The organism is Candidatus Methylomirabilota bacterium, assembly GCA_036005065.1.
In the GTDB taxonomy this organism is placed as follows: domain Bacteria; phylum Methylomirabilota; class Methylomirabilia; order Rokubacteriales; family DASRDR01; genus DASYQW01.
The window spans coordinates 57,543-106,984 of the sequence record DASYQW010000065.1 but is presented as its reverse complement, the minus strand read 5'-3'; the positions used below and the strand labels follow the sequence as shown (position 1 = coordinate 106,984).

Here is a 49,442-nt window from a genome sequence, read left to right as displayed (position 1 = left end):
GCGCTCGGCCTGGGCGTGCTGGTCGGGCTCCGCGATCTCGGGGCGCAGGACGCGGCACCGGAGCGGCCCCGCCTGATCGAGGTCGTCACCGCGCCCGAGCTCGACGGCGGCGCCGCCTGGTTCAACGTCGACCGGCCGCTCACCCTCGGGGCCCTCCGCGGGAAGGTGGTCCTCCTCGACTTCTGGACGTACGGTTGCATCAACTGCCTGCACGTGATCGCCGACCTCAAGCGCCTGGAGGCCACGTACGGCCCGGCGCTCGTCGTGATCGGCGTCCACTCGGCGAAGTTCGCCAACGAAGGTGAATCCGAGCGGATCCGGCAGGCGATTCTCCGCTACGGCCGCGACCACCCGGTCGTGAACGACCGCGACTTCCGGATCTGGCGCGCCTACCGCGTGCGGGCCTGGCCGACCCTCGTCGTCATCGACGCCGACGGGGACCTCGTCGGCGGCGCCGAAGGCGAGGGGCACTACGAGGCCCTCGACCGCGTCGTCGGCATCCTCGTCGCCGACGCGCGCGCCCGGGGCGTGCTGGACGAGCGGCCGATTCCGCTCGCGCTCGAGCGTCACCGGCTCGGACCGAGCCTGCTGTCGTTTCCGGGCAAGGTCGTCGCCGACCCGGCCGCCGATCGGCTCTTCATCGCCGACACCAACCACCACCGCATCGTCATTGCCCGCCGGGACGGCCAGGTCCTCGACGTCGTCGGCGGACCCGAGGCCGGCGTCCGCGACGGCGGCTTTGCCGAGGCGCGCTTCGATCATCCCCAGGGGATGGCGGTCGCGGGCGACCGCCTCTACGTCGCCGACCGGCAGAACCACCTGATCCGGAAGCTCGATCTCGAGGCGCGCCGGGTGACGACGGTCGCCGGCACGGGCCAGCAGGGCCAGGCTCGCGCGGCCCGGGGTCCGGCGGGGAGCGTCGGGCTGAACTCCCCGTGGGACCTCGCGGTCGTGAAGGACACCCTCTACATCGCCATGGCGGGGCCGCACCAGCTCTGGGCGCTCGACCTCCCGAGCGGCGAGATCCGGCCGCACGCGGGCCGCGGGTCCGAGGATCTGACGGACGGGCCGCTCGCCGGAGCGGAGCTGGCCCAGCCGAGCGGGCTCGCGACCGACGGCCGGCAGCTCTATTTCGCCGACAGCGAGGCGAGCGCGATCCGCTCGGCCGATCTCGATCCCACGGGCGAGGTGCGGACCCTGGTGGGAGTGGGCCTGTTCGAATTCGGCGACGTGGACGGCGAGGGGGATGCGGCGCGGCTCCAGCATCCCCTCGGTGTCGCCTTTCATGCCGGGATGCTGTACGTGGCCGACACCTACAATCACAAGGTGAAGATCCTCGACCCGCAGACCCGCCGGGTGAGGACGCTTCTGGGCGACGGCACGCCGGGCCACGTGGACGGGGTCCCGGCTCGCTTCTTCGAGCCGGGCGGGCTCACGGTGGCCGCCGGGAAGCTGTACATCGCCGACACCAACAACCATGCGATCCGCGTGGCGGACCTGACGACGCGCGAGGTCTCGACGCTGGCTCTCCGCGACCTCGCGCGACCGACCGTCGGTGCCGCCGGCGACCTCGCCGATGTGCTCCCCGACACGGCCCGGGTGACGCGTCCCCCGCTCGAGATCCGGTCCGGAGGCGACGGCACGCTCGTCCTCGACATTCGCCTGCCGGCGGGTTACAAGCTCGCGCCGAGCGCTCCGTTCGTCTACCGGGTGCGGAGCATCGAGGGCGCGGGGCTCACCGTCGCCGAGGCGGAGCGCGAGCGGAGCCTGGAGGCTCCGACGCTTCCGATCCGCGTGCCGATCCGGGTCGAGCCGGCCGAGGGCCAGGCGCGCGTCACGCTCTCGGCCACGTTCTACTACTGCCGAACCGACAACCAGGGCGTCTGCCTGGTCCAGGCCGTCGTCTTCGACCAATCCGTGCGGATCGCCGCGGACGCCGCCGGCCGCGAGGTCTCGATTCCCTACCAGGCGCCGGGTCCACCCCGCTAGGGCGCTACCCGTTCCACCGGGTCCTGGAACGTGTAAAAAAGGCCGACGCGAAGCGTCCAAAGTGCACGGCAGGTCCGGGCCCCGGGTGCGCCGATCGGGGCCGCGGTCGGCTGGCGATCGGGAAACGGAGGCTCGGGGAAGTCGTTGGTCTCGATGCAAAAACGCCCCGTCCTGCGAATAACCGCAACATGCGGCCCCCGATCAGGGGTAATGGCACCTAGGTTGCTAGCTCTAAGGGTCAACCGCAAGGGGAAGCCCTGATCCCCCTGCGGGTCAACCAGGAGGGAGGCAATCCGCGTGGGACCCTACGACAACCGAAGCGTCACGCTGGATCCGGGCTTGACCGTCCTCGCACTGCGGGGGCTCAAGGAGCGGGAAGGACACTACCCGTTCATCGAGCGTTTCCGCCGCCGCCAGCGGCGCCGAGTCAAGGCAGCGTCGGCCCCGGCCGCCGAGCCGCGCTCGTCGGACGCCTCGGGCTCGCTCTCGCTCTGGTCGCTGCTCGCTCCGCGCCGGCCTCGGACAGCGCGGGACACGACCTCCGCCGCCGCCTAACCCGCGAGCCGCAGCCCTTCGCGGCTCTCAGCGCCCGCCGGTGCCCACCGTCAGCACCGGGCACCGCGCGGTCCTCACCACGCGCTCGGCGACGCTCCCCAGCAGCATCCGGGTGACGCCCGTCCGGCCGTGGGTGCCGAGCACGAGGAGGCCCGCGCGCTTCTGCTTCGCCGCGCGGACGATCGCCGTCGCCGGTGGCCCTTCGAGCAGCAGCGTGGAGACCCGGATCCGCGCGCTTCGAACGGTCCGGGCGAGCGCGTCGAGGCGTCGCGTCGCGCCTCGGCGCTGGGCCGTCCACATGTCCTGCAGGATCTGAGGTGGGAGCTCGGCCATCATGGGCACCACGACCTGGTAGGCGTGGCAGAGGATCAGCTCGCTCCGGAATACACGGGCCAGCTCCTGGGCGAGTCTGAAGGCAGGACGTGAAGCCGATGAGAAATCCGACGCGTGCAGGATGCGCTTGATGGCCATGGATCCTCCTCCCGGGCCGCGGGTTTTGGCCGTGACGTCACCCCTACGGTAGCATCAGTCGGGGCGTGTGTCGGAGTAACCCGGCAGCTCGCCCCGAGCGGGGGATGCGTCGAGCAGGGCTCCGAGCGGCGGCTGTGCCGCCGCAACCGAGGGGGGGCATCGGAGGCTGTCGGAGTGATCGCGCGCCAACGCCTCGCCCAGCCGCCGCGGGTCGGTGTTCCGCTCCGAGCGCGGGCTTTGCCCGCGCAACCGACTCTTGGGGGTGGGTCTGGGAGGGGGCCGCGGAGGCCCCCTCCCATTGTCTAGGCGGGGCGGCGCGCGCGGGGACTCAGCACGAGGGCCACCTCGGCCGGCGCCAGGCGGACGGTCTCCGGCACCGGGGTCCCGTCCGATGGGGCGCCCTCGAGGCAGGGGCGGAAGAGGCGGTCCCCGGGCACGCCCGTCGGCTCCGGGGAAACTTCGCGCGCCTCCGCCACGCTCCGGTTCACCAGGATCAGCCCGCGGTGGGAGCCGGCCTCGTCCGACCGGCGCTCGAGCACCGTCACGTCGGCCGCCCCGGCCTCACGGCGCCGGAGCACGCCCTCGCCAGCCAGCAGCGGGTGCGTGCGCTTGAGCGCGTTCACGCCGCGGATGAACCCCGTCAGGTCGAAGGTCGGCGCCTCCCAGTCCGACGGCCGCGTCTTGACGACATCCAGTGCGCGGCGGAAGCCGAACTCGTAACCCACCGTGATCTGGACGCCGGCCGAGAAGACGGCGGCAAAGGCGTACCGCTGGCGCTGGACCGGCTCGCTCCCGCCGGTCTCGGCGGCCAGGCGGGCGGTGTCGTGGGACTCCGGGAACGAGATCGAGGGCGCCACGGTGCGGAACTGCTCGTGCTGCTCGAGACACCACGGCGCGACGAAGTCCCACCACTTGGAGCTGTTGTAGAAGTAGTCGAACCCGGCGGTGGCGAGGGCCGCCACCTCCTCGAGCCGGCAGCCCAGCGTCTCGGCGACGAAGAGGACGCCCGGGTCGGCCGCCTTGCCCCGCGCGAGCAGCCGGGCCCACAGGGCGGCCGGCACCTTGTAGGCGGCGTCGCAGCGGAATCCGGTGAACCCGAGGTCGAGGGCGCGCTGGACCAGGCCTTCCCAGAATCGCCAGAGACCCTCCCGGTCCACGGCTCCGGCGTTGTCGATTTCCGCGAGATCGCCCCACACCGTGACCTGCGCCGGGTCGGCAGGATCGATGGCCGACGGGCTCACGATCTCTCCGCGCGCATCGCGGCGAAACCACTCCGGGTGCGTCGTGACGAGCGGGTTGTCTCTGGCGGTGTGGTTGATCACGAGATCCATCATCACGCCAAGCCCGAGGTCCCGGATCGACCGGATCACCGGAGCGAGCGCGTCCAGCGACGCGCCGGCGCCGGCTGGGTCGAGGAGCGGGTGGAGCCGCTCGTAGTCCTTGATCGCGTAAAGGCTCCCGGAGAAGCCGGGGGAATGGAGCGGGTTCAGGTAGAGCCAGTCGAACCCCATCCCCCGAGCCCGCTCGGCATGGCCGATCCAGGCGGGACCCGGTCCGGCGAGCGTCGGGAAGAGGTTGTAGATGATCGGCGGCATCGGTCGCCCGGAAACGCCTCAGCCACGCCGTCGCGCGGCCGCCTGGCGGCGGCCCGTCCGGCCGCGGACGGACGGGACCTTCGGTGCCTTGATCCCGGGACCGACGGGGGCCTGCCCGGAGAGCCAGCGCCCGGCCGGGGCCAGGAGGGGGCCGATGTCGTAGCGGCGGGTCCCGAGCAGTGGCTTCCAGAGGTCGCCCCGCTCGCGGAGCCGCGCCGGCACCGTGTCGATCCGGAAGGCCTCCATGCGCAGCTCGCGGTTCACCTCGTCCCACCGGAGCGGCGTGGACACGGTGGCGTGCGGCGTGGGCCGGACGGAGTAGACCGACGCGAGCGTTCGCCCCCACGCGTTCTGGTTGTAGTCGACGATCACGTGCTGCCGGGGCCGCCGCGCGACCCGGTACTCGGCGGTGATGAGGTCGGGGTGCCGCCGGGCGAGCTCGAGGGCCAGCGCCTTGGCGAGAGTCCAGACCTGCTTCTGGGTCGGCCCGCGCAGGATGGGGACGTAGACGTGAAGCCCGCGCGAGCCGGTGGTCTTGACCAAGGGCGCCATGCCGAGTTCGGCGAGCACCTCGCGCACCCGGTGAGCGGCGTCGGCGATCTGTGCCAGGGTCGCGCCGGGCGTGGGGTCGAGATCGAAGTGGAGAAAGTCCGGGCGGTCGGTGTCGTCGCAGCGCGCGTACCAGGGGTTCAGGTCGATGCACCCGAGGTTGACGACCCACAGCAGGGCCAGGACGTCCTGGATGACCGGGAAATGGATCACGCTGCCGGAGCGGTGGGCGATGGCGCAGGTCTCGATCCAGTCCGGCCGGGGCTCGGGGGCGCGCTTCATGAAGAAGAACGGCCCGGCGGCGCCGTCGGGGTAGCGCTTCATCACCATGGCGCGGTCGTGGAGATGCGGGAGGAGGGCGGGCGCCACCGCGAGGTAATACCGCAGGAGGTCGCCCTTGGTCAGGCCGAGCTCCGGCCAGAAGGCCTTCCGGAGGTTCGTGAGCGTGGTGTCCCGCGCGCCCAGCCGGACGACGACCGAGTCCTGGTCGCGCGGGATCGCGGGGGGCGTGGGCCGTGGCAACGCTCAGCCTCGCGCCGGGCGGACTCGAGCGGCCGGCCCCCCGGCGCTCGGCTGGACGGCGGCGTACTCGAGCTCGACCCCGGCCCGGACGGCGCGGAGGAGCAGGGCGCCGCGGCTCATGTCGCCGAGGCCGGTGAAGACCCGCGGATAGAGGAGGCGGGGACCGAAGATCGGCGCCAGCGGCCCCGTGTACTTGTCGGTGGCGATGCTCCCGAGGAGGACGACCTCACCCGCGGGCGGCAGCACCCCGGCCAGGGCTTCGGCGGCCGCGACCAGCGGGCGCCGGTAGTCGGCGCGCTCCACCCGGACGTCGCCCCGCGCGAACCGCCGGAGCTCCTTGACCGTGACGACCTGGTCCGCCGACACGAGCCCGGCGTTCGGGGTGATCACGAGGATGCCTTCGGCCGGCCGGGCAAACACCCGGGCGTAGGCGAGCTTCCCGCGGAAGTAGAGGCCGCTCATGAAGGCCATGACCTCGCCCAGCGGCGCCCCGCTCGCGCGCAGCCGGGCGGCGAGGGGGAACAGGGCCCGCGGGGACATGACGAGGCGGGCCCGCTCGCCGGCGCAGTCGGCCGGAGAGAGGAGGAAGATCCGGGGCGGCATCACGTTCATGATACCGGGCTGAGGCCCCGCAATCCCGACAATGGCAGGCGGTCAGGCCCGGTTCACGGCGGTCACAATCGCGCGAAGCGAGGGCACGAAGGGATCCGGATCGAGGCCGGCGCCCCAGCGGACTTCTTTCGCGAGGGAGTGCTTCCCGCCGTCGGCCGCTGTGCGCAGCGACGGTATCAGGAGCGAATGAAAGTCAGGTACGGCCATGCCTCGTGCTCGCCCGACCTGTCTGACGCTCGGCGCTTAGCGGTCGCCGCAGCTGGACCCTCGAAGTGGGTTGTTGAACGGCACCGGTACAGTAAGCGCATGAAGCTGACCATCGACCTTTCGCCTGCCCACGCCGAACGGCTGCGCCGCGAGGCGGAGCGTCTGGGCCTCGCGCCGGAAGACCTTGCCCGGGCTACGCTCGCAGACCTGCTGACAACCCGGGACGACGATTTCAACGCGGCGGCCGAGCGAGTACTGCGGAAGAACGAGGAGCTGTATCGGCGCCTCGCCTGATGCGATATCTCACGCTGGGGGAGGTGGTCGAACTTCACCGCCTCGTCCTCGGAGCAACCGGCGGCGCCCCTGGGATTCGCGACTTGGGCGCGCTCGAGTCCGCCATAGCCCAGCCCAAGACGACCTTCGCCGGCACCGATCTGTATCCTACACTGGTTGAGAAGGCCGCGGCGCTCTGCTTCGCCCTGGTGCAGGGCCACCCGTTTGTCGATGGTAACAAACGCGTGGGCCACGCTGCGATGGAAACGTTCCTGATCCTCAACGGCACCGAGGTCGATGCCCCTGTGGATGCCCAGGAGCGCCTTATGCTCGATCTCGCCGCCGGCCGGATCACTCGCAGCCAGCTGACCGACTGGCTCCGTCAGCACCTTAAACCACCCGCGTGATACTACGCCGTCTGAACGCCCGCGGTGAGCGGCGCGCGCGGCGCGTCCGCTCGACTGGGCCGCTCGGCGGATGTCCCAGGTCTGGCTGGGCGGCGGCGGTTCCGGGATCAGGCTGGGCCGGGCGCCGGCAGCCTGACCTCGAACGTCGTCCCCGCGCCTTGTCGGCTCCGCACCTGGATCTGCCCTCCGTGGGCGAGCACGATGCGCCGAGCCACCGACAGGCCCAACCCGACACCGGGGACGTCGGTCGCCGAGCCGCGCTGGAAGGGGTCGAAGATCCGACGCAGGTCGTCCGGATGGATGCCGACGCCCTCGTCCGCCACCGAGACGACGGCGAAATCGCCGTCACGGTCCACGCGCACGTCGACGGTCCCACCACGGGGGGAGTACTTGATCGCGTTGCTCAATATGTTGTTGAGCACCTGCGCGATTCGATAGGCGTCGCACAGGATGGGCACGGGCACATCCGGAACGCTCAACCGCCACTGGTGGTCGCTCCCGATGAGGCGATGGAGATCGACACTTTCCCTGACCACTTCTCGGGCGTCTTTCTCCTCCAGCCGGATGTCGAGCTTGCCGGCCTCGATGCGGGCGGTGTCCAGGAGGTCCTCGACCATCCGGTTCAGCCGGTCGACCTGGGTCGTCATCAGAGCGAGCATCTCGGTCGCGCGCTCCGGTGAAGGCGGTCGGCCACCGCCGCCCAGGCGATACGCCGTGATCCTGAGCACGTTGAGTGGGTCGCGCAGGTCGTGCGCCACCCCGGCCAGAAAGCCCAGTCGATTCTCGCGCTCACGCGCGAGGGCCGACGCCATCTCGTTGAACTGGAAGGCGATCTCCCGCAGCTCGGCGGGTCCGTCCTCGGGAATCCGGGCCTCCATGTTTCCGTCGCGAAAGCGTCCGATGCCCGCCCGGATGGACGCCAACGGCCGGTAGAGTCCCCTTCGAGCGCTGGCGATCACCGTCCCGATGCCCACCACGATGAAGCTGGCGGCACCGAGGGCGATGCCGTTCGCCGCCTGGCGGAGACGCAAGCTCTGCTGCAGGCTGTGCCTCGCGTCCTGGAGGTTGATCTCTTGCAGCTCGTCGGATGTCGCGACGGCCTGTGCCATCAAGCGAGTGAGGGCGTGGTCTTCGGCCGGCGAGGGCCCCATCTTGTGGGCCGCGCCCAGGTAGCTCTGGACGTCCCGGGTCAGCCTCCTGACGGTCAGCTCTTCGGCGGAGGAATCGATGTGGCTGCGGGCCTCGACGAGCCCGCGCTGGATGCGGGCCGTCGCCTCGGCCATGGCCTGGGCGCGGCTCGGCTCTCCGGTCAACTGGTAGAGTCGCCCTTCCGTGTGGTGGACGAGGAGGCCGACCTCGATCTCCGCCGCGGCGCGAAACCCCTCGATGGCCATGCTCGCCTGCGTGTTGTCCCGCAGCATCGCGGTCGTGATCGCGACGAGCGCCGCCGGCGCCCCCAGACCCAGCAAGCTGAGGACGATCGCGTTGGCGATGAAGAGCCGTCGGAGGGTCATGCCTGGAGGACTTCCCGTGCCAGAACGGCCAACCCTATCCGCGCATCCCGGGCATGATTCGAACAGACCACCTTTCCCGCGAGGCGTCAAGTCCGTGGGCCGGGGGCGGAGCGCGGCTGCGCCGCCACGCGGAGAGCGGCGGGGCCGCTCAGCCGGGTTGACACGCTCTCGGACCGGGTGCTCAATGACGCTGATGCGCCGGCGCGCGCGCGTTCGGGCATGAAGATCACGACCATCGGGCTTCACTTCGTCGAGTGCCGGCTGCCCGAGCCGCAGGGCAACGCGACATGCTTCTTCGACCGCCGCGAGGCCCTGCTGGTGGAGGTCCGGGGCGACGAGGGCCTGTCCGGCTGGGGTGAGACGTGGCACTCCCCGGCCGCCGCCTGGACGATCATCGAGACCGCACTCGCCGCCGCGGTCATCGGCCAGGACCCGTTCGAGTACCAGCGTCTGTGGACCGCCATGCACGGCCGGCTCGGCTACGAGCGCCAGGGTCCCGGCCTCATGGCACTCTCGGCGCTGGACATGGCGTTGTGGGACCTCCGGGGGCGCGCGCTCGGCCAATCGATCGCCCGTCTCCTCGGCGGGCCGATCCGGACGCGCGTGCCCGCGTATGCGAGCGGCCCCTACCTCAAGCCCGGCCGGGACCCCTACCGCGGCTACCGCCGCGAGGCGGAGCGGATCGTCGCCCCGGGATTCCGGGCGATGAAGATGAAGGTCGGGGTCGACCCCGACGCCGACGGCCGCGCCGCCGCGGCGGTGCGCCGCGTGGTCGGCCCCGAGATCATCCTGCTGGCCGACGCGAACCAGGGCTATACGCCGCGCCCCGCGATCGAAGCGGGCCGCCAGCTCGAGGCCGAGGGCTTCGCCTGGCTCGAGGAGCCGGTGGCGCCCGACGACGTCGAGGGATACGCGCACGTCGCCGGCGCCCTGGGGCTGGCCGTCGTCGGTGGGGAAGCCCTCGGCGGCATCCGAGCCTTCCGCGGCTTCTTCGAGCGGAGCGCGCTCGATGCCGCGCAGCCCGACCTGTCCATCGCCGGCGGCTTCACGGAGGTGGCGCGGATCGCCGCGCTGGCGGCGGCCTGGGAGGTCCCGGTGGTCCCCCACGTCTGGGGTACCGCGGTCAACCTCTACGCGAGCCTCCAGCTCTGCGCGGTGCTTCCCGGCTACCGGAGCCACACGCCGCTGCCGTACCCCTGGTTCGAGTACGACCAGTCGCCGAATCCCCTTCGCGAGCTGTGGGGGGCCCCTGCGGTCGGTCCCGACGGGATGGTCGAGGTCCCGCAAGGGCCGGGCCTCGGCATCGAGGTCGACCCCGCGGCCTTCGAGCCGTACCTCCGGCGGCGCGGCGAGGTGACTCGGGACTGACGCGCAGCGGCCCTCCTCCAAGCTCCTTGCGCCGCCGCACGCCCGCCGACCGGCGCTCGCCGGCCGGTCACACTAGCCTTCGGAGGTGGACGACGGGATCTGGCGGGCCATCCGGAAGAGCAGCCCGGCCAGGAGCAGGCCGGCTGCCGCCATCGCCGCCCACAGCACGAAGGGCCGTCCTTCAGTCCAGGGGGCCCGCGGGGGCGGAGGCGGCGGCAGCCGCGTGGCCGGTCCGAGCCGCGCGACGGGGATGCGCTCGGACTCCACGTAGGGGAACGCGCGCTGCAGATCGTAGCGCGGCGCCGCGGCATCGGCCCGGCCGTAGTCGAGGTGAAAGACCTGCTCGGGCCGGGCCTCGAAGACGAGGCCGCGCCGGACCCCGATCAGGCGGGCGCCCGCGATCCCGAGCGGACGGTCGTCGAGATTCTGGATCGTGAGGCGGAGGTACCGCGCCGCGGTCTCGGGGATGGGCAGGCTCGTCTGCCGGTCACGGAGGCGCGGAGTATCGATCGCGCTGACCGCGCCGCTTCCCACGAAGCGCCAGCCGACCCGATCGTCACTCGCCTCGACGAGGGCCACGCGGTAGAACGTCCGCTCGTCGATGTCGAGCTCGGCGCGGTCGACGGGCCGCCGGCCGCCGAGGTCGAAGGTGAGGCGCGTCGACTTGCCCGCGCGATCCTCCTGGCGCTCGATCACGGCCGGCACCGCTTCCTCGTCCCGCGAGGATGGCGTGTCGAGGCCGATGGCGGCGCCGGCCACCGGCAGCGGGCGGCCCCCCGCGGGGCCCACCGTCACGCGGAGGTACCGAGCGGTCGAGGGCGGATAGCGCACGGACGTGTCGGTGGCGCGGGTCTCACCCTCGACCGCGTAGATGAAGCCGGCGGCCCGCACGAGGTGCCAGGCCCGCCGGTCGAGGCTCGTCTCGACCTTCACGGGGACGCGGAAGTTCCGGGCGGCCGGCCCGAGGCGGATCCGGACGCCGGCGTGGATCGGCGCCCCGTCGCCCAGGTCCAGGACGAACCGGGCCTCGCGGCTCGGCGTCTGCTGGAGGTCGAGCAGCGGGATCTCCCGCTCGCGCCGCGTGGCGGGCTTCTCGTGCCGGCGAAGGACGTAGGCCACCTCGCCGCCGTCGCCGTCGCGGATGCGCAGATCGGCGAGGGACGGCGAGGCGTCGTGGTACACCGCCGGATCGAGGATCACCTCGACGAACGTCGGCGCGGTGAGCGCCGGCAGGCCGATCGCCTTCCGCTGCGTCCAGTAGAGGGCCGCCGGAGCCGCGCCCGCCGCCAGGACCGGCGCGCCGGCCAGCGCCACCAGCGCGAGCGCTCGCCACCACCTCACGGTGTGTGCCCCTGGACCCGCGCCCGGTATCGGGTATAGAGAAACGACGCGAGCAGGAGGACCCCGCCGAGGACCAGAAACGACAGGATCCGATAGATGGCGTCCAGCGTCGCCAGGTCGACCAGCAAGACCTTGACGACGGCGAGGCCGAAGAGCGCGATGGCGCCGATCCGCAGAGCCGCCCGGTCTCGCCAGAGCCCGAGGCCCATCGCGACGAAGGCATAGACGGTCCACAGGATCGACAGCCCCATGTTCCGGGCCTTGATCGCCTCGACTTCGCGGAGCCGCGGCAGCGGCATGAGCAGGATCTCCGCGCTCAGGTGCCACAGGAGGAACAGGGCCGCCGCCACCGCCGCGACCGCGCGGAGTCGGGCCCGGTTCGCGGCTGTCGCGATCGGGAAATCGTCGGCCATCCCGGCGAAGACGGCGTAGAGGGCCGCGATGAGAAGCCCCGAGCCGAACCGGAGGTTCAGCACCGGCGGTCCGACGTTCCGCCACCGCTCGGCGTCCACCGTGGCGGCGTGGAGCCCCACGGCGGCGAGAAGCACCCCGCCGGCGAAGAACAGGACGCGCGTCCGGTCTCGGGGCGCCAGCGCGAGCACCGGCACCGCCGCCGCCGTCCAGATGACCGTCCGGAGGACGTCGAGGTGCGAGGCCGGGAGACGGAGGCCCGCGTGGTCCGCCAGGGCATCGGTGAGGAAGAGCGCGGTGCTCCCGATCGCGGCCAGCAAGAGCAGGGGGCGGGCGACCGACTCCCAGCCCGCCGCCTCGGGCGCGCCCGTCCGGTACAGGAGCGCGGCCAGCGCGCAGGCGGTGGCGAAGACGAGGGTGGGGACGAACGCCGGGTGGTCGATGACGACGAGTCCCCCGTGCCACTGGCGAGGCTCGATCAGCGTCCACCACCGGGCTCCCGCCAGCGCGAGAACCAGGAGCGCGCCGCTCCGGAGCCTCCGGGTACCGAGCCGGAAGCCGCCCCACAGCAGCGCCACCCCCTGGACGCTCCAGGCGATGGTCACGCCGTGCTCGGTGAACTGGACGGGGAAGGTCAGCGTGAGGAACACGAGCGCGAGGGTGAAGTGGAAGAGCGGGAGCCAGCTTCCGGGGCTGGCCGCCGCCAGCGCCCACCGGCCGCCCAGAAAATAGGCCGTCGCCAGGGCGAGGCAGAGCAGGCCGAGCCAGGCGGCGTGCGCCGGATAGAGGACGGCCCGAGCGGCGAGGAAGTACAGGGTGGGAGCCGCGAACACGAGGAGCGGCGCCGCGCGCCACCCGCCGGACTCCCGTCGCCGCGCCGCCTCCACCGGCGCGACCAGCGCGAAGAGGACGAAGAACACGCTGGCCGCCTCCAACGCGACGGGAAGGCGTTCGGGGCGGTACCAGGTCCAGTGCCAGTCCCAGTAGAGCGCGTGCGTGAAGGCGAAGCTCAGGAGGTGGAGCTCGGTCCAGCGGCGCCAGAATGCCGAGGCGAGCATCCCCGCGTCGAGGATCGCCAGGTACGTGAAGAGGGCGGCAGCGGCGTCGGTGCCCGTGCCGAGGACGACCGGCGTCAGGAACCCGCCCAGGTTGGCGAGGAGGGCGATGGCGCGGGCGTCGTCGCGGATGGCGAGGGCCATCCCTGTGGCGGTGACGAGAACCATGAGGACGAAGGCCGACCACAGGGGGACGAGGCCGTAGAAGCCATAGGCCGCGTAGACGCTGAGGTAGAGCGTGCCGAGCCCGACCGCCAGCAGCCCCTGGGCGGCGACGCGGTAGGCGGCCCGCTGTCGCTCGCCCAGGCCGAGGAAGCCGATTCCGGCCAGGAACCCGATCGCCACCCGACCGGTCGGCCCGATCCAGTCGTTCTCGAACGCGTACTTGAGGAAGAACGCGATTCCGAGGAGCAGGACGACGACGCCGGCCCGGTTCAGCCACGCGACGCCGAGTCGCGCCTCGACCTGGCCGAGGCTCGGGGTGGGCCTGGCCGATGGGGAGGCGGGCTCGGGGGCGGGGGACGGGGCCGGCTCAGCCGGCCGCGCGGGAGGCGCAGGAGGCGGCGCTGACGCGGGTGACGCCTCGGCGATCGGCTCGGGCGAAGCCGGCCGCGCGGGCTCGGCCGGCGGGGGAGCCGGCGCGGCGACGACGACGGGGGCCTCGGCCGCCGCGTCGGCCCGGGCCGAGGGCGCGAGACCCCGCTCGAGTGCCTGAAGGCGCCCCTCGAGCCGCCGCACCCGGTCCCGCAACCGGGCGGTCACGAACAGGAAGGCGACCGCGGCGATCAGCAGCAGGAGCGACAGTCCGTCCATGTCGCGCCGATCCTAGCACGAGGGTTCCGCTCCGGCCCCAACCCTCGGCGCCGGTGGCCGATTCGTCGCTGGGGGGAGCCTGCAGGATGTCGGGGGCCAGGATCTAGTCGTAGGTGTCCTCGCGGCGGAGGCCGCAGTAGTGGAGGATGACCTCCTGGCCCTCGATGTCATAGCGGAACCGGAAGCGGCCGAGGGAGAGCCGCCAGCGGGCCTCCTGGACGCCCTCGAGCTTCTTGATCTGGTAGGCCCGGCCGCGGTTATACGGGTCAGCTGCAAGGATCGCTCGGGCGCGGTCGTAGCGCGAGGGGAACTCAAGGTGGCGCGGGGTGAGAGCCTTGGCGAGCCGGTCGAAGCGCGGCGTGGTGCGGACAGCAAAAGGCGGCGTCATGCGCTCTGACGCCGCCGCACTCTCCTTCCGACGATCTTGTGAAGCTCACGGGACAGCTCCTCGGCCGGCCGGCTCTTGCCGGCGCGGTGTTCTTCGCGGCTCTTCCGAATGTGCTCGCGGACCTTGGGGTCCTGGAGCTCGAGGTAGTCCTCGAACTCGTCAATGTCCATCAGGCCGGCCACGGGGATGCCGTCCTTCTCGAGGATGACATACTCCTTGTTGAGGTGGATCCGCTTAATCAGGGCGCCAAGGTGGATCCGGACCTTGGTAACGGGGAGACGCTGGACTATAAGGGGGGACTTGGACGCTGCGGCCTTTCGGGCCACTTAGTGACCTCCTTTCGACGTTGAGGAGGGTTGATTAGCATTAAGTATGCACTCCGGGCCCCGGCAGTCAACGGCTAGCGAGCCAATTACTTCTCGGTGATCTCTCAGGCAGGAGTCTGGGCCCCGCTCGCCTCCTCAATCGAGCCCGAGGATCCGGGCGGGGTTCCGGCGCAGCATCAGCCCGATCTCCTTGGCCGACAGCCCGCACTTGAGGAGCATCGCCACGTAGGTCCGCAGCCCTTCGACGGGGAGCGGCGAGTAGAGCTGCCCGAGGTCCGAGACGATGACGCAGTGCTCGGGGCCGACGGCGCGCATGGTGGCGGCGATGTCGCGCGGGTCGGCCGGCGCTTCCCCGTAGACGAAGTACATGAGCGGCATCATCAGGCTCGCCTCGAGCTCGATGAAGCAGCTCTGCCCGGCGAACGCCTTGAGGTCGTCGAGCGTGAGTCCGGTCATCGCCCACTTCACGTGGCTGACGATGATCCGCCGCAGTCCTTGATCCCGGGCCTCACGGACGACCGATCGCGAGGGCGCGCATCCCGGCCTCCTTCGCCTGGGTGGCGAGGGCGACCACGTCCTGGGCGTGGTTCTGGGGGAAGAGGTGCGGGTTGGCGTGGACGTGCACGTCGATGGCGCCGCGGAGAAGCTCGGTCACCTCCGCCGGCACCAGGTTGTGCCGGAGTGTGCGAAGAGCTCCCGCCGCTGGAGGCTGAGCCACATGGTGAAGAGCGCCGGATAGAGGATCAGCCCGGCGACGAGGAGCGCCGTCGGCGCCACGCAGGCGAGCGCGAACAGGCGCTCGCGCCGGCGGGCGGTCCACCGCGGCTCGAGGCGGACGGCCGCCACGCTCCGGCCCACCTCGAACACCTTGATCTCAGGCATCGCGGTCGCGAAGCCCCAGCACGCGCTGAGCGATCATCTCGATGGGCCGCACCCTGGCCGCGCGCGTCCGCTCCGGCGGCCGGACCCGGACGGCCATCGGAGTGGTGGATCGATTATCAGACCATGAGTCCAGGTGTCGATAGGGCGCGGCCGCCGTGCGGCGGGCGGTGACGCCCTGCCGGTCGCTCAGGCCGGCGGCGCGGGGAGCGCTTCCTCCGCCTCGATCAGCTTGCGCCGCTCGGCCTCCGCCGCCTGCCGCCAGGCGGCGTCGAACTCCCCCGGCTTGCCGAACCGGCGCGCCCAGCGGACGTAGCGGGGCGGCTCGGCGGGGAGCTCTTGCCCCGCTGGCCCGGCCGGGAGCGCCGCGCCGACGTCGAAGAGCAGCTTGAGGACCACGAAGCCCGCGAAGAAGCCGGCCGGGCGCTCCGTCAGCGCGAGGATGAACGCCCCGCCGATCAGCCCCAGGTGCACGACCAGCATCCGGCCCAGCGCCAGGTCGGCGCGACGGCGAATCCACGCGAAGGACCGCTCCCGGATCGTCACGCAGTCGAGCGCCAGTGTCGCCGTCATCACGCCGAGGAGCACGAGGACGCCTTGCCGCAGCTCGGTCGCCGAGGGGGTGAAGCGCAGGACGCCGAAGAGGAAGGCCGCGACGAACAGGCCGTGGGCCAGCGTGAAGGCGAGATTGACGAAGACGAAGTTGGCGAGGAAGGTCGTTCGGCGGTCCCCGGTGGCGGTCCAGTGTCCCCGTTTGCGCGTGAGCTTCCGGTGCACCAGGATGCGGGCGCCGGTGAAGAACGTGTTGAGAAGGTTCGTCAGCCAGTAGAAGATCAGCAGCGAGCCGAGCGACCACGCGCCGTGCACCAGGCCCCAGAGAGGGATGGCGTTGACGGCGAGGGCGTCGGCCAGCCGTGGCGCGGCCACGCGCCAGCCCGGGCGGTCGTCTTCGATCGGCTGCACGCCGGCCTGGCTCACGTCACCTCGTCAGTCGGTGCGGACCCAGGGGACCAGGAGCCAGCAGGCGGCGGTGGCCGCGGCGCTGATGGCGATCAGCCAGCCCAGCCCGACCAGATCGTAGAGCCACCCCCCGAGCCAGGCCGAGCCGGTCGTCCCGATGTTGTTCACCGACATCAGCGCGGCGAAGAACGTCCCTTCGGCGTGGGTCGGCACCGCGCGCGCGGCGAGGTCCATGGTCGCCAGGAAGGCGACCATGGTCACCAGGCTCACGGTGGCGTTGAGGAAGACCGCCGACCACCAGCCGACCAGCCCGTAGTAGGCGAGCGTGCCGGCCACCCCGATGCCGACGGCGACGTTCAGCAGGCGCTTGACCGGGTAGCCCCGGAAGTACCGCCCGAACAGGATCGCCCCCACCATCGACGCGCCGCTCGCGATCGTGGCGAGGAGGCCGAGCTGGATCTTGGTGATCCCCAGGACGTCCACCATGTAGAACTCGAGGGGAACGCCGAAAGAGGGGCTGAAGTTCCAGAGGAGCAGAAAGGCCGCCGCGCGCCAGAGCGGTCCCGAGCGGACGCCGGTGCGGAGCGCGGCCAGCGTCGTGTGGACGGTGGCGCGGTCGAACCGGGTGCGTCCCTCACGGACGGCGTAGGCCGAGGCCGCGAACGACAGGGCCGGGAAGGCGGCGACGAGCAGGAACGTGTGCGAATAGGCGACGTGTGCGGAGAGGTAGCCGCCGCCGACGCCGGCGATCAGGCTGGCGGCGTAGATGGCGGCCCACTGGATCGACTGAAAGCGCCCGGTGAGGCCGCGGGGCTTGCCCTCCTCCACCATCACGGCGTCACACAGGACGTCGGTGAAGGCGAGCCCGAGCCCGGTGAGGCCGAGGATCACCAGCGTGAGGCCGTAGGGGTACCCCGGCAAGAGGCCGAGAATCAGCCAGCCGCCGGCCGCCATGGCGGTGGTGATGAGGAGGTACGAGCGCCGCCGATAGCCGAAGAGCGGGACCAGGTCGGACAGGAGGCCGTAGAGCGGCTTGACGTTCCAGGCGATGCCGATGAGGGCGAAGAAGGTCGCCGTCTGGGACGCCGTCAGCTTGAGGTCGTCCTTGAGAAGGAAGAAGATCGGCTGCGACGCGAGGCCGGCCTTCGGCTCGGCGAACCCTTGCACGAAGTAGATCGCGCCGAAGAAGACCGCCAGCCGAAAGAAGTCCGGCTGGCACCGGAGACCGGTGTCGGTGGTCAGCGCGGCCTCTCCATCGACTCGCGTAGCGCGATGGCGGCCTCCATCTCGGGCCTCGCCCGCTCGGTCTCCCCGATTCGGCCATACAGCTCGCCGAGGCCGCGGTGGCAGCGGGCCTGGAGCGGCCGCATCCCGAGCGCCTCGGCGAGCGCGCGGGCCTGACGGTACGAGGCCTCGGCGGCCGGGGCATCGGCGTGGGCGTCACCGGCGGCGATCTCGCCGAGGAGTCGGAGGGCGTGAGCCTGGTGCCCGCGCTCCGCCTGCGCCTCCGAGAGGGCGAGCGCCCGAGTGGCGAGCGCGCGGGCCAGGTCCGGGTGACCCGCCAGGACCCGCGCTTCGCCGAGCCAGACGAGGCGAAGCGCCTGGTTGGCCTTGAACTGCATCGCGGCTGCCTGCTCGACCGCCTGCTCGAGGACGGCCAGGCCTGTCGCCACTCGGCCGGCGAGGGCGGCGGCGTATCCGAGCGGCGCGGCCACCAGGGGGACCAGGACCACGAGGCGGCGGTCGCGCGCCCGGGCGAGGGCGGCTTCCAGGGGAGCGATGGCCGCCTCCGGCTCTCCCTTGGCGGCGTGCAGCACCCCGAGCGCGGCGGCCGCCAGGATCCGGCTGTACGGCTCCTCGAGCGCCTCCGCGATCTGCCGCGCCTCGGCGGCCAGCACCGTCGCTTCGGCGAACTCCCCGCACTCGCCGAGACACCAGGTGAGCCAGGCCCGCGAGAGCACGGACGGCGGCGCCGGCAGGTCGAAGGGCTCGCGGAGCAGCTCGCCGTCGAGCGAGGCGACGTTGCGCCGCAGGCACTCGATCGCGCGCGGGTACTCGCCGAGCGAGTGGTAGATCTGTCCCAGGCGAACGTAGGCCTGGAGCTGAAGCGGGAAGTGGCTGAAGTCGCTGGCGATCCGGAGGTCCTCTCGGGCGGTCTCGAGGGCCCGCGCGTGGTCGCCGAGCCACCAGAAGGAGCCGGCCATGATGAGCGGGACCTGGCCGCTCCCGACGGGGCGGAAATAGCTGAGCGCCTTGCTCCAGACCTCGCCCCGGGCCACGTGGTGGGCCAGCCACTCGGTGTGCTCGGCGAGCCGGTCGGGGTACAGCTCCTCGAACGCGTCCACGATGCGCGCGTGGAGCGCCCGCCGCTGCTCCTGCAGGAGGCTCCCGTAGGCCACCTCGTGAGTGAGGGCGTGCGTGAAGGTGTAGGTGACGTCGGGGAAGAGCGCCCGCTCGTACAGGAACTCGGCGGCCTGGAGGTGGGTCAGATTCTGCTGGAGCCCGTCGGGGGGCACCTCGGCGATCGCCCGCAGGAGCGGGACGGAGACGTGAGCGCCGATCACGGCGGCGGCCTGGAGCAGACGCTTTTCCTCGGGGGGGAGCCGGTCGATCCGCGCGGCCAGGACGGCCTGGACGCTGGCCGGCACCTGGATCGTCGGCAGCGGCTTGACCAGGCGGTACGCGCCCCGGTCGCCCACCAGGACATCGGTCTCGACGAGGGTCCGGACGGTCTCCTCGAGGAAGAAGGGATTCCCCTGGGTCCGCTCGATGAGAAGCCGCTTGAGCGGGACCAGATCCGCCGCGCTTCCCAGCAAGCGCTCCAGCAGCGCCTCCGCGCTGGCGGGCCGCAACGGGTCGAGCCGGAGCTGCGTGTAATAGCTCTTGTTGCCCCAGCCGTGCTGGAACTCGGCCCGGTAGTTCACGAGGAGCAGGAACCGGGCGGTCGGCAGGCTCTCGACCAGGCCTTCGAAGAGCGCCTGACTATCCGGATCGATCCAGTGGAGGTTCTCGACGACGAGGAGGACCGGCTGACGCTGCGTCTCGCGGAGGAGCAGGCGCTTGGCGGCGTTGAGGACGTGGGCCTGACGCAGGCTCGGGTCGAGCGAGCGGAGCGGGTGATCCTCGGGGAGCGCTTCCAGGAGGAAGAGGAGGAGGGGAATGGCGTCGGTCAATCGGTCATCCAGGGTGAGCACCCGCTCGGTGACCTTGGCCTGGACGCGCTCGGCCGCCTCGTGGTCGCCGACCTCGAAGTATGCCCTCAGCAGCGCCACGACCGGAAGATAGGTGAGCGTGCGCCCGTAGGAGACGGCCGCGGTCTCCAGCAGGAGCCACCCGTCGGCGGCCGGCGAGCGGGTGAACTCGAAGAAGAGGCGGCTCTTGCCGACGCCGGGGTCGCCGACGACGGCCACCACCTGCCCCCGCCCCTCGCGGGCCTGCTCGAGGGCGCGTCCCAGGTGCTCCAGCTCCGCCGCTCGGCCCACGAACGGGCTGAGCCCCCGGCTGAGGGCGGCGTGGAGCCGGGACTGCGCCCGGCTCGGCCCGGTCAGCTCGAAGGCCTCCACGGGCGAGGACAGTCCCTTCACCACGACCGGTCCCAGCCGCCGGGCCTCGACGTGCCCCTCGGCGAGCCTCAGCGTCTCGGCGGTGAGGAGGATCGATCCGGGCTTGGCCGTCTGCTCCATCCGGGCGGAGAGATGCGTCGTCTGCCCGACCGCCGTGTAGTCCATGTGGAGGTCGCTGCCGATCGACCGCACGACGACCTCGCCCGAATTCAGCCCCACCCGGATCTGCAGGGGCACGCCGTGGCGCCGCTGGGTCTCGTCGCCGTACCGGGTCACGCGCTCCTGCATGCGGAGCGCGGCGTAACAGGCGCGCACCGCGTGATCCTCGAGGGCGAGCGGGGCGCCGAACAGCGCCATGATCCCGTCGCCCATGACCTGGTTCACGGTGCCCTCGTAGCGATGGACGGCCTCCATCATCCGATCGAGGACGGGATCGAGCAGCCGGCGCGCCTCCTCGGGGTCCCGGTCGGCCAGGAGCTCCATGGACCCCTTGAGGTCGGCGAAGAGCACCGTGACCTGCTTGCGTTCGCCTTCGACGGCACTCCGGGAGGTGAGGATGCGCTCGGCGAGATGCCGCGGGGTATAGGTCTCGGGCGAGGTGAAGCGCCCGGCGGGGGCAGGGGCGGCCGCGGCCGATTCCAGCGGCGCCCCGCACTGGTTACAGAAGCGGCTGCCGGGGACGTTGAGGTGGGCGCACGCCGAACAGACCGTCGGGAGCGGCTCGCCGCACCCGTTGCAGAACCGGGCCCCGGGCGGGTTCTCCTGCCGGCAGCGCCGGCAGCGCATTCAGGCTCCGGGGAGGCGCCGGAGGGTCACGCGCGGCCTACGCGCCCTCCTTGACCTCGATGATCTCGTCGGCGACGAGACCGTGGGCCTCCCGGTGCACCGCCGCCGCCGCTTCCTTGCTGGGCGCCTGGACGAGGCAGAAGACCTTGCCGGTCCCTTCGTCGTACCAGTACCGGAGGTAGTTGACCCCATATTTGTTCTGGACCTTGAGGTCCTTCTCGTGGGCCTCTCCCACGCCTTCCCCGGTCAGCCCCGGAATCTTGTGGTGCACATCCAGATAGAGCGGCATCGAGCACCTCCTGAACGTGGACTAGAGCGAGTCTAGGCGGAGCAGGCGCGGCCGGTCAAGAGGCGCCCGCAGCAGAGGCGCCCGGCAGCGGACCTCCCGGGTTGACTTCGGCGTCCCGGTGGGACACAGTCCCGGCATGTCGGTCGTCCGCACGCCGGAGGAGCGATTCCGCGAGCTGCCCGACTACCCGTTCGCCCCTCGCTATCTCGCCGTCGACGGGATGCGCATCCACTATGTGGACGAGGGTCAGGGCGCGCCGGTCCTGCTCCTCCATGGCGAGCCGACGTGGTCCTTCCTCTACCGCCGGATCATCCCGCAGGTGGTGGAGGCCGGCGCGCGGGCCGTCGCGCCCGATTACGTCGGGTTCGGCAAATCCGACAAGTGGACGGACGAGGCCCGCTACAGCTACACCGGACACGTCGCGATCCTCACGCGGGTCGTCGAGGCGCTCGATCTGCGGGCGATGACCATCGTCGTCCAGGACTGGGGCGGGCCGATCGGCCTCCGCCTTGCCGTCCAGCAGCCCGAGCGGGTCGCCCGGCTGGTCGTGCTGAACACCGGACTCTTCACCGGCCACGAGCCCCTGTCCGAAGGGCTCCAGGCCTGGCGAGCCTACGCCGCCCGGACCCCGGACCTTCCGGCCGGGCTCGTCGTGAGGCGGGCGGCGGTCGATCGGGGCCGGATCACGGACGAGATCGTGCGGGCCTACGACGCGCCGTTTCCCGACCTCGCCTCGAAGGCGGGGGCGCGGGCCTTCCCGGCGATGATCCCGACCCGCCCGGGCGACCCGGGCGGGCGCGAGATGGTGGAGACGCAGACGGCGCTCGCGCGCCGCGCCCCGCCGACCCTGGTCCTCTGGAGCGACCAGGATCGCGTCTTCCCGATCGAAGCCGGGCGCCGCTTCGCCGGGCTCTTCCCGGGCGCGACCTTTCGGGTCGTCGAGGGGGCCGGCCACTTCCTGCAGGAGGAGCGTGGCGCGGAGATCGGCCGCGAGGTCGCCCGGTTCATCGCTGGATAGGGAGGGACGATGCGCCTCGGATTGAATCTCGGCTACACGGCGGCGAAGGTGATCCTGGACGCTCAGCTCGTGCAGGACGCCGAGCGGCTGGGCTACCACTCCGTGTGGTCGGCCGAGGCCTACGGGTCGGACGCCGTGACGCCGCTCGCCTGGCTCGGCGCCGTGACGTACCGGATCCACCTCGGCACGGCCATCATGCAGATCGCCGGGCGGACGCCGGCCATGACCGCGATGACGGCGATGACGCTCGACGCGCTCTCCGGGGGTCGCTTCCTCCTCGGGCTCGGCGTCTCCGGCCCGCAGGTCGTCGAGGGCTGGCACGGGCAGCCGTTCGGCAAGCCGCTCGGGAAGATGCGTGAGTACGTCTCGGTGGTGCGGACCATCCTCGCCCGGGAGAAACCGCTCGAGCACGCGGGCGAGCACTACCGGATCCCGTACACGGGGCCGGGCGCCACCGGCCTCGGCAAGCCGCTCAAGAGTATCCTGCACGCCCGGCCGCACATCCCGATCTACGTGGCCGCCATCGGGCCGCAGAACGTGGCCCTGGCGGCCGAGATCGGCGATGGCTGGCTGCCGGTCTTCTTTTCCCCGGACCGCATGGGACTCTACCGCGCCGCGCTCGACGAGGGCTTCGCCCGCCGCGCTCCCCGGCCGGGGCCGCCGCCCTTCGACATCGCGCCGACGGTGCAGGTCGTCTGCGGGTCGGATGCCGCCGCCTGCCGGGCGCAGGTCAAGCCGCGTCTGGCCCTCTATGTCGGGGGCATGGGGGCCCGCGGCCGAAACTTCTACAACGATCTCGCTTGTCGCTACGGCTACGAGGCCGACGCCGCCCGGATCCAGTCGCTCTACCTGGCCGGGAAGCGCGACGAGGCGATCGCCGCCGTGCCCGATGCCCTGGTCGACGAGGTGGCTCTCTGCGGGCCGCGGGAGCGGATCCGCGATCGGCTGGCCGCGTACGCGGCGGCCGGCGTCACCACTTTGATCTGCGCCACGAGCCAGCCGGATGCGATGCGGCTCATGGCGGAGCTCGTCACCTGACGCGAGGACGGTGTGCCCCGGTCGGACGGGACGGCCGGACCTCGGCTCTACGAGCTCCGTCTCACGCGGATCGCCGACGCGCGGCACCGCTACCAGATCGCGCGCTCGCTGGCCCATCGGTTCCCGTCCCAGGACGTGTCGGCCGTGGCCGCGGCGCTCGGCGGCCCCGGCTTCGTGACGCGCGTCGAGCTGCGTGACGAGGAGGTCCCGGGGCTGGCCCGAGAGCTGTACGCGGCCGGGGTCCCGCCCGCCGCGCTGATCCTCCTGCCCGCGGACCGCCACGTGTCCCGCGACGAGGCCGATGGCGCCGCCGATCGCGGGTTCGCGCGCTTCGCGCGTCGCGGCGGGCGGTTCGTGCCGACCTGGAACTGGGGGGCGTTCGTCTTCGGGCCGCTCTGGTACCTTCGGAAGGGGCTTTACGGCAAGGGGCTCCTGCTCCTGGGGCTGGGCCTCGTCCCCATCTGGACCCTTCCGGTCACGCTCTTGACCTCGCTCGGGATCCTCGTCTACAGCGGTCTCTGCGGGAACTGGGATTACTACCTCTGGAAGGTGAAGCGCACCCAGTGGTGGTGACCCGGCGGCGGCCGATCGCAGACCCCAAGAGCTGTCGGACTGACCGCGCGCCGGGGGAAGCCTAATCGCCACAGGGCTGATCGTCCGCTCCGAGCGCGGGCTTGGCCCGCGCAACCTCTTCCTGGGGGTGGGGCTGGGAGGGGGCCCCCAAGGGCGAAGCCCGTTCGATCAGAGGCCCCCTCCCACTGCCTAGAAGAGCCGGCGAGCCTCCTGGAAGTCGCGGTCGCGCTCGACCTCGGCGCTCAGCGCGTCGAGGGCCTGTCGCAGGGACGCGCTCTCCCCGTCGCGGGCGAGGCGCTCGGCGAGCTCGCGCGCGCGTGTCTCCCACTTCCGCGCCTTGGACGTATAGCCCCAGGGGTCCGCGGCGGTCAGCTTGCTCCGCTGGATCGCGTCCTGGAGCGCGCGGGCGCGCTCGGCGGAAAAGACGCTGGCTCCGGTCCGCCCGCCCCCGGCCGGCGCGATCGCCGCTGGGCGCCGCTCCGGGGTCCGCGCGACCGGCGCGCCGCCGCCACCCATCGCACTGCTACCCGCGCGCGTCCGGCGCTCGTCGCCGCGCCGCCGATCCCCGCCGCTCGTGGCCGGCCGCCGGGCCGCGGGTTTTGCCGCGCTCTTCGCCCTGGTCTTCCCTCCCGATCCTTTACTGCGCTTGGTCGCCACCGTCGGTCACCTCCTCGATGTCGGAGTGAGTGTTGGCCTCGTCACGGACAACCCGGCAAGGGGCCGGACGAAATGATACATCGCGAACACCTCGAGCGCGAAGGGGGGAAAACCGAGATAGCCGGCCAGCGGCATCGCGAAGAGCTTCCAGTCGGGAAACACGGGCACCCCCACGTACTCCCACCGGCCGATGGCCCAGTAGTTCCAGAACTCCCAGAGCACCCCGCAGATGACCCCGGCCAGGAGCCACCGGTAGACGAAGCCCCGGTCCCCGCGCGCCCAGGCGGCCGTGAAGGAGGGGCGGCCCGCCCGGTAGTTCAGGGGGTCGAGGAGCAGGACGAACCCGAGCCACACGAAGCCGAAGGCCCAGGGGCGCGCGGGCGCCGGCAGGAGCGGAGGGACCACCAGGAACACGGCCCCGACCGCGACCCCGGCGCGGAGCAGGGCCGGGCTGGGCGGCCGCGGCACGCCTCGAGCGCCGGCGAACACCGCGAAGGCGTCGAGCAGGGCCGCGGTCTCCCACAGGCCCGGCGTGATCGTCGCGAAGGCCCAGGCGTAGCCGAGGGCGGCCAGCCAGGGGGGCTCGGGCACCCCGAAGTAGTCCCAGTTCTGGAGGCGGAGGTTGTAGAGCTCGAAGACGAGCCAGAGCGGGATCGACACGGTCGCCATGAAGGCGGCCTCGCGCGGCCGGTCGTGGATGAGTGAGGCCCCCCGGCGCCTGAGCACCAGGGCGTCGGCGAGCAGGATGTAGGCGCTCCACATGATCGGCGTGTACCAGCGCGCCAGGGGCGGCAGCCGCCAGGGGACGAGCGCCTGGCTCACGACGAGGACGCCCAGACCGAGCCACCCGTACCAGACCACGGTGATCCCCTTCCTCCGACGATCGTAACCGCGGCGCGCGCCCGGACGCTCCCCGTGCATTTTTTTCACGGCCGGCGAAGTTGACCGCCCGGGCGTCCATGGTAGACAATAACCGTAGGAGACTTCACCAAGGAGGCCGACTTGCCGCGAAAGAGCCTCGACCTCCCTCCCATCGAGTACTTGTCGATCCTGGACCCGGAAGGCAACGTCGATACCAAGCTGGAACCGAAGATCCCCCCCGACGACCTCAAGCGTCTCTACCGCACGTTCCTCCTCTCCCGGCGATTCGACGAGCGGATGCTGCGCCTGCAGCGTCAGGGCCGGATCGGCACCTTCGGCCCCACGCGGGGTCACGAGGCCGCGGTCCTCGGCAGCGTCTATGCGCTCCGGCCGACCGACTGGGTCGTCCCGTATTACCGCGAGTGGCCGGCCTACATGTGGCGCGGCTGGCCGCTCGACAACCTCGTGCTCTATTACGCGGGCTTCGCCGAAGGGATGCGGGTGCCGGACGGCAATCGGGATCTCCCCCTCTGCATTCCCATCGCGAGCCAGCTCCCCCACGCGGTCGGCGTCGCCTACGCGGCCCGCTACAAGGGGGAGGGGAGCGTCACCCTGGCCTATCTGGGCGACGGGGCGACCTCCCACGGGGACTGCCAGGAAGCGATGAACTTCGCCGGGGTCTTCCAGGTGCCGCTGATCTTCCTGATCCTGAACAACCAGTGGGCGATCTCCGTCCCGCGCTCGCGGCAGACCCGGGCCAAGACGCTGGCCCAGAAGGCGACGGCCTACGGGTTCCCGGGGATCCAGGTGGACGGCAACGATGTCCTGGCCGTCTGCGTCGCCACCCAGGAAGCGGTGGAACGGGCCCGTCAGGGCGGCGGGCCCACGTTGATCGAGACGGTGACGTACCGCCTGTCGATGCACACGACCGCCGACGACCCCACCAAGTACCGGAGCGAGGAAGAAGTCAAGACGTGGGAGGCCAAGGAGCCGCTCATCCGATTCCGGCGCTACGTCGAGGCCAAGGGAGTCGTGGACGAGCGGACGCACGCCGAGCTCGAGGCGGAGGTGGACGCCGAGATCCGGGGTGCGATCGAGCGGGCCGAGGCGCGGATGAAGCCGAACCTCCTGGAGGTCTTCGAGCACGTCTACGCCGAGCGTCCCCCGGAGCTCGAAGCGCAGCGGGAGGCGCTGGTCCACCACCTCGCGGAGATCGGGGAAACTCCGCCGAGCTGAGGAGCGCGTGAAGGAATGATGGCGACGCTGCCGTGCGTGGACGACGGGAAGCCGCGGAACTGAGGAGCTCGCCATATGGCCAACGAGACCCGCAAGCTGACGATGGTCAAGGCGATCAACCTCGCCCTCCACCAGGAGATGGAGCGGGACGACGACGTCATGGTGCTCGGCGAGGACGTCGGCGTCGACGAGGGAGTCTTCCGCGTCACCGAGGGGCTGCTCAAGAAGTTCGGCGAGCAGCGGGTGATCGACACCCCGCTGGCCGAGGGCGCGATCGTCGGGATGGCCGTCGGGATGGCCATCTACGGTCTCAAGCCCATCCCCGAGATCCAGTTCTCGGGCTTCGCCTTCCAGGCCTTCCACCAGATCGAGAACCACGCCGCCCGCTACCGCGCCCGCACCCGGGGGCGGTACCACATCCAGATGGTGATCCGCATGCCCTACGGCGGAGGGATCCGCGCCCTGGAGCACCACTCGGAGAGCGAGGAGGCCTACTACGCCCACACGCCGGGCCTCAAGATCGTCATCCCCTCGGCCCCCCGGATCGCCCGGGCGCTCCTGGTGAGCGCCATCCGGGACCCCGACCCGGTCGTCTTCTTCGAGCCGAAGGCGCTCTACCACGCCGTCCGGGAGGAGGTCCCCGATGCCGAGGAGACCTGGCCGATCGGCCAGGCGCGGGTCGCCCGGGAGGGGACGGACCTGACGCTGATCGCTTACGGCAGCATGCTCCACAAGTGCCTCGAGGTGGCCGACCGGGTGAAGGTCGAGGACGGCGCCGAGATCGAGGTGATCGACCTCCTGTCGATCTCGCCCATGGACGGAGAGGCGATCGCGGCCTCGGTGCGGAAGACCGGGCGCGCCGTGGTCGCCCACGAAGCGCAGCGGAACTGTGGCGTCGGCGCCGAGGTGATGGCCCGCATCGTCGAGACCGCGTTCCTCCAGCTCCAGGCGCCGATCCGCCGGGTCACGGCGCCCGACGTCGTCTACCCGGGGTTTGCGCGGGAGCGGGGCTGGCTCCCCGACGCGGAGCACGTGCTGAGCGCCGTCCGCGAGACCCTTCGCTTCTAGCTCCCTTTCCCCGGCTCCCCCGGCGGGGAGGTGCGCATGGCTCGAGAATTCAAGCTGCCCGATCTCGGTGAGGGTCTGACCGAGGCGGAGATCGTCCAGGTTCTCGTCGCCGAGGGCGAGGAGATCAAGGAGGACCAGGCGGTCCTCCTGGTGGAGACCGAGAAAGCTCAGGTCGAGCTGCCCTCGCCCTTCGGCGGCCGGGTCGCGAAGATTCACGTGCGACCGGGCCAGCGTGTCAAGGTCGGCTCCGTGCTGATGAGCTTCGGAGACGGGGGGAGTGATCGGGCTCAGGAGAAAATTACCGCCAGACCTGGGGGGCCGGCGGTGAGCGTCGCCGAACCCCGCGTGGAGGGGTTCGGGGGGGACAGCGTGCCCCCCCCAGCCCGAACGATCCCTCCGGCGGCGACGCCGGCCACCCGGCGCCTCGCCCGCGAGCTCGGGGTCGAGCTGGCGGGCGTGAAGGGCACCGGACCCGGCGGGCGGATCACGGACGAAGATGTCCGGAGTGTTCGGGCTGAGGGGGGGAAGCTCCCCCCCTCAGACTCCCCCACGCGGGGTGCGGCGACGGTCCCCGCGGGCCCGGCTGAGGCGCGCGAAGCCGAGCCCGGGCGGCCCCTCGAGCTTCGCGTCGAGCTGCCGCCGCTCCCGCGCTTCGAGCAGTGGGGGCCCATCGAGCGCGAGCCGCTTCGAGGCATCCGCCGCCGGAGCGCCGAGCATCTCGCGCTCGCCTGGGCGGTCATTCCCCACGTCACCCAGCACGACGAGGCCGACATCACCGCGCTCGAGGCGCTCCGCCGCCGTCACCAGGCCCGCGTCCGCGACGGCGGGGGCGACCTCACGCTCACCGTGCTCGTGATCAAGGCCGCGGCCCTCGTCCTGAAGGGGCATCCGCGTTTCAACGCGAGCCTCGACCACCGGACGGGCGAGCTCGTCCTGAAGCGCTACTACCACATCGGCGTGGCGGTGGACACCGAGCGCGGCCTGGTGGTGCCGGTCGTGCGGGACGTCGACCAGAAGCGCATCCGTGACCTGGCCGTGGAGCTCTCTCAGCTGGTGGGGCGAGCCCGCGAGGGCAAGGCCACGCTCGAGGAGCTGCGTGGCGGAACCTTCACGGTGACGAACACCGGGGCGCTCGGCGGCACGGGCGCGACGCCGATCATCAACTACCCCGAGGTGGCGATCCTCGGGCTGGGCCGGGCGCGCGAGATGCCGGTCGTGCGGGACGGCCAGGTGGTCGTCCGCCTGATCCTTCCGCTCTCGCTGGCCTTCGACCATCGCGTGATCGACGGGATGGAGGCCGCCCGCCTCAGCGCCGAGCTGGTGCGGCTGCTCGAGGACCCCGAGCGTCTTCTGCTGGACGCCTGAGAGCCGGTGACGGAGTTGAGGCGGGACGGGCCGGGCAGGGACGACGGGAAGCAGCGGGGAGCGACAGCAGGCGCTCCCGCCCCAAGCTGAACTGAGAGCCCGGCTGACCATGGTCGTGGGAGAGCTCCCGCGCGAGGTCGACGTCGTCGTGATCGGCGGTGGTCCCGGCGGGTACGCGGCCGGCTTCCGGGTCGCCGACCTCGGCCTCGAGACCGTGATCGTCGATGCGCGCGGGCCCCTGGGCGGTGAGTGCCTGCACGTGGGCTGCATCCCGTCCAAGGCGCTCCTCGGCCTCGCCGCTCTCGTGCACGACGCGGCCGAGGCCCGGGCGGCCGGGCTCGAGTTCGCGCCGCCCCGGCTGGTTCTCGATCGCCTCCGCGAGTGGACGGCGGCCTCGATCGTGAAGCTCGCCCAGGGCCTGGCCGGGCTCGCCCGCGTGCGGGGCGTCGACGTGGTGGCGGGGCAGGCCCGCTTCGCCGACGCCCACACGGTGCAGGTCGCGTCGGAGGACGCCCCGCCCGCCACGCTCCGCTTCAAGCACGCGATCGTGGCCACCGGCGCGCGTCCGACGACGCTGCCGGGGCTCGACCAGCCCAGCCCGCGGATCTGGGATTCCGCCGCGGCTCTCGCGCTGCCGGCCGTGCCCTCCCGCCTCCTCGTGGTCGGCGGAGGCTACATCGGGCTCGAGCTGGGCACCGTCTACGCCGCGCTGGGATCCGAGGTCACGGTCGTCGAGCTGATGGACGGCCTCCTGCCGGGCGTGGACCGCGATCTGGTGGCGCCGCTCGCCCGCCGCCTGGCGGGCCTCTTCAAGCAGATCCACCTCCGGACGAAGGTCACGGCGGTCCGCGAGACGGACAGCGGGGCGGTGGTCGAGCTCGCCGGCGAGGGCGCGCCGGGCCAGCTCGAGGTCGAGCAGGTGCTGGTCGCCGTCGGCCGCCGCCCGCACACCGCCGAGCTGGGCCTCGAGCGAATCGGCGTCCGGCTCGATCCCCGGGGCTTCATCGAGGTCGATGCGCGGCGGCAAACGAGCGTGCCCCGCATCTACGCGGTCGGCGACGTGGCCGGCGAGCCGATGCTCGCCCACAAGGCGATGGCGGAGGGCCTGGTGGCGGCGGAGGCGATCGCCGGGCGGCCCGCCGCCTTCGAGCCCCAGGCGATTCCGGCCGTGGTCTTCACGGATCCCGAGGTGGCCTGGGCCGGTCTGACCGAGGAAGCCGCGCGGGCGCGGGGGGTCGACGTCCGGACGGTGAAGATGCCGTGGTCGGCGTCGGGGCGCGCCGTGGCGATGGGGCGCCCGGACGGGCTCACCAAGCTCACCTTCGAGGCTGGCACCGGACGCCTCCTCGGCCTGGGTCTCGTCGGGCCGCACGCGGGCGACCTCATCGCCGAGGGCACGCTCGCCGTCGAGATGGGCGCCCTCGCCGAGGACATCGCCGCCACCATTCACCCACACCCGACGCTCTCGGAGACGCTCGGCGAGGCCGCCGAGCTCTTCCTCGGCCGCCCGGTCCATCTCCCGCCGCCCCGCCGCTGAGCGCCTCGCGCATCACCGTCCTCCTCGCCGGTCTCGGCGTCTTTCCCGTCACGCTGGACTCCGCGGTCAACATCGCCTTTCCCGCGATCTCGGCGGCCTTCGGGCGTCCTGTCTCCGCGATCCAGTGGGTCGTCATCGCCTACGTCTTGACCGACGCCTGTCTGCTGCTTCCCGCCGGCTGGCTCGCCGATCGGAGCGGGCACCACCGGGTCTTCGTCCTCGGGCTCGCCCTCACCGCGGCGGCGTTCCTTCTCTGCGGCGGCGCGCCGGCGTTCGGCTGGCTGCTCGGCGGCCGCGTGCTTCAGGGCGTCGGGGCCGCGCTCATCTTCGGCAGCGCGCCGGCCCTGGTCACCCTGGCGAGCCGGGATGCCGAGCGGCAGCGGGCCCTGGGCTGGTTCAACCTCGCCTTCGGCGCCGGGGCGGTGCTCGGCCCGCTCGCCGGCGGCGCCCTGGTGACGGCGTGGGGATGGCGGGCCGTCTATCTCACCCGCCTGCCGCTCGCCCTGGCCGCCCTCGTGCTCGTCTGGCGCGCCCGGCCGCGGGAGCTCCCGGGTCCCACCCGCATGGAGGCGCCCCCGACCGCCCACGCGGTCGCCGATCGGCGGACGTTCGTCGTGGCCAACGCGGTCAACGTCCTCGCCAACGGCGCGCTCTTCTTCGTCTGGCTCCTGGTTCCCTACTATCTGCTGGAGCGGCGCGGCCTCGGGGCCGGCCCGGGCGGCGTGCTGTTCGCCGCCGGGGCGCTGGCGACGGCCCTGGGAGCGCCGGCCGGCGGCCTGTGGGCCGATCGCCGGGGCGCGCGGCGCCTGGTGCCCGTGGCCCTCGGCGCCGAGGCGGTCGGGCTCCTGCTGACGAGCCGGCTCGACGCCACGTCTTCGCCCGTCGCGATCGCCCTTGCCCTCCTGCTGGCCGGCGGCGGGGTCGGCCTGTTTGCCGCTCCCAACATGCACTACGTGATGGGGGCCCTGCCGCGCGCGCGGCAGGGCTGGGCGGGAAGCCTCGTCGTGCTGATGCGCCGGGGCGGCATCGTCACGGGCGCGGGGCTGGCGACGTTCGTCTACGAGGGTCGGCTCGCGCTCTATCGGGGGCTCGGCGCGGCGGAGGCCGACGCGACCGCGCGCGCCTTCACCGACGCGTTCCTGGTGGCGTCCGCCATCGCCGCCACTGCCGCGGGCCTGAGCCTCATCCCGCCCGCCGTCCGGCGTGATAGGCTGGGCGCGTCGAGGGGCAGGATATGACCACCTTCGGGCTCGTCCACGGGGCCTGGCACGGGGCCTGGTGCTGGGATCGGCTCGTCCCCGAGCTCGAGGGGCGGGGACACCGGACGGTCGCGATCGACCTCCCGTGCGAGGACCCGGCCGCCGGCTTCGTCCATTACGCGGAGGTCGTCGATCGGGCGCTCGGGGCGGCCGACGACCTGGTCCTCGTCGGCCACTCCCTCGGCGGCCTCACCATCCCCCTGGTGGCCGCGCGCCGGCCGGTGCGGTGCCTGGTGTTCCTGTGCGCCGGGCTCCCGCTCTTCGGGCGGAGCCTCGACGACCAGGTCGCCGCCGAGCCCGACATCTACGTGCCCGGCTATCTGACGCATCCCGGCCGCGTCCTCCACCCGGACGGGTCGACCTCCTGGCGGGACGCCGCGTCCGCGCGCGCGATCTTCTATCAGGACTGCACGCCCCGGGAGGCCGAGTGGGCGTGGGCGCGCCTGCGGCGGCAGGCCGCCACGCCGCGCCGAGAACCGTGCCCGCTCACGGCGTGGCCGGAGGCCACCCGGGTGTCGATCATCGGCCGCGAGGACCGCGCGATCGCGCCGGCGTGGTCGCGGCGGGCCGCCCGCGAGCGGCTCTCTGTCGAGGCGCTGGAGCTGCCCGGCGGCCACTCGCCCTTCCTGAGCCGACCGACCGAGCTGGCTGCGCTGCTGGATCGCGTGATCCGGTGATGATGGAAAGGAGCCTGGAATGGCGAACGACGCGCTCTGCTGGCTTCCGGCGACCGAGCTGGCCACCCTCATCCGGAAGCGGAAGATCTCCCCGGTCGAGGTCGTCGACGCGGCCCTCGACCGGATCGACCGCCTGAACCCGCGCCTCAACGCGTACGTCACCGTCACCGCCGACGAAGCTCGGAAGGCGGCCCGGGCGGCCGAGCGGGCGGTCGGACGGAAGGGCGCGCGCCCCGGGCCGCTCCACGGGGTGCCCTTCTCGGTGAAGGACCTCGTGATCACCAGTGGCGTGCGCACCACGTTCGGCACGCCGCTCTACCGTGACCACGTGCCCGCGGAGGACGCGCCGATGGTCGAGCGGCTGCGGGCGGCGGGCGCCATCATGCTCGGCAAGACCAACACCCCCACCTTCGGCTGGATCGGCGCCACCCACAACCTCCTGTTCGGCGCGACGCGCAATCCCTGGAACCTCGAGCGCACGCCGGGCGGCTCGAGCGGCGGCGCCTCGGCCGCCGTCGCGGCGGGGCTCGGCCCGCTGGCGATCGGCACCGACGGCGGCGGGTCCATCCGCATCCCCGCCTCGTTCGCGGGGATCTTCGGCCTCAAGCCCTCGTACGGACGGATCCCCACCTATCCGGTGGGCGGGGGCTGGAGCCTCTCGCACATCGGTCCGATGACGCGCACCGTCGCCGACGCCGCGCTCGTGCTGTCCGTGTGCGCCGGGCCTGACGAGCGCGACCAGTACTCGCTGCCGATCGACGGCGTGGATTACGTCCGGGCGCTCCGGGGAAGCCTCAAGGGCCTGCGGGTGGCGTACAGCGACGATCTCGGCTTCGTGGAGGCCGTGGACCCGGAGGTGCGGAAGGTGTGCGGGCTTGCCAGCCGGGCCTTTCGCGAGCTCGGGTGTCGGGTCGAGACGGTGCACCCGAACTGGCCGTCGCCGCGGGAGGCCTGGCACGAGATCTTCTACGGCGGGATCGCGACGCGCCTCTCGCCCTTCTTCGACCGGCGCGACGAGATCGATCCCGGCCTCTACCGACTGATGCAGGCGGCGCTGGCCAACCCGCCGACCCGGTACATTCAGGCCTGGTTCGATCGGCTCGCCTGGGCGCAGCACCCGCGGGCGCTCTTTGCCCGGTACGACCTCCTGCTGACGCCGACCGTGGCGTGCGCGGCCTTCCCGATCGGCCTCGACTATCCGGCGGAGGTCGCGGGCAAGCCCGTGGAGCCCATCGCCTGGACGCCGTTCACGTTTCCGTTCAACCTGACCGGCCAGCCGGCGGCCTCCGTGCCATGCGGCTTCACGGAGAACGGCCTGCCGATCGGGCTTCAGATCGTGGGCCGGCGCTTCGACGACGCGACGGTGCTGCGGGCGGCGGCCGGTTTCGAGCGCGTGCGTCCCTGGGCGGCGCGCCGCCCGCCCGTCGGCTGAGAGACCGCCTGTGGGCGAGACCCGCGTCGACCTGCTCCACCTCCTCGAGGATCTCAGGGACGCGTACCCCGGGGCCCTCGAAGAGACCATCCTGACCGAGATCGTCGCCAACTCGCTCGACTCCGGCGCGGTGGGGATCTCGCTCGCCGCCGACCCGACCCGCGCCACCCTGACCGTGGTGGACGACGGCTCGGGCATGGCCCGCCGGGAGCTCGCCCGGTACCACGACATCGCCGCGACCACGAAGACCCGCGGCGAGGGGATCGGCTTCGCGGGCGTGGGGATCAAGCTCGGTCTCCTGGCGTGCGAGGAGGTGCTCACCGAGACCCGGCGCGGAAAGACCCACGTCGCCACCACCTGGCGCCTGGCCTCGCGCCAGCGCGCGCCCTGGCGCTGGATCCCGCCTCCGGGGCTCGTGGCGGTCCACGGGACGGCCGTCCGCCTCACGCTCCGGAACCCGCTGTCGCCGCTCCTCGACGGAGGCTTCATCGCGGCGTGCGTCGAGCAGCACTTCGAACCCTTGCTCGATCCCTCCTTCGACGAGTGCCTCGCGACCCACTACCCGGGCGGCGTGCGCTTCGTGGTGAACGACCGCCCGCTCGCGCGGCGGATGCCCGCTCCGGGCGTGGCGCCGCTGGCCGTCCGGATCGGGCGCCGGCGCAAGCCGGCGGCCGTGGGTTACCTCGTCCGGGACGGCGGGCCGCTCCCCGAAGGGGAGCGCGGGGTCGCCGTCAGCACCCTGGGGAAGATCATCAAGCGTGGCTGGGACTGGCTCGGCCTCTTCCCGGCGGCGCCGGAGCGGGTGAGCGGCCTCGTCGAGGTGCCCGGGCTCGCCGAGTGCCTCACGCTGAACAAGGCCGACTTCATCCGCACCGGGGCCCGAGGGGCCACGTACCTGGCCTACCGCAAGGCCATTCAGGAAGCGGTCTCGGCCCAGCTCACCGCCTGGGGCGACATCCGCGACCGCACGGAGGAGGCGCGGAAGCGCGCGCGTCCCGTCGAGCGCGACCTCCAGAAAGTCCTGCTCGACCTGGCCGAGGAGTTTCCGCTGCTCGCCGCGCTCGTCGAGCGCCACGCCGGCGGGCAGGAGCGGCTCCCGACGGGACGCCCCGGCCAGCGCCTCGAGGCGCTCCACGGAACGGCCGGCCCGCTGTTCGCCGAGACCCCGGAGGAAGCGGAGACGGAGCCGTCGACTCCTGAAGCCGGCGAGAGCCCGCCCGCGCCCGCCCCGGCGGCGGCGAGCGAGACCGAGCGCCCTCCCCGTCCCGAATCGGTTCCGGGCGGATCAGGGACCAGCGGCGAGCGCGCCTCCCGGCGGCCCGGCCGCTACGGCCTCACCATCCAGTTCGAGCACCGGCCCGAGGACCCCGGACTCGGCCGGCTCGTCGAGTCGACGGTCTGGGTCAACGAGGCCCATCCCGCTTACCGCCGCGCGGTCGCCTCCCGGGCCGAGGGGTACCACATCGCCCTGGCGGTCGCGATGGCGCTCGCGCCCCTCGCGGTCGAGCCCGCTCAGGCCCAGCCCTTCCTCACGACGTTTCTCGCCCGCTGGGGCGAAGCCCTCGACCGCCGCGATGCCGGACGGGGCAAGGGAAGGCGGCGACGACGGTAGACGATGGGCCGGAAGTCCTCGCTGAACCCGAAGGGACCCCCTTGACGAGAGCCCCGGTGGGGGCCGAGGATGGGACCCTCCGGCCGAAGCTCGGGTCGCGCCCTTCCCTGAGAGGAGGCTTTCGATGATCAGCCGGTCGTTCCGCCCGTTGGCCTTCCTCCTGTCGGCGGCGGTGCTCGTGACCGTCCTCGAGGCCGACGCCTGGGCCCAGAAGAAGGGCGGCGTCGTGCGGGTCGCAGTCCTCGGCGATCCGCCCACGCTGGACTCGCAATGGACGACCGCGAACTTCGTCGAGGTGATCACTCAGCACATGTACGAGGGCCTCTACACCCTCGACCAGAGCTACCAGCCGATCCCCGACCTGGCCGACGGCATGCCCACGGTGAGCGCCGACGGTCTGACCTACACGATCAAACTTCGCCAGGGGGTGAAGTTCCACAACGGCAAGGAACTGACGAGCGACGACGTCGTCGCCTCGCTCAAGCGCTGGGGCGGCTACGCGGCCCAGGCCAAGGCCCTGTGGGCCTCCGTCGAGGACGTGCGGCCGGCCGGCAAGTACGCGATCGAGCTCAAGCTCAAGGAAAAGTCGGGGGTCGTCCTGATCTCCCTGGCCAACGCCAACAACTTCGCCGCCATCTACCCGAAGGAGATCGCCGAGAAATACCCGACGCCCAACAAGGTCACCGAGTACGTCGGCACCGGGCCGTACAAGTTCGTCGAGTGGAAGCCGGACAGCCACATCCGGATGGTCCGGTACGACGACTACAAGCCGCGCTCGGAGCCGGCCAACGGGTACGGCGGCCGGAAGGTCGCCTATGCCGACGAGATCCGCTGGATTCCGATGCCCGACGTGGCCACCCGGGTCGCCACCCTGGAGTCGGGCGAGGTGGAGTTCGCCGACGACTTGCAGGCCGATGCCTACAGCCGGATCAAGGAGAACCCGAAGCTCAAGGCGCTGATCGTGCGGCCGTACGCCTGGGCCATGGCGGTCTTCAACAAGAAGGAAGGCCTGATGACCAATCAGAAGCTCCGCCAGGCCATCCAGGCCGCCATCGACGTCGAGCCGGTGATGAAGGCGGCGGCCGGGAACCCGCTCTTCTACCGCCTCGACCCCGGCCTCTCCTTCCAGGAGCAGAAGGCCTGGCACTCCACGGCGGGGGCGTCCGCCTACAACCAGCGGAACAAGGAGAAGGCCCAGCAACTCCTCAAGGAAGCCGGCTACAAGGGCGAGCCGATCCGCTTCCTCGCCACCAAGGAATACGCCTGGATGTACAACTACGCCCTGGTCCTCAAGCAACAGCTCGAGGAGCTGGGCATGGTGATCGACCTCCAGGTGGTGGACTGGGCCACGCTCGTCCAGCGGCGGAACAACCCGCAGATGTACGACATCTTCACGACCGGCATGGCGATGGCCGCGGACCCGACCCATCACCCCTACCTCACTTGCGGCTGGCCGGGCTGGACCTGCGACGAGGAGATCGCCAAGCGGATGGACGCCATCCGGCGGGAGTCCGACCCCAAGAAGCGGAAGGCGCTGTGGGACGAGGTCAACAAGCGGTTCTACGAGTACGTCCCGGTGATCCGCCTCGGCGACATCTTCGGGCTCCGGGCGATGCAGGCCTCCGTCAAGGGGTTCAACGAGCAGATGGCGTTCCCGCGCTTCTACAACGTCTGGCTCGACAAGTGAGGAAGGGCATGAGGCACGCGGCTTCGATCCGGTTGCTCGCGGTCGCGACGCTGGCGCTCGCGCTGGCCAGCGCCGGGCCGGCTCTGGCCCAGAAGCGAGGCGGGGTGCTGCGGGTGGGGATTCTCGGCGAGCCGCCGGCCCTCGACGCTCACTGGTCGACCACCGCCCTCGTCGAGACGCTGACCAACCACGTCTACGAGGGCCTCTACACCCTGGATCAGGACAATCGCCCGATCCCGATGCTGGCGGACGGGATGCCCGCGGTCTCGCGGGACGGCCTCACCTATACCGTCAAGCTCCGGCCGGGGGTGCGGTTCCACAACGGGAAAGAGCTGACCAGCGAGGACGTGGTGGCCTCGCTCAAGCGCTGGGGCCAGCAGGCCAACCAGGGCAAGGTGCTGTTCAAGCAGGTCGCCGACCTGCGGGCCGTCGACCGCTCCACGGTGGAGCTCCGACTCAGCGAGCGCTCGCCCATCACGGTGCTCGCCCTGGCGATCCCCAACAACTTCGCGGCGATCTACCCGAAGGAAATCGCCGAGCGGTTCCCGCCCCAGCAAAAGGTCACCGAGTTCGTCGGGACGGGCCCCTTCCGGGTCGCCGAGTGGAAGCCGGACCAGTACCTCCGCATGGTTCGGTTCGACCAGTACCGCCCGCGGAACGAGCCCCCGAACGGGTACGGCGGCGCCAAGGTCGCCTACGTCGACGAGGTGCGGTGGATCCCGGTGCCGGAGGTGGCGACGCGGGCCGCCCAGGTGGAGACCGGCGAGCTGGACTTTGCCGACGACCTGAGCCTCGACCAGTACGACCGGCTCGCTCGCAGCCCCAATGCCCGCCCCCTCGTCGCCAAGCCCTACTTCTGGCTCATCGCGGTCTTCAACAAGAAGGAAGGCCTGATGACGAACCCGAAGCTGCGTCAGGCCTGGCAGGCGGCGGTCGACATCGAGCCGATCATGAAGGCCGTCGCCGCCGGCCGCCCGGAGTTCTACCGCCTGGATTCGAGCCTGATGTTCCAGGAGGTGGCCGAGTGGCACACCAAGATCCCGGGTCTCCCCTACAACGAGCGGAACGTCGAGAAGGCCAAGCGTCTGATGAAAGAGGCCGGCTACAAGGGGGAGCCGATCCGGTTCCTGGCCACCAAAGAGTACAAGTGGATGTACGACTTCGCGGTGATGATGAAGCAGCAGCTGGAAGACATCGGCTTCACCATCGATCTTCAAGTCGTGGACTGGGCGACGCTGTCGACCCGCCGGTTCAACCCGAAGGAGTACGAGGTCTTCACCACCGGGATCGGGATCGGCGCCCAGTTCGATCCGATGTTCCAGGCGATTCTCTCCTGCACGTGGGCGGGCTGGACCTGCGACGAGGAGATCCAGCGCGTCAGCCAGGAGCTGGCACGCGAGACCGATCCCAAGCGCCGCCGGACTCTGTGGGAGCAGCAGACGCGGCTCTGGTACGAGAAGGTGCCCTCGATCCGGCTGGGAGACCTCCACGGGCTGCGGGCCGTCCAGAAGCAGGTGAGGGGACTCAACGAGAACACCGAGCGGCCGCGCTTCTACAACGTCTGGCTGGAGAAGTAACTTCCGCTCTCCCTCGGGGGAGAGGGTCAGGCTGAGGGGGGTCCGATGAAGCACCGCTGGATCGTCGCGCTGATTCTCGTGTTCGTCGCGGTCTCCGCCGCCGAGGCCCAGAAGCGGGGCGGCGTCGTCCGGATCGGCAACCTGGGCGAGCCACCCACGCTCGACGCTCACTGGACGACGGCGACCCTCACCGAGGTGCTGACGAACCACCTCTACGAGAGCCTCTACGCGCTCGACGAGGGCTATCGGCCGATCCCCATGCTGGCCGAGGGGATGCCGGCGGTGTCGCCGGACGGCCTGATCTACACCTTCAAGCTGCGCCAGGGAATCAAGTTCCATAACGGCAAGGAGATGACCAGCGAGGACGTGGTGGCCTCGCTGCGCCGGTGGGGCCAGCAGTCGCAGTACGGCCGCGCCCTCTTCGCGGTGGTCGCCGATCTCCGGGCGGCCGACCGCGCCACGGTCGAGATGCGCCTCAAGCAGAAGTACGCCGCGGTCCTGGTCGCCCTGGCCGCTCCGAACAACTTCGCCGCCATCTACCCGAAGGAGGTCGCCGAGAAGTTCAAGCCGGCCGAGAAGGCGACCGAGTTCATCGGAACCGGGCCGTTCAAGCTGGCGGAATGGAAGCCCGACCAGTACATCCGGATGGTGCGCTTCGACGACTACAAGTCGCGCGGCGAGCGGGCCAGCGGGTACGGCGGGGCCAAGGTGGCCTACGTGGACGAGATCCGCTGGATCCCGGTGCCCGACGTCGCCACCCGGGTGGCCCAGATCGAGACCGGGGAGCTCGACTTCGCCGACGACCTGAACATCGACGCCTACGATCGGCTCACGCGGAGCGCCAACGCCCGCCCGATCGTGGCCAAGCCGTATTACTGGCTCGTCGCGGTCCTCAACAAGAAAGAGGGCCTGATGACGAACCAGAAGCTCCGGCAGGCCTGGCAGGCGGCCATCGACATCGAGCCGATCATGAAGGCCGTGGCCGGCGGCCGTTCCGAGTTCTACCGGATGGACTCGAGCCTGGCCTTCGTGGAGAACACGCCCTGGTACGTCAAGCTGGACGGGCTGCCCTGGAACGAGCGGAACAAGGCGAAGGCCCAGCGGCTGCTGAAGGAGGCCGGCTACAAGGGTGAGCCGATCCGCTTCTTGGCGACCCAGGAGTACAAGTGGATGTACGACTTCGCCCTGGTGACGAAGCAGCAGCTGGAAGACGCCGGATTCACCATCGACCTTCAGGTGGTGGACTGGGCCACCCTGGTGAAGCGCCGGAACAACCCCAAGGAGTACGACGCCTTCACGACGGGGACCGGCAACATCTTCGAGCCGACCGCCTTCACCATCCTGTCCTGCACATGGCCGGGCTGGACGTGCGACGAGGACATCCAGCGGCTCAACGCCGACCTGGCGCGGGAGACCGATCCCAAGAAGCGGTACGCGCTCTGGACCGAGATGCACCGGGTCTTCTACGACAAGGTCCCGTCCATCCGCTATGGCGATCTCCACGGCCTGCGGGCGGCCTCGAAGAAGCTCAAGGGCTTCGACGAGAAGACAGAGCGGCCGCGCTTCCACAACGTCTGGCTCGACAAGTAGCGACGGCGCGCGCCGACGCGGGCGGGGGCGGCCGGCCCGGGTAGGCTCTTGACGGGAGTCCCGCTCTGGCCCGAGGATGGAGCACCGCCGATTGATCGCCCGCAGGTGCGGGCGATAGCTTCGACCCCGAGATCTCCGGAGGTGCTGCATGGGGCATAGGACCTTGCTGCGAACCATCCTGGCCACGCTGGCGACGATCGCCCTGGTCGTCGTGGGCGCCGCCGTCGACGCCGACGCCCAGAAGAAGGGCGGGGTCGTCCGGGTCGGCAACCTGGGCGAGCCGCCGACCCTCGATGCCCACTGGACGACGGCCAGCATCACCGAAACCCTGACCAACCACATCTACGAGGGGCTGTACACCCTGGACGACGACAACAAGCCGATGCCGATGCTCGCCGAGAGCCTGCCCGCGGTGTCCAGGGACGGCCTGACCTACACCTTCAAGCTCCGGCGGGGGATCAAGTTCCACAACGGCAAGGAGATGACCAGCGACGACGTGGTCGCCTCGCTCAAGCGCTGGAGCCAGCAGTCGATCTACGGGAAGGACCTCTTCGGCTACGTGACCGACCTCCGGGCGGCGGACAAGTACACGATCGAGATGAAGCTCAAGGAGAAGGTGGCCATCGTGACGATCAACCTGGGGGTGGCCAACAACTTCGCGGCGATCTACCCGAAGGAGATCGCCGAGAAATTCAAGCCCCAGGACAAGGTGACCGAGTACGTCGGCACCGGCCCCTTCAAGCTGGTCGAATGGAAGCCCGACCGGTACATCCGAATGGCGCGCTTCGACGACTACAAGCCGCGGAGCGAGAAGCCCAGCGGCTACGGCGGAGCCAAGATCGCCTACGTGGACCAGATCGACTGGATCCCGGTGCCGGACGTGGCCACCCGGGTGGCCCAGATGGAAACCGGCGAGCTGGACTTCGCCGACGACCTGAACGCCGATGCCTTCGACCGGCTCCAGAAGAGCGCCACCGCCCGCCCGATCATCGCCAAGATGTACTACTGGCTGGTCGCGGTCCTGAACAAGAAGGAAGGGCTGATGACCAACCAGAAGCTTCGCCAGGCCTGGCAGGCGGCGCTCGACATGGAGCCGATCATGAAGAACGTGGCCGGCGGCCGGTCGGAGTTCTACCGGATGGACTACAACCTCATCCACCGGGAGATCGCGTCCTGGCACGTGACCATGTCCGGGCTGCCGTGGAACGAGCACAACAAGGAGAAGGCCAAGAAGCTCCTGCAGGAGGGCGGCTACAAGGGTGAGCCGATCCGCTTCATGACGACGCAGGAGTACAAATGGATGTACGACTTCGCCCTGCTCACCAAGCAGCAGCTCGAGGACGCCGGATTCACCATCGACCTGCAGGTGGTCGACTGGGCGACCCTGGTGAAGCGCCGCAACAACCCGAAGGAGTACGACGCCTTCACCACCGGCATCGGACCGCAGTACGACCCCACCAACTCGAACGTCCTTTCCTGCAGCTGGCCGGGCTGGACGTGCGACGAGGAGATCCAGCGGATCAAGACCGAGATGATCCGCGAGACGGACTACAAGAAGCGCTTCGCCCTGTGGGAGCAGATGCACAAGGTCTTCTACGAGAAGGTGCCCGTGATCCGCTACGGCGATCTCTTCGGCCTGCGGGCAGCGTCCAAGAAGCTCAAGGGCTTCAACGAGAAGACCGAGCGGATCCGGTTCTACAACGTGTCGATCGAGTGATCCCGGACTGACCCGGAGTCCCGATTCCGGGGGCCGCCCGCCGGCGGGCGGCCCCCGGCTCTCGCCGTGACGACCTACCTGGTCCGTCGGCTGCTGGCGCTGATCCCCGTGATGGCGGTGGTCGTCACCACCGTCTTCTTCATCATCCACCTGATCCCCGGGGACCCGGTGAGCGTCATGCTGGGCCCGGACGCGACGACCTCGCAGATCGAGGAGACCCGGAAGGCCATGGGGCTCGACCGCCCGCTCTACGAGCAGCTCGTCCTCTTCTACACCCGGATCCTGAAGGGCGACCTCGGGCGCTCGTACTTCCTGGACCGGCCGGTCACGACCGCGCTGTGGGAGCGGGCCGAGCCGACCATCGTGCTGACGCTCACCTCCCTGTTCGTGGCCGTGGCGATCGGGGTGCCGTCCGGCATCATCGCGGCCGCCTACCCCGGCTCGGCCTGGGATCGGGTCCTGATGCTGGGGGCGCTCCTCGGCGTCTGCATCCCGGGGTTCTGGCTGAGCCTCAACTTCATCTACCTGTTCGCCGTCCGGCTCGGCTGGCTGCCGGCCGCCGGCTATGCGTCGGTCCTCGAAAATCCGTGGGCGGCGCTGCGCTACATGGTCCTGCCGGCGGTCTCGCTGGGCTTCAATCAGTCGGCGCTGATCGCGCGCATCAGCCGGTCCTGCATGCTGGAGGTCCTGCAGCAGGACTACATCCGCACCGCGCGAGCCAAGGGACTGTCCCAGCGGGTCGTGGTCTACATCCACGCGTTCCGGAACGCCCTCGTCCCCGTGGTGGCGGTCATCGGGATCACGATGGCGATCCTGATCGGTGGTGCGGTCGTGACGGAGATCGTCTTCAACATTCCGGGGCTCGGGCGTCTCATCATCTCGGCCATCCTCCGCCGCGACTATCCGGTCGTGCAGGGCGTGGTGCTGGTGACGGCGGCGGCCTACGTCCTGATCAACCTCGCCGTCGACCTGGTCTACGGATTCATCGATCCCCGCATCCGCTACGACTGAGCATGGTGGAAGCAACGGTCGAGAAGGTCCTGAGCGAGCCGCGCGAGGCGGCGGTCTGGGGGGCGCCCGCCGCCCGGATCACCTGGTACCGCCGGCTCCTCCGCAACCGGAACGTGCTGCTGGGCGCGTCGATGTTCCTGATCCTGCTGCTGGCCGCGGTGTTCGCCGGGGTCCTCTCGACCCACAACCCGACACGCCTCTATCCCGCCAACCGTCTCAGGCCCCCCAGCGCGCAAAACTACCTCGGCACCGACGAGTTCGGCCGCGACCTCTACAGCCTGGTGCTCCACGGCGCCCGAACTTCGCTCCGGATCGGCGGCCTGACGATGCTGTTCACCACGATCGGCGGGATCGTCATCGGGCTGGTGGCCGGATTCTACCGCCAGCTCGACCTTTTCATCATGCGGGTCATGGACGGGCTCATGGCGTTCCCGGCGATCCTGCTGGCCATCGCCCTGATGGCGGCTCGGGGGCCCGGTGAGTGGAATGTGATCTTCGCCCTGTCGGTCGTCTACATGCCGCGGACGGCGATCCTGATCCGCAGCACCGTGCTCTCGATCCGGGAGCTGGACTACGTTCAGGCGGCCCGGGCGCTCGGCCGCCGGGACCTCGTCATCGCCTTCCGCCACATCCTGCCGAACTGCGTGGGGCCGATCCTGGTCCAGGGGACCTTCATCTTCGCCTATGCCGTCCTGGCCGAGGCGATCCTGGGCTTCCTGGGCGTCGGCGTGCCTCCCTACGTCCCCTCGTGGGGCAACGTGATCGCTAGCGGCAAGAACGTGATCCGCGAGGCGTTCTGGGTGAGCCTCTTCCCGGGGATCACCCTGACGCTGGCCGGCCTCAGCCTGAACCTGCTCGGCGACGGCCTGCGGGACACCCTCGATCCTCGCCTGCGCGTGCAATGACCAGAGGAGGAACGCGGCGATGAAGCTCTTCGACCTCTCCGGGCGCGTGGCTATCGTCACCGGCGGCAACGGGGGCATCGGCCTGGGCATGGCGCGGGGGCTGGCCCAGGCCGGCGCGTCGGTCGTGCTGGCGGCACGCAACGTCGGAAAGAGCAGCGAGGCGGTGAAAGAGCTGAAGGCGGCCGGGTTGCAGGCCGCGATGGTGAAGGTCGACGTCGCCAGTCAGGAGTCGTGCCGGGACATGGTTCAGAAGACGCTCGACCAGTTCCGGCGGCTCGACATCCTGGTCAACAATGCCGGCACGAACATCCGGAAGCAGCCGCAGGAATACGCGCTCGAGGAGTGGCACACGGTGCTGGAGACCAACTTGACCAGCGCCTTCCTGTGCTGCCAGGCGGCCTATCCGGCGATGGTGCGGGAAGGCGGGGGCAAGATCATCAACATCGGCTCGATGATGTCGATCTTCGGGGCGCCCTTCACCGCTCCGTACGCCGCCAGCAAGGGCGGGATCGTCCAGCTGACCAAGGCGCTGGCGACGGCGTGGGCCAAGGACAACGTTCAGGTCAACGCGGTGCTACCCGGCTGGATCGACACCGACCTCACCCGGAAGGCTCGCGAGCAAGTCGCCGGCCTCCACGAGCGGGTGCTCGCCCGCACGCCCGCCGGCCGCTGGGGCACGCCCGACGACCACGCCGGGATCGCCGTCTTCCTGGCCAGCCCCGCGTCGGACTTCATCACGGGGACCGCCATCCCGGTGGACGGGGGCTACTCGGTCCTCGGAGTCTAGGTCATTTCGGGGGGGTCTCGGAAGACCCCCCGATACCCCCCCGTCGTGGCGGTGGCGAAGCCGCCGCTCGGAGCGCTCCTCGATGCACCACGCCCTCGGTGGTCGGTGCCGGGTTCCTCCGACACACTCCCAGATGATGAGAAGGGGCTTGGACCGCTCCGCTGACCGGAGCTCCGCGGAGAGCGCGTCACGGCGGGACCGTCCAGCGCTTGACCGCGTCTTTGTCCCAGACCAGGCCGAGCCCCGGCGTGTTCGGCAGCGGGACTCGCCCGTCGACGAGCCGGAGCTTCTCGACCAGGAGCGCTTGCGCCCAGGGCATGTGCTCGAGGTAGTAGGCGGTGGGACTGGCCGCCATCAGGTGGCAGCTCTGCTCCGGGAACAGGTGGGAGGCGAGCGGCAAGCGCCAGGCGTCCGCCAGCGCCGCCGTCCGGAGCCAGCCGGTCACGCCCCCGATCCGCTCGAGGTCCGGCATCATGACGTCGACCGCCCGGGCTTCGATCAGCTCGCGGAAGCCGAAGGGGGCGTAGGCGTTCTCGCCGGTGGCCAGCGGCGTCCGGAGCTCGGCGGCCAGGCGAGCCTGGCCGGGCACGTCGTCGTGCGGGATGGGCTCCTCGAACCAGGTCAGATCGATGCCGGCGTCCTCCAGCCGCCGACCCATCCGGAGCGCATAGTGGACGTCCCACCCCTGGTTGGCGTCGGCCATCAGCCGAACCTCGGGGCCGATCGTGTCCCGCACGGCCCGGGCCGCTGCGACGTCGTCCGCCTCGCGGGCGCGCCCGAGCCGCATCTTGACGGCCCGGAATCCCTGGCCGACCAGCTCGGCCGCCTCGGCGGCCAGCTTTCCGAGATCGTCGGTGAGCCAGAGACCCTCGCTGGCGTACGTGTCCACCGGCGCCGGGGAGCCGCCGAGCAGTCGCCAGAGCGGCACGCCGAGGGCCTTGGCGGCGATGTCCCAGGCCGCGGTGTCGATGGCCGAGACGGCGAAGACGGCCAGTCCCCGCCGGCCCGCCATGGAAGAGACCTGCCACATCTTCCGGTAGAGCGGTGCGCTCTCGCGCGGGTCCAGGCCGCGCACGTGATCCTCGAGCCCCCGCAGGAGCTCGATCACCGCGCGGCCCCAGTCGCGGCCGAAGGTGACGAGATAGGTCTGCCCGGTCAGACCTTCGTCGGTCTCGAGGTCCACGAGCAGATGAGTCATGACGTCGCTCACCCGGATGCGCGACACGATCGGCCGCGGCATCGGCACGTCAACCAGGGTGGTTCGGATCCCGGTGATCTTCATCGCCCCTCCGATTCGTCGCCACGTCGTGCCGGCCGCTCGAGGCTGCCAAACGAGCACGGGGAAGCTATCGGAGTCCCCAGTGGGCCAATCGTACCGCATGCAAGACCATTCGGGCGCCGACCAATGCCAGGGATCCCGCGAGAAGGCGCCGGATCACCGCCGCCGATGCTCGCAACGACGCGCGGGCGCCGACCTGCGCCCCGAGGAGCACGCCGAGACCCATGACACCCGCGGTCACGATCCGCACATGCCCAAGCGACCAGAAGGTCAGGGCGCCGACCAACGCCGAAATACTGAGCACGAAATGCGAGGTCGCCGTAGCGACGTGCACCGGCAGTCCTAGCGCCACGATCAGAAACGGGACATGGATGATGCCGCCCCCGATACCGAGAAGGCTTGAAAAGAGTCCCACCAGCAGGCTGACGAGGATGCCCTTCCAGGCGTCCACATGGTACACGTGGGGTTCGCCCGTGACATCGACGACCTGCCGGACAGTGGCCCGCGACGAAGGGCGTGCCGTCCTGCCCGTAAAAAGGAGCGCCGCGATCACGATGAGGGCCAATCCGAAGCCGAGGCTGAAAGCGTACGACGTCAGCGTACGCGTCAAGTACGCGCCGCCCACCGCGCCGGGCAGGGTCGCCGCGGCAAATCTCCATCCGAGCGAGAGATCGACCCTGCCCTGCCGGAGGTAGGCGATGGCGCCCGATAGGGCGTTCAGGAAGACCACTGCCAGCGAGGTCCCGACGGCATCGGCGGGCGGAAAGTGGTAGCCGAGCAGCAGGATCGGCACCACCAGGAAGCCGCCCCCGGCGCCGATCAGCGTTCCGAACGCGCCGATCACAAGGCCCGCGAGCAGCAGGATCAGTCCGTCGATGAGGCTCGTGTCGACTCCTCGCGGCCCGGCGCCGTTCCCTTCCCGACCAGCCCCCTCGCACGCGTGGGGCCGCTGTCCGGGCTAGCGAGAGAGCGAGCCGAGGCCCGCTTGCGCCGCTCGTCGCAGTTGCAGCGCGCGCACCCAGGCCTGTTGTTCCGGTGAGGTCAGCCGTTCTTGCAGCCCGACAACCAAATGGTGAAACGCCTCGAGCGCCTCACCGCAATCCTCGGCGGCCTCCATCACCTCGGCGCTGCGTCGCCAGAGCCGGGTAACCTGGTCGCTGTCCGTCTCCATCCGACGATCGCCCTTGACCAGATGTCGGTACTCGTCCCCGAAGCTCTCGTATTCAATTCGCGCCAACCGTCCATCCCTGAAGGCGGTTCTCAGGACCTCGATCGGCCGGCCTGCAAACGGCGGCGTCCACAGGAGCCAGGTGCGGGGTTGCTTTCCGGGCTTCAGCATCGTCTCTCGTCCGGCCGTGCGGGCGACGTCCTGGGACGTCATGCCGGGGGACAGGCGCTGGTACAGGCCCTCGAGAGCGATATTCGCGGCGGGCAATTTCTCGTCGGCAAGCGCCGGCCACGGGACTGCCAGGAGCAGCGCCAGGAGTGCCATTCTTGCGGTCAGCCCCGAGACTCTTCGGTGGGACATGCCTCACCTCACTTCTGGGTCACTGCGAGAGAGACGGCTACCACCGGTCAGGCGGCCAACCGGTCGGCGTGCGGCTAATACGGGCCCTGGCCGACCTTCGCCTCACGCGTGGCCCACTCGCCATCATACAGGGATCTTCATCGCCCCTCCGATTCGTCGCCACCGTGTTGACGCGTGAGGGCCCGGCGCTCACCCCGAGGACAGCCCGCCCGGCGTCAGGACCAGCCGGAACGTCGCCCGGACCGGCTTTCCGCTGGCGTCGGCCAGCGGGAAGTACGTGGACTCGATGGTCGCGGATCGAACCGCCCACGACGAATCGGCGGCGGTCCCCCGCTCCCACCGCTCGAGCAGCCGCGACTGGAGGCGGCGCCACCAGGGATGGACGGCGAGGGGGCCGCCGGGCGGCAGCGACACCGCCACGTGGGGCTGAGTGGCGTGCCGCTCCGCGGTCGCGTAGCCGTTGTGGGCGAAGAGCAGCTCGAAGAGATTCGGAACGCCGGCGGCGTTCAGGAGCGGTGACAGGCGAAGCACCCGACCCTTGACGCCGACCTGGTCACCGTACAGCCAGGCCTCGGCGACCGGGACGCCGTCGGGCGTCCGAAAGACGACCCGGTGCGTGCGCAGCCGCTCCTCACGCGCCGGCTGATCCGGCGGCGCCCACCGGACGGTCTGCGTCGCCGTCTCGCCCGTCACGTCCACCAGGAGGATGGGGCGATCCTCCGTCAGCGCCAGGAAGCCGGCCCGCATGAGGGTCAGGGAGGCGACCAGCAGGAGCGCCAGCACCAGGACGAGCTGGGCGAGGAATCCCGCCGCGCCTGGCCGCCGCTCCGCCCAGCCCATCGCGCGCCGCATGGCGACTCCCGAGAGCACCAGGAGCGCGGTCAGGATCGCGGCCCCCGCCGCCGGGCCATCCCAGACCAGCAGGGGGGCGCTGAACGAGGCGTAGAGCAGGCCCAGGGCCAGGAAGAGGCCGACCGCGCAGACCCGCACGACGCCCACCGCGAGTGAGCGCCGTCGGTCCAGCATCAGCAGGAGGAGGGCGCGGGCGGCCAGCGCGAAGAACGCCACCAGGATCGCGACCTGGACGAGGTTCACGACCCCCACCAGGCCCCCCAGTGCCTCCGCCGCCAGCGTGCTCACGACCGTACCCTGGGATCAGCCATGTGATCGGGTCCTGCGTCGGGCCCGGGCCGACTCACGGGCGAAGGATACCACCGCTTCGGGCGAGCGTTGACACCCCCCGCCGCCTCCGCTTAGATTCCTACATGAACATCGATCGTCCACAGGCCGCGGGGCGGGTTCCCATGGCCTGGGGAAGCGACGCCGTCGCCGCGCTGCTCCGGCGTCTCGACCTCGAGTACGTCAGCCTCAACCCCGGGGCGAGCTACCGGGGCCTCCACGACAGCCTCGTCAACTACCTCGGGAACCGCGATCCTCAGCTGCTCCTCGTGCTCCACGAGGAGCACGCGGTGGCCATCGCCCACGGCTACGCCAAGGTCGCGCAGCGCCCCATGGCCGCCGTCCTCCACTCGAACGTCGGCCTCATGCATGCCACCATGGCGCTCTTCAACGCCTGGTGTGACCGGGTGCCGGTCATCGCGCTCGGCGCCACCGGGCCGGTCGACGCGGCGCGGCGCCGGCCGTGGATCGACTGGATCCACACCGCCCAGGACCAGGGCGCGCTGGTCCGTCAGTACACGAAGTGGGACGACCAGCCGGCCTCGATCCCGGCGGCCCTCGAATCGCTCTTGCGCGCGAGCCTGCTCGCCCGCACCGCCCCGCGCGGTCCCGTCTACGTCTGCCTCGACGCCGCCTTGCAGGAGGCGCCACTCGAGGCGGCGGTGGCGATCCCCGACCCGGCGCGCTTCCAGCCGGGCCCGCCGTCCCAGCCGGGGCCCGAGACGCTGGAGGCCGCGGCCGAGCGCCTCCGGGGCGCCCGACGGCCGCTCATCCTGGCCGGGCGCGTCTCGCGGAACGAGGCCGACTGGGCTCGCCGGGTCCGCCTCGCCGAGGCGCTCGGCGCCCGCGTGCTCACCGATCTCAAGGTCGGCGCCGCCTTTCCCACGGCACATCCGCTGCACGCGTCCGTTCCCGGCCACTTCCTTCCCGAGGACGCCCGGGCCCTCGTCCGCGAGGCCGACGCGATCCTGAGCCT

The 49,442-nt window shown here is 71.1% G+C and carries 46 protein-coding genes (1 of these 46 only partly in view); 24 read left to right on the top strand and 22 right to left on the bottom strand.

The window, feature by feature from the left end:
• A partial coding sequence (locus VGW35_05360) for a thioredoxin-like domain-containing protein (GenBank protein ID HEV8307075.1) occupies positions 1-1,989 on the top strand: 1,989 nt, incomplete at its 5' end.
• Positions 1,990-2,286: 297 nt separating this feature from the next.
• Positions 2,287-2,544 (top strand): hypothetical protein, encoded by a 258-nt coding sequence (locus VGW35_05355; GenBank protein HEV8307074.1) that lies wholly within the window; start codon positions 2,287-2,289, stop codon positions 2,542-2,544.
• 27 nt (positions 2,545-2,571) lie between these two features.
• On the opposite strand, the gene VGW35_05350 is transcribed toward VGW35_05355, so the two are convergent.
• From VGW35_05350 to VGW35_05335, 4 genes are all read right to left on the bottom strand, one after another.
• On the bottom strand, positions 2,572-3,015 hold the full coding sequence (locus VGW35_05350) for a universal stress protein (GenBank protein ID HEV8307073.1): 444 nt from the start codon (positions 3,013-3,015) through the stop codon (positions 2,572-2,574).
• 302 nt (positions 3,016-3,317) lie between these two features.
• Positions 3,318-4,610, bottom strand: a complete 1,293-nt coding sequence (locus VGW35_05345; GenBank protein ID HEV8307072.1) for an alpha-amylase family glycosyl hydrolase — start codon at positions 4,608-4,610, stop codon at positions 3,318-3,320.
• 18 nt (positions 4,611-4,628) lie between these two features.
• Positions 4,629-5,681, bottom strand: a complete 1,053-nt coding sequence (gene ligD, locus VGW35_05340; GenBank protein HEV8307071.1) for a non-homologous end-joining DNA ligase — start codon at positions 5,679-5,681, stop codon at positions 4,629-4,631.
• Between the two features lie 3 nt (positions 5,682-5,684).
• Positions 5,685-6,284 (bottom strand): hypothetical protein, encoded by a 600-nt coding sequence (locus tag VGW35_05335; GenBank protein HEV8307070.1) that lies wholly within the window; start codon positions 6,282-6,284, stop codon positions 5,685-5,687.
• Between the two features lie 315 nt (positions 6,285-6,599).
• Between VGW35_05335 and VGW35_05330 the strand changes: the two genes are divergently transcribed.
• Both VGW35_05330 and VGW35_05325 read left to right on the top strand, forming a co-directional pair.
• A complete protein-coding gene (locus VGW35_05330) occupies positions 6,600-6,794 on the top strand; it encodes a DNA-binding protein (protein HEV8307069.1) in 195 nt (64 codons plus the stop codon).
• On the top strand, positions 6,791-7,180 hold the full coding sequence (locus VGW35_05325) for a type II toxin-antitoxin system death-on-curing family toxin (GenBank protein ID HEV8307068.1): 390 nt from the start codon (positions 6,791-6,793) through the stop codon (positions 7,178-7,180). The genes VGW35_05330 and VGW35_05325 overlap by 4 nt, the downstream gene beginning before the upstream one ends.
• A 107-nt stretch (positions 7,181-7,287) precedes the next feature.
• Here the strand turns inward: VGW35_05325 and VGW35_05320 are convergent, their stop codons facing one another.
• Complete coding sequence (locus tag VGW35_05320; GenBank protein ID HEV8307067.1) at positions 7,288-8,694, bottom strand: HAMP domain-containing sensor histidine kinase; 1,407 nt, start codon at positions 8,692-8,694, stop codon at positions 7,288-7,290.
• A gap of 219 nt (positions 8,695-8,913) precedes the next feature.
• Between VGW35_05320 and VGW35_05315 the strand changes: the two genes are divergently transcribed.
• On the top strand, positions 8,914-10,062 hold the full coding sequence (locus tag VGW35_05315) for a mandelate racemase/muconate lactonizing enzyme family protein (protein ID HEV8307066.1): 1,149 nt from the start codon (positions 8,914-8,916) through the stop codon (positions 10,060-10,062).
• A gap of 72 nt (positions 10,063-10,134) precedes the next feature.
• Here the strand turns inward: VGW35_05315 and VGW35_05310 are convergent, their stop codons facing one another.
• From VGW35_05310 to VGW35_05260, 11 genes are all read right to left on the bottom strand, one after another.
• The gene (locus VGW35_05310) at positions 10,135-11,403 is read right to left on the bottom strand and encodes a DUF3999 family protein (protein HEV8307065.1); all 1,269 of its coding nucleotides are present in this window, start codon (positions 11,401-11,403) and stop codon (positions 10,135-10,137) included.
• Positions 11,400-13,682: a DUF2339 domain-containing protein gene (locus VGW35_05305; protein HEV8307064.1), complete on the bottom strand. Its 2,283-nt coding sequence runs from the start codon at positions 13,680-13,682 to the stop codon at positions 11,400-11,402. Before VGW35_05305 ends, VGW35_05310 begins: the two co-directional genes overlap by 4 nt.
• A 103-nt stretch (positions 13,683-13,785) precedes the next feature.
• Positions 13,786-14,070, bottom strand: a complete 285-nt coding sequence (locus VGW35_05300) for a hypothetical protein (GenBank protein ID HEV8307063.1) — start codon at positions 14,068-14,070, stop codon at positions 13,786-13,788.
• Positions 14,067-14,396 carry a type II toxin-antitoxin system Phd/YefM family antitoxin gene (locus VGW35_05295; protein ID HEV8307062.1) on the bottom strand — a complete coding sequence of 110 codons (330 nt, stop codon included), beginning with the start codon at positions 14,394-14,396 and terminating at the stop codon, positions 14,067-14,069. The genes VGW35_05300 and VGW35_05295 overlap by 4 nt, the downstream gene beginning before the upstream one ends.
• A gap of 135 nt (positions 14,397-14,531) precedes the next feature.
• A complete protein-coding gene (locus VGW35_05290; GenBank protein ID HEV8307061.1) occupies positions 14,532-14,852 on the bottom strand; it encodes a hypothetical protein in 321 nt (106 codons plus the stop codon).
• Between the two features lie 52 nt (positions 14,853-14,904).
• Positions 14,905-15,051, bottom strand: a complete 147-nt coding sequence (locus VGW35_05285; GenBank protein ID HEV8307060.1) for a DUF6282 family protein — start codon at positions 15,049-15,051, stop codon at positions 14,905-14,907.
• On the bottom strand, positions 15,048-15,278 hold the full coding sequence (locus tag VGW35_05280) for a hypothetical protein (protein HEV8307059.1): 231 nt from the start codon (positions 15,276-15,278) through the stop codon (positions 15,048-15,050). Before VGW35_05280 ends, VGW35_05285 begins: the two co-directional genes overlap by 4 nt.
• Positions 15,279-15,464: 186 nt before the next feature.
• Entirely contained in the window at positions 15,465-16,253 is a 789-nt protein-coding gene (locus VGW35_05275; protein ID HEV8307058.1) for a DUF6498-containing protein, read from the bottom strand.
• Positions 16,254-16,262: 9 nt separating this feature from the next.
• Positions 16,263-17,402, bottom strand: coding sequence for an MFS transporter (locus VGW35_05270; GenBank protein HEV8307057.1), 1,140 nt, complete (start codon positions 17,400-17,402; stop codon positions 16,263-16,265).
• Positions 17,403-17,473: 71 nt separating this feature from the next.
• Positions 17,474-20,584, bottom strand: a complete 3,111-nt coding sequence (locus tag VGW35_05265) for an adenylate/guanylate cyclase domain-containing protein (protein HEV8307056.1) — start codon at positions 20,582-20,584, stop codon at positions 17,474-17,476.
• A gap of 37 nt (positions 20,585-20,621) precedes the next feature.
• The gene (locus VGW35_05260; GenBank protein HEV8307055.1) at positions 20,622-20,873 is read right to left on the bottom strand and encodes a DUF4242 domain-containing protein; all 252 of its coding nucleotides are present in this window, start codon (positions 20,871-20,873) and stop codon (positions 20,622-20,624) included.
• A gap of 136 nt (positions 20,874-21,009) precedes the next feature.
• Here VGW35_05260 and VGW35_05255 point away from each other — a divergent pair, with 136 nt between their 5' ends.
• Genes VGW35_05255 through VGW35_05245 form a run of 3 tightly spaced genes read left to right on the top strand, consistent with a single transcriptional unit; the run spans position 21,010 to position 23,502 of the window.
• Positions 21,010-21,891 (top strand): haloalkane dehalogenase, encoded by an 882-nt coding sequence (locus tag VGW35_05255; GenBank protein ID HEV8307054.1) that lies wholly within the window; start codon positions 21,010-21,012, stop codon positions 21,889-21,891.
• A gap of 9 nt (positions 21,892-21,900) precedes the next feature.
• On the top strand, positions 21,901-22,929 hold the full coding sequence (locus VGW35_05250; protein ID HEV8307053.1) for an LLM class F420-dependent oxidoreductase: 1,029 nt from the start codon (positions 21,901-21,903) through the stop codon (positions 22,927-22,929).
• A 12-nt stretch (positions 22,930-22,941) separates the two neighbouring features.
• Positions 22,942-23,502: a DUF2628 domain-containing protein gene (locus tag VGW35_05245; protein ID HEV8307052.1), complete on the top strand. Its 561-nt coding sequence runs from the start codon at positions 22,942-22,944 to the stop codon at positions 23,500-23,502.
• Between the two features lie 189 nt (positions 23,503-23,691).
• Here VGW35_05245 and VGW35_05240 read toward each other — a convergent pair whose 3' ends face one another.
• Positions 23,692-24,018, bottom strand: coding sequence for a hypothetical protein (locus VGW35_05240; protein HEV8307051.1), 327 nt, complete (start codon positions 24,016-24,018; stop codon positions 23,692-23,694).
• Positions 24,019-24,165: 147 nt separating this feature from the next.
• Positions 24,166-25,020, bottom strand: coding sequence for a hypothetical protein (locus tag VGW35_05235; GenBank protein HEV8307050.1), 855 nt, complete (start codon positions 25,018-25,020; stop codon positions 24,166-24,168).
• 141 nt (positions 25,021-25,161) lie between these two features.
• Between VGW35_05235 and pdhA the strand changes: the two genes are divergently transcribed.
• From pdhA to VGW35_05160, 15 genes are all read left to right on the top strand, one after another.
• Positions 25,162-26,256 (top strand): pyruvate dehydrogenase (acetyl-transferring) E1 component subunit alpha, encoded by a 1,095-nt coding sequence (gene pdhA / locus VGW35_05230; protein ID HEV8307049.1) that lies wholly within the window; start codon positions 25,162-25,164, stop codon positions 26,254-26,256.
• A gap of 75 nt (positions 26,257-26,331) precedes the next feature.
• Positions 26,332-27,324, top strand: a complete 993-nt coding sequence (locus VGW35_05225) for an alpha-ketoacid dehydrogenase subunit beta (GenBank protein ID HEV8307048.1) — start codon at positions 26,332-26,334, stop codon at positions 27,322-27,324.
• A gap of 36 nt (positions 27,325-27,360) precedes the next feature.
• Positions 27,361-28,689, top strand: a complete 1,329-nt coding sequence (locus VGW35_05220; GenBank protein HEV8307047.1) for a dihydrolipoamide acetyltransferase family protein — start codon at positions 27,361-27,363, stop codon at positions 28,687-28,689.
• A 109-nt stretch (positions 28,690-28,798) separates the two neighbouring features.
• Positions 28,799-30,226: a dihydrolipoyl dehydrogenase gene (gene lpdA / locus VGW35_05215; GenBank protein ID HEV8307046.1), complete on the top strand. Its 1,428-nt coding sequence runs from the start codon at positions 28,799-28,801 to the stop codon at positions 30,224-30,226.
• Positions 30,223-31,464 (top strand): MFS transporter, encoded by a 1,242-nt coding sequence (locus VGW35_05210; GenBank protein ID HEV8307045.1) that lies wholly within the window; start codon positions 30,223-30,225, stop codon positions 31,462-31,464. Before lpdA ends, VGW35_05210 begins: the two co-directional genes overlap by 4 nt.
• Positions 31,461-32,162 (top strand): alpha/beta hydrolase, encoded by a 702-nt coding sequence (locus VGW35_05205; GenBank protein ID HEV8307044.1) that lies wholly within the window; start codon positions 31,461-31,463, stop codon positions 32,160-32,162. The genes VGW35_05210 and VGW35_05205 overlap by 4 nt, the downstream gene beginning before the upstream one ends.
• A 19-nt stretch (positions 32,163-32,181) precedes the next feature.
• Positions 32,182-33,594: an amidase gene (locus VGW35_05200; GenBank protein ID HEV8307043.1), complete on the top strand. Its 1,413-nt coding sequence runs from the start codon at positions 32,182-32,184 to the stop codon at positions 33,592-33,594.
• 10 nt (positions 33,595-33,604) lie between these two features.
• A complete protein-coding gene (locus tag VGW35_05195; GenBank protein HEV8307042.1) occupies positions 33,605-35,206 on the top strand; it encodes an ATP-binding protein in 1,602 nt (533 codons plus the stop codon).
• A gap of 124 nt (positions 35,207-35,330) precedes the next feature.
• A complete protein-coding gene (locus VGW35_05190) occupies positions 35,331-36,893 on the top strand; it encodes an ABC transporter substrate-binding protein (GenBank protein ID HEV8307041.1) in 1,563 nt (520 codons plus the stop codon).
• 8 nt (positions 36,894-36,901) lie between these two features.
• Complete coding sequence (locus tag VGW35_05185; GenBank protein ID HEV8307040.1) at positions 36,902-38,470, top strand: ABC transporter substrate-binding protein; 1,569 nt, start codon at positions 36,902-36,904, stop codon at positions 38,468-38,470.
• A 45-nt stretch (positions 38,471-38,515) separates the two neighbouring features.
• The gene (locus VGW35_05180; GenBank protein HEV8307039.1) at positions 38,516-40,060 is read left to right on the top strand and encodes an ABC transporter substrate-binding protein; all 1,545 of its coding nucleotides are present in this window, start codon (positions 38,516-38,518) and stop codon (positions 40,058-40,060) included.
• Positions 40,061-40,208: 148 nt separating this feature from the next.
• The gene (locus tag VGW35_05175) at positions 40,209-41,777 is read left to right on the top strand and encodes an ABC transporter substrate-binding protein (protein HEV8307038.1); all 1,569 of its coding nucleotides are present in this window, start codon (positions 40,209-40,211) and stop codon (positions 41,775-41,777) included.
• A 66-nt stretch (positions 41,778-41,843) separates the two neighbouring features.
• Positions 41,844-42,788, top strand: a complete 945-nt coding sequence (locus VGW35_05170; GenBank protein HEV8307037.1) for an ABC transporter permease — start codon at positions 41,844-41,846, stop codon at positions 42,786-42,788.
• A gap of 2 nt (positions 42,789-42,790) precedes the next feature.
• Positions 42,791-43,693 (top strand): ABC transporter permease, encoded by a 903-nt coding sequence (locus tag VGW35_05165; protein ID HEV8307036.1) that lies wholly within the window; start codon positions 42,791-42,793, stop codon positions 43,691-43,693.
• 19 nt (positions 43,694-43,712) lie between these two features.
• Positions 43,713-44,480, top strand: a complete 768-nt coding sequence (locus VGW35_05160; protein ID HEV8307035.1) for a glucose 1-dehydrogenase — start codon at positions 43,713-43,715, stop codon at positions 44,478-44,480.
• A gap of 187 nt (positions 44,481-44,667) precedes the next feature.
• On the opposite strand, the gene VGW35_05155 is transcribed toward VGW35_05160, so the two are convergent.
• The 4 genes from VGW35_05155 to VGW35_05140 all read right to left on the bottom strand — a co-directional run bounded on the left by VGW35_05155 (position 44,668) and on the right by VGW35_05140 (position 48,427).
• Positions 44,668-45,762, bottom strand: a complete 1,095-nt coding sequence (locus VGW35_05155; protein ID HEV8307034.1) for a mandelate racemase/muconate lactonizing enzyme family protein — start codon at positions 45,760-45,762, stop codon at positions 44,668-44,670.
• A 64-nt stretch (positions 45,763-45,826) separates the two neighbouring features.
• Positions 45,827-46,618 (bottom strand): sulfite exporter TauE/SafE family protein, encoded by a 792-nt coding sequence (locus VGW35_05150; protein ID HEV8307033.1) that lies wholly within the window; start codon positions 46,616-46,618, stop codon positions 45,827-45,829.
• A gap of 99 nt (positions 46,619-46,717) precedes the next feature.
• Positions 46,718-47,251, bottom strand: coding sequence for a hypothetical protein (locus tag VGW35_05145; GenBank protein HEV8307032.1), 534 nt, complete (start codon positions 47,249-47,251; stop codon positions 46,718-46,720).
• A 225-nt stretch (positions 47,252-47,476) separates the two neighbouring features.
• Positions 47,477-48,427: a hypothetical protein gene (locus VGW35_05140; protein ID HEV8307031.1), complete on the bottom strand. Its 951-nt coding sequence runs from the start codon at positions 48,425-48,427 to the stop codon at positions 47,477-47,479.
• A gap of 164 nt (positions 48,428-48,591) precedes the next feature.
• Between VGW35_05140 and VGW35_05135 the strand changes: the two genes are divergently transcribed.
• Positions 48,592-49,442: the 5' end (the start) of a thiamine pyrophosphate-binding protein gene (locus VGW35_05135; GenBank protein HEV8307030.1), read on the top strand. It continues 904 nt past the right edge of the window; only the first 851 of its 1,755 coding nucleotides appear in the window; its start codon is at positions 48,592-48,594; its stop codon lies off the right edge, out of view.

Bases quoted from the DNA above. Each gene is read 5' to 3' on its own strand.
- VGW35_05145 (HEV8307032.1), bottom strand. From the start codon at position 47,251: ATGGCACTCCTGGCGCTGCTCCTGGCAGTCCCGTGGCCGGCGCTTGCC.
- VGW35_05255 (HEV8307054.1), top strand. From the start codon at position 21,010: ATGTCGGTCGTCCGCACGCCGGAGGAGCGATTCCGCGAGCTGCCCGAC.
- VGW35_05260 (HEV8307055.1), bottom strand. From the start codon at position 20,873: ATGCCGCTCTATCTGGATGTGCACCACAAGATTCCGGGGCTGACCGGG.
- VGW35_05155 (HEV8307034.1), bottom strand. From the start codon at position 45,762: ATGAAGATCACCGGGATCCGAACCACCCTGGTTGACGTGCCGATGCCG.
- VGW35_05330 (HEV8307069.1), top strand. From the start codon at position 6,600: ATGAAGCTGACCATCGACCTTTCGCCTGCCCACGCCGAACGGCTGCGC.
- VGW35_05220 (HEV8307047.1), top strand. From the start codon at position 27,361: ATGGCTCGAGAATTCAAGCTGCCCGATCTCGGTGAGGGTCTGACCGAG.
- VGW35_05200 (HEV8307043.1), top strand. From the start codon at position 32,182: ATGGCGAACGACGCGCTCTGCTGGCTTCCGGCGACCGAGCTGGCCACC.
- VGW35_05350 (HEV8307073.1), bottom strand. From the start codon at position 3,015: ATGGCCATCAAGCGCATCCTGCACGCGTCGGATTTCTCATCGGCTTCA.
- VGW35_05205 (HEV8307044.1), top strand. From the start codon at position 31,461: ATGACCACCTTCGGGCTCGTCCACGGGGCCTGGCACGGGGCCTGGTGC.
- VGW35_05280 (HEV8307059.1), bottom strand. From the start codon at position 15,278: ATGCCTGAGATCAAGGTGTTCGAGGTGGGCCGGAGCGTGGCGGCCGTC.
- VGW35_05315 (HEV8307066.1), top strand. From the start codon at position 8,914: ATGAAGATCACGACCATCGGGCTTCACTTCGTCGAGTGCCGGCTGCCC.
- VGW35_05335 (HEV8307070.1), bottom strand. From the start codon at position 6,284: ATGCCGCCCCGGATCTTCCTCCTCTCTCCGGCCGACTGCGCCGGCGAG.
- VGW35_05180 (HEV8307039.1), top strand. From the start codon at position 38,516: ATGAAGCACCGCTGGATCGTCGCGCTGATTCTCGTGTTCGTCGCGGTC.
- VGW35_05250 (HEV8307053.1), top strand. From the start codon at position 21,901: ATGCGCCTCGGATTGAATCTCGGCTACACGGCGGCGAAGGTGATCCTG.
- lpdA (HEV8307046.1), top strand. From the start codon at position 28,799: ATGGTCGTGGGAGAGCTCCCGCGCGAGGTCGACGTCGTCGTGATCGGC.
- VGW35_05320 (HEV8307067.1), bottom strand. From the start codon at position 8,694: ATGACCCTCCGACGGCTCTTCATCGCCAACGCGATCGTCCTCAGCTTG.
- VGW35_05240 (HEV8307051.1), bottom strand. From the start codon at position 24,018: ATGGGTGGCGGCGGCGCGCCGGTCGCGCGGACCCCGGAGCGGCGCCCA.
- VGW35_05185 (HEV8307040.1), top strand. From the start codon at position 36,902: ATGAGGCACGCGGCTTCGATCCGGTTGCTCGCGGTCGCGACGCTGGCG.
- VGW35_05300 (HEV8307063.1), bottom strand. From the start codon at position 14,070: ATGACGCCGCCTTTTGCTGTCCGCACCACGCCGCGCTTCGACCGGCTC.
- VGW35_05190 (HEV8307041.1), top strand. From the start codon at position 35,331: ATGATCAGCCGGTCGTTCCGCCCGTTGGCCTTCCTCCTGTCGGCGGCG.
- VGW35_05345 (HEV8307072.1), bottom strand. From the start codon at position 4,610: ATGCCGCCGATCATCTACAACCTCTTCCCGACGCTCGCCGGACCGGGT.
- VGW35_05225 (HEV8307048.1), top strand. From the start codon at position 26,332: ATGGCCAACGAGACCCGCAAGCTGACGATGGTCAAGGCGATCAACCTC.
- VGW35_05165 (HEV8307036.1), top strand. From the start codon at position 42,791: ATGGTGGAAGCAACGGTCGAGAAGGTCCTGAGCGAGCCGCGCGAGGCG.
- VGW35_05160 (HEV8307035.1), top strand. From the start codon at position 43,713: ATGAAGCTCTTCGACCTCTCCGGGCGCGTGGCTATCGTCACCGGCGGC.
- VGW35_05175 (HEV8307038.1), top strand. From the start codon at position 40,209: ATGGGGCATAGGACCTTGCTGCGAACCATCCTGGCCACGCTGGCGACG.
- VGW35_05265 (HEV8307056.1), bottom strand. From the start codon at position 20,584: ATGCGCTGCCGGCGCTGCCGGCAGGAGAACCCGCCCGGGGCCCGGTTC.
- VGW35_05290 (HEV8307061.1), bottom strand. From the start codon at position 14,852: ATGACCGGACTCACGCTCGACGACCTCAAGGCGTTCGCCGGGCAGAGC.
- VGW35_05305 (HEV8307064.1), bottom strand. From the start codon at position 13,682: ATGGACGGACTGTCGCTCCTGCTGCTGATCGCCGCGGTCGCCTTCCTG.